Below are 57,671 nucleotides of genomic sequence, written 5' to 3'. Positions count from 1 at the left end.
GCCGATGGCGACGGCGGCCTTGGCGAACATGAAGGCGCTCATGAGCAGGTCGTCCCCCTGCAGCATCAGCGCCTCGTTGTAGACCGCCATGAAGGGGACCACGAAGCCGGCCAATGCAATGCGCACGGCCCAGAGGCTGATCTTCAGCCCGCGTTCCCCCGCGATAGGTGCGGCGGCAAAGCAGGCCAGGGCGACCGGCGGTGTCAAATCCGCCAGGATCCCGAAATAGAACACGAACATGTGCGACACGATCAGGGGCACGCCCAGATCCAGCAGAGCCGGCGCCGCGATCGAGCTGGTGATGATGTAGTTCGGAATGGTCGGGATGCCCATGCCGAGCACCAGACAGGTGAGCATGGTCAGCACCAGCGAGAGGAAGAGACTGTTCCGGCCGATCGCGAGGATGAAGCTCGCGAAGGTGGAGGCCACGCCGGTAAGCGACACCACGCCGATGATTACCCCGACGAGGGCGCAGGCGATGCCGACGGGCAACGCATGACGCGGTCCTTCGGCCAAGGCGTACAGACAGATGCGCAACGTCTCTCGCCCGCCCTTGACGAACCAGCAGGCCACCACGAGGACAGCGATGACGCCGAAGATCACCCCGATGCCGAGCTGAAAGAAGCCCGCGCAGAGCACCCCCAAGGCGATCCAGAAGGCCAACCTCAGGCGGAAGGAGGACACCCGCAGGATAATCGCCGAGCCCAGGATCACGATGGCCGTCAGTGCCAGACCCACGGTGCCCGCAAAGAGCGGCGTGCGCCCGGAGAAGAGCAGCCAGATCAGCACCGCCAGCGGGATCAACAGAAACCAGCGCGCCCGGACCGCCGCCCAGGGATCCGGACATTCGCTCTTGGGTAGGCCGCGCAGCCCTCCCCGCTTCGCCTCAAGATGAACCATCCAGAACACCGATCCGAAGTAGAGCAGCGCCGGCAACAAGGCCGCCTTGGCGATCTCGGCGAAAGGCACGTCGATGGTCTCGGCCATGATGAAGGCGACCGCACCCATCACCGGCGGCATCAGCTGGCTGCCCATGCTCGCGGTGGACTCCACGCCGCCCGCGAAGGCCGGCCGATAGCCGAACCGCTTCATCAACGGAATGGTGAACTGCCCGGTGGTGACGACGTTCGCCACCCCGGAGCCCGTGATGGTGCCCATAAGTGCCGAGGAGACGACCGAGACCTTTGCCGGCCCGCCGACCTTGTGGCCGAAATAGCCCATCGCGAAGTCGGTGAAGAGCCGGATCATCCCGGCCTGCTCGAGAAAGGCGCCGAAGAGGATGAACAGAAAGATGTAGGTGGCCGACACGTACGTGGGCGTGCCGTAGAGCCCCTCGGTACCGAAGGAGAGCTGGTTCACCAACTGGTCGACGCCGTAGCCTCGGTGGGCCAGGTCGCCGGGCAGATATTGGCCGAGCAGCGCATAGGCCAGAAAGAGCCCGCAGATGATCGGCAGGGCGATGCCCATCACCCGGCGCGCCGCCTCGAAGACCAGCAGGATCAGGAGCACACCCACGGCCATATCCCAACCGGTCAGCTCGCCGGAGCGTTGGATCAGGTCCGCCTCGAAGAACCACTGATAGGCGGCGGTGGCCATGCCGGCGAGTCCCAGCAGCCACGCCAGCGGCTGCCAAGGCCGACCGCGGCCCACCATCGGATAGGTCAGGAAGATCATCAGCAGCAGGAAGCCGACATGCACGGCCCGCAGCACCTGAGAGGAGACCGGATGGAAGGCGGCCGTAACGATCTGAAAGGTGGAGAAGGCGATCGCGATGGCGAACACCGCCCGCGGCCAGGCCGAGGGGTTAACGGCAAGGGCGGGTTGATGCTCGCTCATCGATCACAGCCCTTTACACCTTTGCCGTGTTTCCGCGTGAGATTCCGCGCGCCGCAACCAAGCCGGCAACGTGGATTGATCGGCGGCAATACGCCGGTGGTTCAATCGTCCTGTTGCACGACGCGGTCAACCGCCGGATCCGGGCTCAGCACCCCCGCCTCCCGATAGAAGCGCTCGGCCCCGGGGTGCAGGGGCAGCGGCAGATTCCTCGCGGCTTCATCGAGCTTGATTCCCTTGCCCGCAGAGTGGGCCGCACTCACGCGGTCCAGGTTATCGAACATCAGCTTGGTCATCTGGTAGGCCAACTCGTCCGACACGCCGCTATGGCTCACGAAGAGATTGGCGATCGCCGCCGTGGGCACATCCTCGGCTTGACCCTCGTAGGTGTTGGCGGGGATAACGCCGGGCCGATAGGCGGGGCTTCCGATCGCGGCGACCACGTCCGCGGGCACCGGGATGAAACGCACCGACATGGTGGAAGCCAAGTCCCGGAAGGCCGCCATGCCGAGACCGGAGGACTGAAGTGTCGCATCCAACTGGCGGTTCTTCATCAGCTCCACGGACTCCGCGTAGGGCAGATACTCCACCTTGCCCATGTCCTCGTACGTCAGTCCGGCGGCCTTGAAGATGGCGCGCGCGTTGAGCTCGGTGCCCGATTTGGGCGCCCCGACCGAGATGCGCTTGCCCTTAAGATCGTCCAAGGACCGGATACCCGAATCGGCGCCCGCGACGATCTGGATATAGTTTGAATGCGCCCCGCCGATGGCGCGCAGCTTGTCCAACGGCTTCTTGAATCCGGCATCCTCGACACCGTTCCAGGCATCCGAGACCGAATCCCCCAAGGCCAAGGCCAACTCGCCGCGCCCGGTCTGCAACAGGTTCAGGTTCTCCACCGACGCCTTGGTGGCTTGCACCGTGGCCTTGGATCCGTCGATCCCGTCGCCGTAGATCTGGGACAGGGCAACGCCGATCGGGTAATAGACCCCGCTGGTACCGCCCGTGAGTATGTTGATGAAGGTCGGGCCGCTCGAGACCGCGGCACTGAAGGACAGCGCCGCTGCCACGGCGAGTAGGGGCAACCTCCTGCGTAGCGTCATCGGGTGTCTCCGTTGGTGCGAGTGGTCGATCACGGTGCGCCGTCGGCTCCCGAAAGCAGCCGCTCGGCGGGCTCCCGCATGCGGTCCGAGCACGAAATCCGACCGTGCTTGTTGATCTTGATCGGAGCCTAGCCCGAGTCCGGACACAAAACAATACCAACTAAAGCGCTCGTACACGACCACGTTCGCGGCGACTCGCCTCGTTCAAATCCGAAGCGAAATCGGCCGAGGCGTCCCATTCCCGCCAGCCTTGCCCGTGTCTGGGTCCGGCTGGGCGTCGGAGGTATTCAGGCCAGTTGCACGATCTGGTTGAGAACTGCCAGCACTTCGGCAAAGCGGGCATCGGGGATGCGTTTCATCGGATGCGGTGCGCCGCTGCGCAGACGCCAGTCGAAGGATTTGGGCTGGTGGCAGAGAACGTAACTGGTTTGCCCGGCCTTGCGCCCCCCGGCTGCGCCGACCGCTACGGCAAAAGGGTTGTCGGCGTTATAGGCGGCTGTGGTCATGGGCAGGCCGATGACCAGCGAGGTCCGTTCGTTGAAGACCTTGGGCGAGAGCACCAGAAAGGGATGAACATCCCGCATTTCCTGCCCGCGTTGGGGATTGCAGTCGATCCAGATGACCTCCTGGCGGTTCGGCGCCCAGGCCTTGACGGTTTTCACCATTGTTCGGCACCGAGGGCCTTCTCGGCGGGCATCGCTTCGCCGCCGTGGCGTTCGGGATCGAAGAAGGCCAGGCGTTGTTCCAGAGTCAGTCGCTCGTCGCGGATCGGCGTGATGATGACCCGTTCGCCTTCCACGGTGATGTTGACACGCTGGTCGGCGTGCAGATGGGCAGCCCGGGCGATGGCGGCAGGCAAGCGCACACCGAGGTTGTTGCCCCAGTGTTTGATGTCGAGAACGATTGATGTGATGGCTCGGCTCCAGTCAATGTTTACACAAAGTCTAAACATGCTCTGCCTGACAAGCAAGGGATCGGGTTCCGTTTGACAAAGACCACGGCAGCGGCAACGGCCAGCGTGCTCGGCAGATGACGGGGTGCGCTCTATGCTCACACCAACCTGCGCGGGCTGCCCTTGTCGCCCTCCCGCCGACCGGCTAACCTCGAGCCGATCGCCGGTCAACGAGCCCAGACCGAACCGTCATGCACGCCAACGCCTTGCCACCCCCGCGTCCGCATCGCGTCACCACTCAGGAGTTCTTCCGCATGGGCGAGGCCGGCGCGCTGGACCCGGAGGCCAGGATCGCGCTGATCGAAGGAGAGATGATCGACATGCCGCCGATCACACCGCCTCACGCCGGTCGCACCAAGCGGCTCACGTTGCTCCTCATCGAGGCCATCGGCCGGCGGGCCGTCGTCTCCCCCCAAAACCCGATCCTCCTCGGTGATCTCAGCGCACCTCAGCCCGACATCGCGATCCTCAAGCCGCGAGACGACTTCTACAGCTCGGAACATCCGCAGGCCGAAGATGTGCTTCTGGTCATCGAGGTCGCCGACAGCAGCGTCCGCTACGACCGCACGCGAAAACTTCCGCTGTACGCCAGCTACGGCATTCCCGAGGTCTGGCTCATCGACATCCCGGCGCGCGCCATCTGGGTCCACCGTGCCCCCGAGAACGGCGCCTACCGAAGTTCCTACCAGCTCGGCCCGCCGTATCGGATCAGCCCATCGATGTTCGACGGCGTGGAACTGGAGCTAGGCGCACTGGTGAACGACGGTGGGGTGTGAAGATGAGGCGCGCGCGAGGTTGGCGAGTTGCGATGATGTCCGCCGCGCCCCATCCACCGGGTCGACTTGAGTCTTCCACCAAGGGGCGGATGACCCCGCGCTTGCCTATACTGGAGGGCAGGCCAATACCCTGGCGTGTAGATGCGGTGGCCCTGCCAACCCCGGAGCGATGCCGCACGCTGCAGCACAGCATCCCCCGGCCCGGCAGATCAATGCCCGTCCTGTGCATGTCACCGGTTGGGCCGCAGGCACCTGACCGGCAGTCAATCCACCCGGCTCAGACACACCTCGACCCTGATCCGCTCCTGGAGATCGCCCGTGTCCATCCTCTCTCTGCCCCCGCAGAAGCAACTGACCACCATGCTTGGCCATCCGGTCGCCGAGAACCCCATCGACCGCATGTTCGACGCCGTCTACGCCCACCACGGCCTTCATTGGCAATTCTGGAAATGCGACCTCCCCACGGAAGACCTGTTGCCGGCGGCCATTGCCGGGGTCCGTGCGCTGGGATTCGCCGGGGCGTGTATCACCGTGCCTTACAAGGTGGCGTCCATCCCCTTCCTCGACGAGGTCGATGCGGATGTGCAAGCGATCGGCGCCGCCAATTACATGACCATTGATGCGGGCCGGCTGATCGGCCACAACAACGACGGCAAGGGTGTCGTCAAGGCCATCGAAAAGGTCACGCCGATCGCGGGCAAGCGAGTGGCCATGCTCGGCGCCGGCGGTGCCGGGCGGGCCATGGCCGTCGAGCTGGCTTGGGCCGGAGCGTCCCACCTGACCCTCATTACCCGGCGCCAGGCACAAGGCGAGGAGGTCGCCGCAACCGTCACCCGGGCCTCGGGCGTGCCTGCCGTCTGGCAACCCTGGGTCGGCGAAGCGGAGATCCCTGCCGGCACCCAGATCCTCATGAACGCCACGCATCTGGGCTGTGCGCCCGAGCTGGAATCCATCCCGATCCATTGGGACCAGATCACCCCAGTCACCACCCTTGTCGATGTGATCACCAATCCGCGCATCACCCCCTTCCTGCAGACGGCTAAGGACAAGGGCTGCCCGATCGTCGATGGCGTCGACATGCTGGTTCAACTGGCAATGCAGATCTTTTCCGCCTGGACGGGCATCGCGGCCGATGAGGCGGTATTTCAACAGGCAGTCGCGCAGGCATTGGGCGAGATGTCCTGAGGCCGGAATCGCCGTGATGAAGCCCGTTGAGGCTGCACGTATGTAGCAGAAATTGAGCCCGGCCCCTTTTCGCGAAAAGTCGCAGAGCCGCCGTCGGAGACCTAGAAAGCCGAGATCCATGCCCAGTTTAACAGTGTCTTGACCATTGGTGTTCGCGTAAGCCTATGATATTGAAATACTCCCGCTTAACTGAGTGCCATTCGGCCCCTTTTGCTACTCCCGCCCCTTCTTGCAATTAAACGTGGTCCGTCCCTGCTTATTTCCTGTTTATTTCAAAAAACTCCCCAGAACCCGAACCCAAGACAGGGATATCGGAACTCGGCACACTTACTACGGAACACGGAGCTTGCTAAAATAACGTCTTTGTGAACTTTTCTACACCGCTTATTAGCTCTTCCGTTTCTTCCATTGTTGGTTCTCGCTCCTTGTTATGATCGCAAAGATTGCGAATGTCGCCAAGCCTTTGAATCTGCCTCCAAGATGGTGTATCGAGAACACCTGCGTTCTTTAGCAAATCGTTAAACTCACTAATCGAAGGATTCGTCTTACGTGTGGTTATACTGTGATTTTGCATTACTTGCGCTAAGTGTCTTTCCAAGACAACGCCAGCTATCGCTCCTGCGCCCCGAACAAATTTGTGCTTCAAGAGTTCCCTCGCGGCGCCCAACTCAGAATCAAAAAGATCAGCCTGAACGAGCTGCCTAATGTCAAATAACGTGCTTGTGAATCTTGATTGAATTGATTTAAGTATGCTTAGCTGAGTCTTAAACCTCATGGTAGCCCCAGCAAAATCATCAAACACTTTTTTTCCGTTAGCGGTTCTGCCTGAGCGGATTCCATTTTGCCAATCTTGGATCGTATAAGTATGACCGTTTATGTCTTTTCTTCTGCCTTCGCCCTTATAAAGATGCTCGAATTCATCATAACGAAATGGAATTAACTGTCTAATGACGGAGCATGATTCGGTGTACCATCGCTGATAACTTTTCTCAAATGATTCTCTTATCTTGTCTGCGTGCTTTCCATCTTCATCGGTGAGTTCGCCCTGCTCTTTTAGGTGGCGATACGTCAGGTCCAGCTCCATCTCATGGCCGAGCATAACCAATGCGTCCAAATCATCTTTGTATTTCTCGATGTTATTCATGTGCATTTCTTCCGTGGCTAACGAATAGGTTAAGCGACTCCGCCGGCACGGCGATTCAGCGAGTTTATCGGGGCAGAAACCGGTTTATCACGTCCATTCTTCCAATCAAATGTGGTCGGCCACAATTTATTTTGACCTATGAAACCTTGAGCATTGCCAATATTGACAATCGCTTAAGATACTCCTTCATATTTTGGTCGCCCCTATTTGGGGCAGTCCTGTCGTCATAAAGATATATACGATTCGGGTCGGAGCTTCCGTCATATGAAAGTTTTTCTACTGTTTTTGGCCCTAGGCCTTTTAAATCCACTAACACTGGATAGTCTGCGTACTTGATCCATTCTTTTGTAAAAAACCCAACTGGCTTATATTCCCTATTCAAGATCGCATACCGCCCATCTTGCTGCTTGTCTAAGCAATACGGCATAAATACAGCTCTAACATCATCGAGCATTGCAAACTCCTATGAAACCGGGGACGGACCCTGAGGTATCCCCAGAATAACGTAAATTTTTTCAGTGCGTTAAATAGCATTTTTGGTGCAGGATTGAACATGCACGAGAGGTCGTTGTCCCTGGTAAAGCGACGAAACCCGCCAGGAGACCCCCCGTGCATGCAGGAACCATCTTACACCGCTGCCTCGATCCGTTGCTGCAGTCGATTCACCGCACACGTCTCGCGACAGTGTTCGCCGCGGTGGCGGCCTGCGTGAGCGGGCCGGCGTTGTCGTTGACCGATGTGGGACGGCGCTTCTGCAATTACGGGGACAGTTTACCTGATTCCGTTCCAGCAGCTCAAAAGAGGTCCTGGGCGTGAGTCCTGTCGCAAGCGAAGCGTCAAATCCTGCAATCACGTAGCTCGTGAATGCTGGATTTGACGCTTCGCTGCAGGCTCTGGTCGCACGATCCAATCTGATTCATTAGGCTACGTTCTGCAGCAGATTCGCGAAATCCTTTCCAGACGTCGGCCGAGGAAGCGGCCTATTATCGCATCTGTAGAGTTCAATCATTTCTTCCACGATTTGGCAAAGCTCATCAAAGACAGCCTTCTCGTCGTCACCGCGGCAGCCCCCGAACATTAAACCGGGGCAGCTTCCCACATAACAGCCGTCTTCCTCGGACCATTCAACGATCTTTGCGTATCTGGCACTGTCTTTCATTTCACGAATTCTTGGAGGCACCGAAGTTCACTTTGGTTATTCCTTGCCGACGTGTTCCGAGTTTCATGCAACGCCAGTCAAGATTAGCCTAAGGATGCCTCAAGTCAAAATTGGAGGTAATGGCCTCGACCAGAGTCTCCGCTGAAGGGTGTTCCGCACGGTTCTCGGGAAGGTCGAGTTGGACTCGATGTTGTTGGCTGTCAGGGCGGTGGAAGAGGACGACTGCAAGTCGTCGATCCCAGGTGGGCTGCGCTCGATGGGGCTTGGCGGGGGATCGGAATGTCGCCGGTGCTGCATGGCCTGTCTCGCGATCCGGCCGCTGGCTGCCGAGCGACTCGGCGCCGATCGATCGTCGGGCGCGCATCGACGGGCGGGCCAAGGGTTAGAGTAGCGCGCGCAAGGCGCTCCGCAGCAGCGGCAGCAACGCCGCCTTGTCTAGATCGGGGTGGCTGATGGCGCGACCGGACAGCCCGTCGAAGAGGGCCATGATGACCTCGATCGCCGCGTCGGCATCCTCGACCTCCATCCCGCGGGCTTGTCGGGCGGCGCGATGCAGGGCGCAGAGTCGCTCGCGCTTGGCGGCATCGGCGGCGCGGACGATCTCCGCGACGGCCGGATTGCGGGCGGCCTCGGCGAGGATCTCAACCTCCAGCGCAGCCTTGTTCAGGTCGGTCTTCTCGTTCAGACCGACCTCGACGCGGTCGATCATGGCCTGAAAGAGGTCGTCCTCGCATTCGAACTGAAGGACCATCTCGAGCGAGCAGTCCAGCTTGCGCTCCACCAAGGCGCCGATGATCGACTCCTTGCTCTCGAAGAAGTGATAGATGTGGCCGGGACTCATCCCGGCAGCCTTCGAGATCTTCGCGATGCTGGTCCCGTGAAACCCCTCGCGGACGAAACAGGCGGCCGCCGCGTCGAGGATCTGTTGGCGCCTCGCCTGACCGCGGCTGGGTTCCTGCTCTTGATTCGGCCCCTGCATCTTCCTCCTCCGTTGCCTGTTCGCGCCGTTGCGCGGGCGCTCTTTGATGACGGCGCCGCGACGGGCTCGAACCGCGCACGACACCTTACACCTTGACCTCCTCGACTCGCGGGTCTAAAGTTCGGTCACGAACTAGAATGAACGTTCACTCTACAACAGTCAACGGTCGACACCTCAAACAGTCGACACTGGCATCGCACTTCGAGGTATCTCATGGGATCCGCCCCCCGTCACATCGGCATCGCTCGTGCCTGGCCGATCGGCCTCGTCTTGCTCCTCGCCGGCTGCAATCAGACCCCCGGCAGCGGTGCCGCGCCTGCGGCTCCTCCGCCACCCGAGGTCGGCACGATCACGATCGTCGCCCGCCCGACCACCCTGACGACCGAGCTGCCCGGCCGCACCGTGCCGTATCGGATTGCGGAGGTGCGCCCGCGCGTGAGCGGCCTTATCCAGGATCGGCTCTTTACCGAAGGCGGCGAGATCAGCGCCGGCCAAGTGCTCTATCAGATCGACCCGGCGGTCTACCAGGCGGCTTACGACAGCGCCGAGGCCGCACTGGCGCGCTCGCAGGCGACCTTGGATCGGGCGCGGCTGAAGGCCGATCGCTATGCGCTTCTCGCCAAGTCCAAGGCGGTGAGTCAGGAAGACAACGACGACACCCAGGCGGCGCTCAAGGAGGCCGTGGCCAGTGTCGCCGTCGATCAGGCCGCCTTGGAGCGCGCGCAGATCGATCTGGCCTACAGCCGGGTCGAGTCGCCGATCGCCGGGCGGATCGGACGCTCGACCGTCACCCAAGGTGCCTTGGTGACGGCCAACCAGGCCGAAGCGCTGGCGACCGTGCAGCAGATCGATCCGATTTACGTCGACCTCACCCAATCCAGCACCCAGCTGCTCAAGCTGCGCCGCGCCCTCGCCGACGGTCGCCTGGAGAAACCGGACGGCGAGCAGGCAAAGGTGACGCTCATCTTGGAGGACGGCAGGATCCATCCGCATGCGGGACGCCTGGAATCCTCCGAGGTCACGGTCGACCAGGGAACCGGCACGGTCACGTTGCGCGCCACCATCCCGAACCCCGAGCAAGAGCTTCTGCCGGGGATGTTCGTCCGCGCTCGGGTGGAGGAAGGCATCCGCTCGGACGCCATCCTGGTTCCGCAACAAGGTGTCCAGCACGATCGTCGCGGCAACCCGATCGCCTTGGTCGTAAACGACGAGGGCAAGGTGGAGGAGCGCAAGATCGAGACGACACGCACCATCGGCGATCAATGGCTGGTGGACGCCGGGCTCGAGCCGGGCGATCGCGTCATCGTCGAAGGCAGCCAAAAGGCCCGACCGGGAGCGCAGGTCCGGGTGATGGACCTCAGCGATCAACCGGGCTTTGCGGCGGTGAATTGAGCACTACACGCCGACGGCTGACCACCCCCGCGCCCCACACTCCCGAACCAAGGACCCCAACCCCATGGCCCGTTTCTTCATCGATCGACCCGTCTTCGCCTGGGTCATCGCGATCGTCATCATGCTCGCCGGGGTGCTGTCGATCCTGACCCTGCCGGTCGCCCAGTATCCGAGCATCGCGCCGCCGGCGATCTCCGTCACGGCCAACTATCCGGGTGCCTCGGCCCAAACGCTGCAGGACTCCGTGACTCAGGTCATCGAGCAGCAGATGAACGGGCTCGACGGGCTGCGCTACATGTCCTCGACCAGCGAGTCGACCGGGATCGCGACGGTCACCATGACCTTCGAGAACGGCACGAATCCGGACGTCGCCCAGATGCAGGTCCAGAACAAGCTGCAGACGGCCACGGCGCTCTTGCCCGCGCAGGTGACCCAGCAGGGGCTGCAGGTCGCCAAATCGGTGCGCAACTTCATGATGGTCGTCGCCTTCGTCTCGCGCGACGGGCGGCTCGAAAGCGCGGATATGAGCGACTACATGGCCAGCCTGGTCAAGGACCCGCTCAGCCGCGTGCCCGGTGTCGGCGAGATCACCCTTTTCGGTGCCCAGTATGCGATGCGCATCTGGCTCGACCCGAACCGGCTCAATCAGTTCGGTCTGACGCCGGCCGATGTCGCGAACGCCATCAAGGCCGAGAACGCCCAGATTTCGGCCGGTCAGCTCGGCGCCGTTCCGGCCGAGCCCGGCCAGCGCCTCAACGCGACCGTGAACGTACAGAGCCGGCTCAACACGCCCGAGGCATTCGGCGCGGTCCGGGTGCGCACCGCGGCGGACGGCTCCACGGTCTATCTGCGCGATGTGGCCCGCATCGAGCTGGGCAGCGAGAGCTACAACACCGCCGCCTTCCACAAGGGCAGCCCGGCCGCCGGCATGGCGATCCGTCTTGCGACCGGGGCCAATGCGCTCGAGACCGCGGCGGCCGTGCGTGCGCGACTCGACGAGCTTGCCCCCTTCTTCCCGGCCGGGGTCGAGGCGGTGTTTCCTTACGACACGACGCCCTTCGTGAGGATCTCCATCGGCGAGGTGATCAAGACCCTGATCGAGGCCGTGATCCTGGTCTTCCTGGTCATGTATCTGTTCCTGCAAAACTTCCGTGCGACCCTGATCCCGACGCTTGCCGTACCGGTCGTGCTGCTCGGCACCTTCGGCGTGCTGGCGGCCTTCGGCTATTCGATCAATACGCTCACGCTATTCGCGATGGTGCTGGCGATCGGGCTGCTGGTGGACGACGCCATCGTGGTGGTGGAGAACGTCGAGCGTGTGATGCACGAGGAGGGTCTGCCGCCCAAGGAGGCGACACGCCGTTCCATGGATCAGATCACCAGCGCGCTGATCGGCATCGCGCTGGTGCTCTCCGCCGTCTTCGTGCCCATGGCCTTCTTTGGCGGCTCGACCGGGGTCATCTACCGGCAGTTTTCCATCACCATCGTCTCGGCCATGCTGCTGTCCGTGGTGGTCGCCCTAACCCTGAGCCCCGCCCTGGCGGCGACCCTGCTCAAGCCCGGACATCAGGGCGAGCGACGCGGCTTCTTCGGCTGGTTCAACCGCAACTTCAACCGCGGCACCACGGGCTATGTGAAGGGTGTTAAGGGCATCCTGGGACGACGCAAGCTGTTCCTCGTGGTCTATCTCATGCTCGTCGTCGGCCTGGGCCTGTCCTATGCACGCCTGCCGACCGCCTTCCTGCCGGACGAGGATCAGGGCATCCTCATCACCCAGGTGATGCTGCCTGCCGGCGCGACACGCGAGCGCACGCTGGAGGTGCTGCGCGAGGTCGAGCGCCACTTCCTCGAAGACGAGTCCGAGGCGGTCCAGGAGCTCATCACCGTGGCCGGCTTCAGCTTCGCCGGACAGGGCCAGAACATGGCGTTCGGGTTCGTCCGTATGAAGGACTGGGACGAGCGCAAACGGCCGGACCTGAAGGTGAAAGCGGTCGCCGGACGGGCGATGAAAGCCTTCTCGCAGATCCGCGATGCGCAGGTCTTCGCCTTCGTGCCGCCGGCCGTCATCGAGCTCGGCACCGGAACGGGCTGGGACGCCCAGCTCCAGGACCGCGGCGGCGTGGGCCACGAGGCCCTGATGGCCGCGCGCGGCCAATTCCTCGGGATGGCGAACGCCGATCCCGCCCTCGCCGCGGTCCGACCCAACGGACGCGAGGACGAGGCGCAGTTCAAGGTCGAGATCGACCGCACCAAGGCCGGCGCGCTCGGACTCTCGCTCGCGGACATCAACACCGCGCTCTCCGCCGCTTGGGGCAGCTCCTATGTTGACGACTTCGTCCACGAGGGCCGTGTGAAGAAGGTCTATCTCCAGGCCGACGCACCCTATCGCATGTTGCCCGAGGACCTGGACGACTGGCATGCGCGCAACGCCGACGGCGAGATGGTGCCCTTCTCCGCCTTCGCCAGCGGCAGCTGGGTCTACGGCTCGCCCCGTCTGGAGCGCTACAACGGTCTGCCCTCCGCGCAGGTGATGGGTCAGGCCGCACCCGGTGTGAGCTCGGGCGAGGCGATGGCTGCGGTCGAGGCATTGGTCGCCAAGCTCCCGCCGGGGATCGGTCTGGAATGGACCGGGCTGTCGTTCGAGGAGCGCGCCGCGGGCGCCCAGGCCCCTCTGCTCTATGCACTCTCGGCACTGGTGGTCTTCCTGGCGCTCGCCGCACTCTACGAGAGCTGGTCGGTGCCCTTCGCGGTCATCCTGGCGGTGCCGCTCGGGGTGCTCGGTGCCGTGCTCGCCGCGACCGGACGCGGACTTCCGGCCGACATCTATTTCCAGGTCGGACTGCTTGCGACCATCGGACTCTCGGCAAAGAACGCCATCCTCATCGTGGAGTTCGCCAAGACGCTGCAGGAGCAAGGCAAGGACGCGGTCGCCGCGGCCTTGGAGGCGGCGCGGATGCGGTTGCGGCCGATCCTCATGACCTCGCTCGCCTTCGGCTTCGGCGTCGTGCCGCTCGCCATCAGCTCGGGGGCGGGCTCGGGGGCGCAGAACGCGATCGGCACGGGCGTGCTCGGCGGCGTCGTCGCCGGGACCTTGCTCAACATCTTGTTCGTGCCGCTTTTCTTCGTGGCGATCCGGTCGCGGCTGGATCGGCGGACGGCTCGGGAGGCATCGGGGCAGGCCGTCACATCAGCGCCGACACCGACGCCGGCAGAGACCTGAGCAGCGAGCGGCCCGGCGTCCACTTTGACCTAAATTCGGCAATTGGAACCGCAAAGGCGCAAAAGACGCGAAGGACTTCGATCTAGTGCCGGCAGAGCGAGGCTCACCCGACAGGCGAAGGTGAGCGACAAGACAAATCGTTGTTTTTCTTTGCGTCCTTTGCGCCTTTGCGGTTCAACTGCTCTTTCCAGGTTCAATGAAAATCCCGGCTGTAGGTCGCTTCGAGCCGGACCTGCAGCAGCGACTGCGGGTCCCAGAAGGCGTCCGCGATCAGGTGGGGCACGCTATCCTGCTGCTGGATCCGTCCGGTGACGCCGAGCAGGTTCGTGGTCTTGATCAGGCGGGCGTAGCGTTCGAGCACCTGACTCCAGACCACGAGGTTGACGAAGCCGGTCTCGTCTTCGAGGGTCATGAAGAGGACACCGGATGCGGTCGCGGGGCGCTGACGGCAGATCACCAGACCGGCGTAGCGCGTGCGTCGACCATGCGGCATCGCACGAACACCGGCGGCATCGGGCAGACGCTGCGCGCGAAACCGCTCGCGCAAGGGCGCCAAGGGATGCCCGAGCGTGCTGTGCAGGCTGGTGCGGTGATCCCAGGCAATGGCCTCGAAGGCATCGAGATCGGTGAAGACCGCGGCGCGCTCTCGGGGCCCCGGATCGAGTGGCGCATCCTCCTCGTGAACGGCCCCGGCGACCTGCCACAGGGCCGAGCGGCGCTGCGGCTCCAAGGCCCCGAGCGCCCCCGATTCGGCCAGGCGTGAGAGCACGCCGGCATTCAGCCCGGTACGCCGCACCAGATCCTCGACCGACGCGAAGGGGCGCTCCGCCCGCGCCGCCTTCAGCTGCTCCCATTGCGCCCGGGCAAGACCCTTCACATAACGCGCGCCCATGCGCACGGTGTAGCGCCGCGCATCCGACCCGGCCTCGCTCATCAACCCGGCCACGTCGCTGACCCGATCCGCCGGGTGGACCAGCCCCGCAGGTTGGACAAGCCCCGTAGGGTGGACAAGCGCAGCGCCGTCCACCAGCGCCGGCGCCGGACTCAGTGGACTTCGCTCTCGCTCGTCCACCCTACAGGCCTCCGCTACCGTCCCGACTTGACCCGGCTCCAGCGTGCAATCCCACTCGCTCCGGACCACATCGATCGGACGCACCTCGATGCCGTGGCGCTTGGCGTCCTCGATGATGGTCGCGGGCGAGTAGAAGCCCATCGGCTGGGCATTGAGTAAGGCGCAGACGAAGACGTCGGGGAATCGGCATTTCATCCAAGCGGTGGCGTAGGCGATCAGGGCGAAGCTGGCCGCATGGCTCTCGGGGAATCCGTACTCGCCGAAGCCGCGGATCTGCTCGAACACCTGCTCGGCAAAGGCGGCGTCGATGCCCTTGGCGATCATGCGCTGGACCAATCGCGCACGGTGACGCTCGATCCGACCGCTGCATCGCCAAGCGGCCATGTCGCGGCGCAGCTGATCGGCCTCGCCGGGGGTGTAGTCGGCAGCCACCATCGCCAAGCGGATCACCTGCTCCTGGAAGAGCGGCACGCCGAGTGTCTTCTCGAGCACGGGCGCCAGGCACGGATGAGGATAGATCACGGGCTCTTGGCCGGCGCGGCGACGCAGATAGGGATGCACCATGCCGCCCGTGATGGGACCGGGACGCACGAGGCTGATCTCGATCACCAGGTCGTAATAGGTGCGCGGCCGCAGACGCGGGAGCATCGCCATCTGGGCACGGCTCTCGATCTGGAAGACGCCGAGCGTGTCGGCCCGGCGGATCATCTCGAAGGTCGGCGCGTCGTCGGCGGGGATACTCGCCATGGTCTCGTCGCGACCGTAATGGCTGCGCATCAGATCGAAGCCGAGATGCAGCTGATGCAGCGCACCGAGCGCCAGGAGGTCGACCTTGAACAGCCCCAGGGCTTCGAGGCTGTCCTTGTCCCATTGGATCACCGTCCGGTCGGGCATGGCGGCGTTCTCGATCGGGACCAGGGTCGAGACCGGCTCGTGTCCGAGCAGGAAACCGCCGGGGTGGATCGAGAGATGACGGGGCACATCCAGGATCTCGGTCGTGAGCCGGATCAGGTGCCGATGCACCGGCTGGTCGGGATCCAGACCGGACTGGCGCAGCACCTCGCCCGACAGCGCGTCGCCCGCGTGCGCCAGCAGCTTCGAGAGACGATCGAGCGAGGTCTCGGAGAGACCCAGCACCTTGCCCACGTCGCGCACCGCTGAGCGCACCCGATACCGGATGATGTTGGCGACCATCGCCGCGTGATCCCGACCGTATTTGGCATAGACGTGCTGGATGACCTCTTCGCGGCGCGCGTGCTCGATATCCAGGTCGATGTCCGGCGGCTCGGCCCGCTCGCGCGAGAGGAAGCGCTCGAACAGCAGCCCCATGCGCACCGGATCCACGGCGGTGATCCCCAGGCAATAGCAGACGGCGGAGTTGGCCGCCGAGCCGCGGCCCTGGCAGAGGATCCGCTCGCGGCGGCAGAACCGGACGATCTCCCACATGGTCAGGAAATAGCCGCAGTAATCCAGCTCCTCGATCAGCGCCAGCTCCTTTGCCACCTGTGCCGAGACCGCCTCGGGCAAGGTCGCCCCGTAACGCTCATGCGCGCCCTCGAGCGTGAGCCGCCGCAGCCATTGCGAGGAGGTCGAGCCGTCCGGGAGATGCTCCGAGGGATAGCGATACCGCAGCGCGTCCAGATTGAAGCGGCAGCGTTCGGCGATCTCGAGGGTGCGGGCGACGGCGCCCGGGTCGTCCTCGAACAGCTTGGCGAAGGCATGAACGGACTTGAGCGCATGCTCGGCATTTGGCCTGATCCGGCGCCCGGCCTCGGCAAGCCGGATACCTTGGCGGATGCAGGCCAGCACGTCCTGCAGCTCGCGTCGGCTCGGGGCGTGATAGAGCACCTCGTAGCCTGCGACGATCGGCAGCCGATAACGCGCGGCCCGCTGTCGCAAACGCGCCTCGCGCCCCGGCTCGTCCGCGCGACGATGACGCGCCGCCAAGGCATAGAGCCGATCGTCGAATGCCTCGCGCAACTGATGTGCGATGAAGAAGGGATCGGCCTCCCCGCAGAGCAGGGCGGACTCCCCGCCCCAGAGCGCGATCAGGTCGCCGGCGTGGGCGTAGACCTCGCGCCAGCCGACCCGGCTCTCGCCCTTGGCGCAACGGCGCCGGCCCAGGGTCAGCAGCCGACAGAGATTGGCGTAGCCGTCGCGGCTCTGCGCCAGCAGGATCAGGGTCGAGTCGTCCTCGATCGAGACCTCGGCTCCGGCGATCAGCGGCACGCCGAGCTCGCGCGCCTTCACATGGGCCTCGACCAAGCCGTAAACCCCGTCGCGATCCGTCAAGGCCAGACCGGCAAGCCCGAGCGCGGCGCAGGTCTCCACCAGCTCCTCGGGGTGACTCGCCCCTTCGAGAAACGAAAAATGGCTCTTGCACCAGAGCGGGATCACTCCACCCGTCCATGCACGAACCAGCCGCGCCGCACTCGATCGTAGAAGACCCACAAGAGCTCGCCTTTACGGGTCTCCGCGAAGTGATACTCCCGGTGCAGTGCACGCACCCACCAGCCGCCGGCGACCACATAGGGGCCCCAGACCCGCACCACGGGTCCCTGCTCCAAGCCGTGCAGCATCCAGCCGTCCGGCTCATGACACGGGCGCGGCGGCAAGGGGATCGGGCGCCTGTAGAGACGGCGCACCAGACGCCGCTGCAGACGCGTGCGCGGACGCGCGGGCTCCAGTCGGGACAAGGGCTCCCACGCGAAGCTGTTCTCGGGCAGATGCCCCGAGCTGAGCCGCGCCTGCACCACCGACTGCTCGCCGAATGCGGCCCGCACGCGCGCCAGTGCACGATTGGCCGCCTCGAGGTCGCGGCGCGGCCGGGCGGCGAGCAGCTCGAGCTGGCGCTGCTCGGGGCTGACGGCACGGGTCAGCAGATGCAGCTCCTCGACACCGTCCGGCAGGCGTGCCGCCGACAGACGCAGCCGGATCAGCTCCAGGATCTGTCGGGCATCCAGGGTCGGTGCGGCCGGGCGGATGCGTTCCTTGTGCTCGCCCAGACGCTCGAAGCGGAACAGCAGCCGCAGCTCTTCGAGGACCTGACCGCGTCCGGCAAGCACATCCAGAAGCGGCGACAGCCGCGTCTCGATCAGAGCCATCAGGCGATCGACATCGGTCTCGGGCCGATCGAGGATCAGTCGAGCCGTCACCGGCTCGACCGGGTGCTCGGGCTGCAGCGGGAGATTCAGCTCGCCCGAGGCCATCCGGTGCAGATCGAAGGCGGCCTTCCCGTAGCGCCGACGGATGCCCTCGGACGGCAGCCGGAGAAATTCACCGAGGCTGTGCACGCCGAGCTTGGCAAGCGCGTCCCGCGTGCCGGGCGCGATCGCCAAGCGCTCCAAGGGCACATCCTGCAAAGCGCCCTGCTCCTGCGCCGTCTCACGCAGGATGCGCACGCCTTGACCAGACTTGGCGAGCGCATAGGTCGCGAAGCGGCGAAAGCCAACGACCACGACGGCGCTCAAACCCATCGCCGAGAGCCCCGTCTCGATCCCCGCGGCCCAGGCGTCGAGCGACCCGTAGAGCGGCTCGAGCCCGGACGCATCGAGCCAGAAGACACCGGGCTCGTCCGCGGACGGCTCGACATGCGGGCTGTGCTCGCGCAGCCGGCGGGAGACGGCAACGACGGCCCGATCGATCTGCGCCTTGGGGACCGGGGCGGCGCGCAGGTCTCCGCTCAGCGACAAGGCCGCAGCAAAGGACATGCCCGAGAGGATGCGTGCTGCACGCGCGGAGGCATTGACCCACAAGACGATGCCCCGCGGCTGATCTCTGTCGACGACGGCGACCGGATGCCCCCGCCACTCGGGATGCTGCCGCAGCAGGAGCTGAAGCGGGAAGGCCGGCAGATCAAGACAGGCCATCCGGTCCATGACAGAGCTCCGCGTAGGTCCGGCCCGGTCCCTGGCGCTTGTCCTTGAGGATGAGCGTCTCGCAGCGAAACAGCGGCGGCGCACGTCCGGTGCGTGTCGCATCGGCGCGCAACGAGATCAGCGACCCCAACGACGGACGCTCCCGCCCCTTGCGCGTCAGGCACAGGAGCGCCGTCTCGTGCTTCTTCGCAAGCGCGGCGAGGCGTGTCTGCGCGGCAAGTGGCAGGTCATCCTCACGACCCAGATCCAGCACGACGAGACCGAAGGCACCCGAGCGCAACAGCAGGTCGGCCGCCCGCGCGGCCTCGAGCGCACCCTGGGCCCACACGACCGCCAAGGCACTCAGATCGATCCCGACCGCCGCGACATCCGGCGGATAAAAGCCGCTGTCGCGCCCCGTCACCCAGACCGTCGGCTCGTCGCACTGCTGAGCCTCGGCCACCAGACCCATGGTCAGCGTCAGCGCCGCCGTCGCCTCCCCGCCCGAGACCTCGGCGAAGCGACCACGAAAGGCCGCCAGCCCCCAAGAGACAGGCGCCCGGCTCGGCTCGAGCCCTCGCTGAAAATCCGAAAAGGCCGCCTTCATGGGAATGCTCGGCTCGGGGAACATGGCTTTTTAAGGATGAAGGATGGATGGAAGCAGCCGGTGTTGTGCCGACGCAAGTGGAACGGTGCAGAGATTCCGAGGGTCCGAGATCATTTTTCGTTGTCGTGGTCGTGGTCGTGGTCGTGGTCGTAGTCCTATCGATAGTCGATTACGACCACGACCACGACAACGAACGGTCTCGACACATCTGTCGTGCTGCACTTAGGAAGCACAATCGACGGCCGGCTTCCCCTCAATCGAGATAACGACGCACCTCGATCACCCGCCCCAACACCTGAAGCGTATCCGGGTCCGGCGTCATCACCGCGTAATCTGGGTTTGCCGGATGCAGCTCGATCCGCTCGCCGCGCCGCCGCAGACGCTTGATCGTCGCCTCCTCGCCTACCAGGGCGACGACGATCGCGCCGTCCTCGACGCTAGGGAGACGCCACACGATGACGATGTCGCCGGGCAGGATGCCGGCGTCGCGCATGCTCTCGCCGCGCACACGCAGGCCGAACAGCTCCTCGTTCGCGCCGACGCGGTCCGACTGCACCGGGAGATAGCCTTCGAGGTCCTCGACCGCCAACCCGAAGGCGCCGGCCGCAACGCGGCCGAGCAAGGGGACCAACCGCGGCGGCGCGATCCGGTCTTCACCGGTCACAAGCACCGCCGAGTCGGCGAGCCGATAGCCCCGCGACCGACCCGACTGCTTGTCGAGGCGACCTTCGGACACCAGCGCCTCGAGATGCGCACGCGCGGTCTGCACGGAGCGAAAACCGAACGCCTCCTGGACCTCCCGCACGGTCGGCGGTTGGCCGGCCAGGAGCCGTTCGCGCATGAGCTGGAACACCTGCTCGCGCGTCTGTCCGGTCGGTGTTCGACCCATCACATCACCCTCGCTCGGTCGGGGAATCCCGTGAACGATTTATAGCATACATTTGTATGTTAAACCGCGCCTGGTGCGGTATGCTTCGTTTTTTGGATTGGCTTGGCCGCGCCAGCTCCGACAACTGTCGGAGCTGGCGCGGTTTAAGGTTTTAAAAAATATTAAATTTTAAACCGCGTCCCCAAAAAGGTCGGGGGAATCCTCAAGCCCGACACAACATGAGAATCACGCATGTCGCTCTGGACGCGGTTTATGCGGAGCGAATCGCCTGTCGGTGTCGGATGAGGAAGAGGGCCGGGATGACGAAGAGGCTCAGCAAGGGTGCCGTGATCATGCCGCCGACCATGGGTGCCGCGATGCGTCGCATCACCTCCGAGCCCACCCCGGCGCCCAGGATGATCGGCAGCAGACCGGCAAAGATGGTGGCGACGGTCATCGCCTTGGGCCGAATCCGCATGACCGCGCCTTCGATGATCGCGCCGAGCAGGTCGGCTTCGTCCCGGAGCCGGCCCTCTTCGCGCCGCTGCTTCACCGCATTGTCGAGATACACCAGCATGATGACGCCGAACTCGGCAGCGACCCCGGCCAGCGCGATAAACCCGACGGCAACCGCCACCGACAGGTTGTAGCCCAGCAGATAGATGAGCCAGAAGCCGCCGACCAACGCAAAGGGCAGCGAGAGCATCACCAGCAGGGCCTCGGCGGTCGAGCGGAAGGTGAGATACAGCAGTAGGAAGATGAGTGCCAAGGCGACCGGCACCACCTGCATGAGCTTGGCTTGGGCGCGCAGCATGTACTCGTACTGGCCGGACCAGGCGATCGAGTAGCCGGGCGGCAGCGCGACCCGATCGCGCACCACGGCTTGTGCATCGGCGATATAGCGCCCGAGATCGCGTCCGCGGATATCCACGAAGACCCAGCCGTTGAGACGCGCGTTCTCGCTGCGCAGCATGTCTGCCCCGTCCACGACCACCACCTCGGCGATCTGCCCGAGCGGGATCTGAGCACTGGTCGGGGTGACGATGGGCAGCTCGCGCAGCTTCTGCAGATCATCGCGCTGCTCGCGCGGGAACCGCACGCTCACCGGATAGCGCTCCAGCCCCTCCACCGTCCGGGTCACGGTGACGCCGCCCAAGCCGGCCGCGACGATCCGGTTGATGTCCCCGATGTTCAGACCGACGCGGGCGGCCGCCACCCGATCCGGTCGGATCTCGATGTAGCGACCCTGTGCGGCCCGCTCCGAATAGGCCGAGGCGGTCCCCTCGATCTGCATCAAGGCCTGCTCGACCTCGCCGCCGATGCGCTCGATCTCGGCCAGATCCGGACCCGAGATCTTCACCCCGAGCGGGGTCTTGATGCCGGTGGCCAACATGTCGATGCGCGTCTTGATGGGCATCACCCAGGCATTGGCGAGGCCGGGGATGTCGACCAGCGCATCCAGCTCGGCGATCAGTCCATCCAGGGTCATCCCCTCGCGCCACTCCTCGCGCGGCTTGAACTGGATCAGGGTCTCGATCATGGTCAGCGGGGCCGGATCGGTCGCGGTTTCCGCTCGGCCGACCTTCCCGAAGACCCGCTCGACCTCCGGAAGACTCGCGATCAGGCGATCGGTCTGGCGCAACAGCTCGCCCGCCTTGCCGATCGAGATCCCGGGCAGGGTCGTCGGCATGTACATCAGATCGCCCTCGTCGAGCTCGGGCATAAACTCCGATCCGAGCCCCAGATGCCACTCGCCCAGGACCGGCACCCCGCTGAAGGTTGCTTGCCAGACGCTCGCAAGGTCGGCTTGCCAGCCTTCGATCCGCGCCTCGGCGTCTCGGTGAGGTCCTTGCTCGACCACGAGACCGACCGCCTGGAACGGCCATTTCAAAGGCGCCAGCAGACCGCCCACGCCGGCCAGCGGGATCAGTGTGCTGAAAAGGATCAGGACAGACAGGCCGACGACGAGATAGGGACGGCGCAGCACGCCGTTCAACAACGGCCGGTAGGCCCGGATCAGAAACCGGTTCAGCGGATTGGCGTCCTCGCGCGGGATACGTCCGCGGATCAGATACCCCATGAGCACCGGGACCAAGGTCACGGCAAGCCCCGCGGCGGCCGCCATGGCATAGGTCTTGGTGAAGGCCAGCGGCGAGAACAGACGTCCCTCCTGAGACTCGAGCGCGAAGACCGGCAGGAAGCTCACGGTCACGATCAGGAGCGAGAAGAAGAGCGCCGGGCCCACCTCGGTCGCGGCCTCGCCGATGACCTGCCAATGCCGCTCGAGGCTCAGATTCGGCCCGGCACGCTCCAGGTGCTTGTGGGCGTTCTCGATCATGACGATGGCCGCATCCACCATGGTGCCGATCGCGATGGCGATACCGCCGAGCGACATGATGTTGGCGTTGATGCCTTGCGCATTCATGATGATGAAGGCGATGAGAATGCCCAAGGGCAGCGAGACGATCGCCACGAAGGCCGAGCGCAGGTGGAACAGAAAGATCAGACAGACCAGGGCTACGACGATGAGCTCCTCGATCAGTTTGCTCTTGAGGTTGTCCACCGCGGCGAGGATCAGCTCGGAACGATCGTAGGTCACGAGGATCTCCACGCCCTCGGGCAGCCCGGCCCGCAGGTCGTCGAGCTTCGACTTGACGGCGGCGATGGTGGCGAGCGCATTCTCGCCGTAACGCATCACGATGATGCCGCCGGTGATCTCGCCCTCGCCGTCCAGATCCGCGACCGCTCGGCGCATCTCGGGCCCGATCTGCACCCGCGCCAGGTCGCGCAGCAGCACCGGGGTTCCGGCCTCCGTCACATCCACCGGGATGGTCTCGATGTCCTCCACGCCGGTGAGATAGCCGCGGGTGCGGATCATGTACTCCGCCTCGCCGCGCTCGATCACCGAGCCGCCGGCCTCCTGATTGGCATCGCGCACGGCATCCGAGACACGCGAGAGCGGAATCCCGAAGGCGCGCAGCTTCTCCGGATCCACCACGATCTGATACTCGCGCACCATGCCGCCGACGGTCGCGACCTCGGCGACGCCGGGCACGCTCTGCAACTCGAACTTGAGGAACCAGTCCTGCAGGCTGCGCAGTTGCGAGAGGTCGTGCCGGCCGCTGCGATCCACCAGCGCGTAGCTGAAGACCCAGCCCACGCCGGTCGCGTCCGGCCCAAGCCTCGGCTGCACACCCTCAGGCAGCGAGGCCGCCGCCTGATTGAGATATTCCAGGACACGCGAGCGCGCCCAATAGAGATCCGTGCCGTCCTCGAAGAGGATATAGACGAAGCTGTCCCCGAAGAAGCTGTAACCACGCACGACCCGAGCCCCGGGCACGGCGAGCATGGTCGTCGTGATGGGATAGGTGACCTGCTCCTCGACCACCTGCGGCGATTGCCCCGGGAAGGTCGTGCGCACGATCACCTGCACGTCCGAGAGATCCGGGATGGCATCCAACGGGGTCTGTTTCAGTGCCGCGATGCCCCATGCCGTGAGGAGTATCGCCGAGAGCAGCACCAGGAGACGATTGCGCAGCGACCAGAGGATGACCTGTTTCATTGCGGCGTTCCGGGGGCGGCCATCTGACGGCGATCCGAACGCGGTCGCTGGCTAGTGGGTCGCATGTGCACCTCCGGGCGTCTCGGAGCTTTCCGTCCCCGCTGCGTCTCCGGCGGGGAAACGCATGAAGCTCGCCTGCAGGCTGGATTCGGAGTCGATGAGGAACTGCCCCGAGAGGACGATTCGATCGCCCTCCGCGAGCCCGGAAAGGATCTCGACCTCGCCCGCACGCTCCATTCCGGCGACGACGTCGACCGGCTGAAAGCGCCCCTCCTCGACGACCCTGACCACGGTCGCGCGCTCGCCGGTGACGATCATGGCCTCGGCCGGGATCTTGAGGACGTCGTGCTTGGGTCCGCCGTAGATGATGACGTCGGCGAACATATTCGGCTTGAGCGCCAGATCGGAATTGTCGAAGACCAACCGCACGCGCAACGTCCGGGTTTTCGGATCGAGCTCGGGGTAGAGATAGTCGACCCGCCCTTCCCAGACCTTTCCCGGACGTGCCGGAACCCGGATCTCCGCGGGCAAGCCGCGAGCCAGCCAGTCGATCTGGGCCTCGAAGACATCGACGATGACCCAGACCCGACTGAGATCGGCGATGGTGAACATCTCGGTCTCGGGTGTGACATACATCCCCTGGCGTGCCATCAATCCGGTGACGATGCCGTCGATCGGGGCACGGATCGGCAGCCTGTTGCGCGGTTCGCGTTCCTGCTGGATATCTCGGATCACATCCTCGGGGATGTCCAACACACGCAGCAGATTGCGGGCTTTGTCTGCTTTGACCTGAGACACGCCGCTCGGCTGCGGCTCCAGTGCCTGAAGGAAATCCACCTGAGCCGAGAGCATCGCCGGCGCATAGATCTCGGCGAGATCCTGACCCTTGGTGACCCGCTCACCCTCGGCGCGCAACTTCAGATCCTCGATCCAACCCTCGGCACGCGGATGGATGTGCGCAAGACGCGTCTCGTCGAACTCCACCCGCCCGACCGTGCGGATGTACTTCCAGAGTGTCCCGCGCTCCACCGTTCCGATGCGCACGCCCAGGTTCTGCATCACCGCGGGACGCAGCACGACCTCCGGGTACTTTCCGACCATGGGATCCATCGTCTTCTTCACCAGATCCATGCCGCAGATCGGACAGCTCCCCGGCTCATCCCGCACGATCTGGGGATGCATCGGGCACACGTACTTGGGGTCGAGATGCTTGAGCGCGTGCTCCATGGCCGACTCGCGGGGGACATCCGCCGAGTCCTCGGCCTCGACGGAGATCGAGGACGGGGGCTCGGCCGCGCCGCAGCCGGTCAAAAGACCAACCGCAAGCAGCAAGGCCGAGAATCGGATCCAACGCCGCCGCAAGCAGGCCAGCCCTTTTGTTCGATCGGAAATAAACATGCTCGTCGCCTCCGACGCGGATGACGGATGCCGCCCGGAACAGGTATCGAACCGAAGAAGGCCGCAACAGGGTGCGGTCGACGGAGGGCTCGAGGCCGAGTCGGCCGAAGTTTAGGCGAGGTGACGTCGGGGCGGACGGATGCGCCCCTCGGGGAAGAAACGGTAGAAATAAACGTCCGATCCGACTTCAGGAACGGAGACGGACAGGGCCGGACGTGTCGGATCCGAAGAGGGCGCGACCTGCAGGGCACCGAGGGCATAGGCCAAGGCGCACTTCGCGCAGTCGAAGGGGGAATCGTCTCCGTCTCCGGGCATGGCTTGCGGATCGCCTTGGGAGAGGGATGAGCCGTGCATGGGACAGCTATCGCCGAGCTCGGCCACATGCTCGCAGGGCAGCGCGACACGCGACCATGTCTGCGCTTGGAATGCCAAGAGACAGAAAAAGATCAGAAAGGCGGTGGCGGGATGAGCGCGACGCATTGAGTGAATATGGTCCCGGCACGACAATCGCGCAAGCGAGATTGCGATTGCCGCTCGAGTCGGTCGCCACGGAAGAACCTCGCCTCGGATGCGTCGGCGCATGCTGCAACGCACCATTTACGGTACAATAGTTGCTAATTCTCTAACGTTCTTTCACGCATCCATCGGCAGTAGCGAATATGAGCAGTCCCGACAACTTCAAACAGTCACTGACCCGCGCCCGCGAGTACGGTCTCGAAGAGTTTCTCGAGATCATCAGCGAGATGTCTCAGGTCAGTACCCGCAAGGGGATCATCGATCGGAAAAACAAAGAGCTGATCACTTTGGGTATGGCCCTGACGAAGCAGTGCAGACGCTGCATCGACATCCACACCAAGGAGGCCATCCGCCTGCACGTGATGCCCGGCGAGCTCACGCAGGTCCGCAAGATCGCACTCTTTCTCAAGGCGAGCCCGCGTGAAGGCGGCGAGATGTGGGACTCCTGGGAGGATTCCTGGCGCGAATACGTCCTCGGCCGCGGACCGATCCAGCATCATGTCCGCGAGCTGATCGCCCTGGGCATCGCATTGGTGGAGCAGCGTCGCGACCATATCCACCTACACGCCCGTGCCGCGCGCGATTTCGGTGCAGCGCCGGAGGAGATCTTCGAGGTCATGCCCATCGCCCTGCTGATGGACGGCGCCCCGGCCTTGTCGCAAATCCCCCATCTCGTCGACGCACTCGACGGCCCTCCCCTGGCGATGAGCGCCTAAGCAACGTCCCTGCACCGCTCGGCGAGCCCTCGCCGAGATGTGCAGCGGATGAGGCCGGACGCCGAGGCGGATTCAACTCCAGTGCTGACGCGTCCCCGGGATCGAGCCGATCTCACCCAGAGAAATCCTGCGCAGCTCGGATCCGAACGCCAGCATATGCTGCTGCTTGAGGCTGATCCGAGCCGCTTTCATCGCATCCCAGACGGCTTGCCAACCACCCAGATCGGCGTTGCCCAGATGACGGGCCTCACGGTGCTGCCTGGCGAAATGCTCCGGGCTGCCTTTGGCCACTAAGGCCTCGCTCAAAACGGGGACAAGCAGGGAATCGGCACGGGGCAAGCTAAGGGCGATGAGCAGACCGGACGGATCCCAATCGGGAAAAACCGTGACGGAGACGTGCTCCGGCAGAACGGAGAGCAGGTTGCGGGTACCTCGCGCCAATCCACCGTGGCCGCGATAGAGCACCAGCGCATCCGCCAGCTCGGCGGGCGAGCGGAAGGCGTGCCAATCGTCGAAGCTGTCGAGGTTTTCGATGACCACGACCTGACCGATGGCGTCCGGGTTCAGGCCGGAGACGGGCACGCGCACACTCAGGTCGGATGCGAGCTGCGGCAGGGGTTCGGGCAGGCGACCCTTGACCAGGACATAACGATCGTCGGGGCGCTCGCGGGCGATCTTCTCGTCGATCGCGTCGGACGCGACCTCGCGCCGATTGCCTTGCGGAACCCCCTCCAACGGATCGAAGCCCCACGCCGACCGACACTGCTCGCGCAGCAGTCGGCGTTGCTCGGCATCGAAAGAGAGGTGCCGGTCCCGCGGCTCTCCGATCTCGAAGCGCCGGTGGATCTGCTCCCAGACCGCCGATCGCGGCACCTTCTCAAGACGCTCTCGCAGCAATCGATGGACCGCCTGCATGTGGCGTCTGCTCAGGCCAGCCACAGACGCAGATCCCGAATGATGAAGTTGCCGCTGTAGAGCGGATGGACCTCGCCGATCGTCTCCAGCTCGAAGTACCGCTTCTGCTCCTCGGGCAGACCCTCGTAGCCGCCGAGCACCTGGTACAGCCAGCTCTCGGCGTCATTGGACAGGGACTGGCGGTCGCGATAGTCCAGGGCCGAGAGCGGCTCGCCGCTGTCGATGACCTCGCAGAAATAGGCATCCACGGCAGCTCGGATTGCGCTGCTGCGCACCTCGAAGTCATCCGGCACGGTCAACGTCAGGGCCGGTGCGTCGGCGAGGGCTTGAGCCCTCGATTCGCGCGGGTGCAGGGATCGGACCTTCGCCAGCAGGGCCAGCAGCTCGGCCTCCCGGGTCGGATCATGTAGACTCAGACTCGCCGGGGCCAACGCGGGTGCGGCGCGGTTGAACAGCGCCGGGATGGCGCTGCCGGCGGCGTGGGGACCCACCTGGTACTCCGGGTGCTGGTTCAGGTGCAGCAGCCAACCCTTGATCAGCCGGGTGCGCCCGCGGATCTCGCGGAAACGTCCCAGGAGCTCCAACAGCCGGCCCTGCACGATGCTCAGCTCTTGGGCACAGGAACCGATGGTGCGCTGCAGGTTGGTCACCAGCAGATGACGCAGCTCGCGTAGATCGCCGGCAGTCTCGGCGAGCACCTCGAAGTTGACCAGCTCCAGCCCGGCGAGCAGCGCGCTCACCTGGGACTGGGCCAACTCGTTCTCGCGAATCTTGGCATCGAGCGTTCCGACATACCCGAACTCGTTGTTGATGCGGCTCCAGAGCACCCGGATACCGTGGCTCAGGGTCTCGCCGAAGGCATAGACGTGCTCCTTCAGGTCGGCCAAATAGGCCTCGGCGGCGGCGTAGTCGCCTTGGTGATGGGCCTCCTTGTAATGCTCGGCGAGTGTCTTGAAGCTCGCCAGCGCCGAGCCGGTGTTGGCATCGATACGGCGGTTGCGGTCGTCGCGCAGGGCCTCCTCGAGCAGCGCCCGCACCGCGCGACGCAGGTGCAGATCGGCGCCGGGCTCTGGACGATAGAGGATACCGTCCTTGAGCAGGCGCTCGCGCACGCCGGGTTCGAGCGCCTGATCCGCGATCGATCCGGACAGATAGGCGTCCATGATGGGCTCGGCATGGCGGGCGAGCCCGCGCAGTAAGCGCAGCCCGGCCTCCTTGAGATGGTCGCTCACAGCAACTGCCCCTGAACGGCGGACTCGGCCTGGTCCTCCAGGTTCAGACCCTCGGCGTCGTCGATGAAGCGGATGACCTCGTAGAGATAATCCAGCTTGCCGGTGGCCAGATAGATCTGTTTCTCGGTATTTGGACGGATCAGGTAGCGCAGATCGCAAAGCCTACTGAAGACCTGCTTGATCTGGCGATCGACATCGACGCTTGTCGAGTAGAACAACCGATGACTGCAGAGGTGGCTCAACTGCTCGCGGAAGGCCGGCGTATCTTCGATAACGGTTTGCAGCTCGTTCAGTCGAATCGGCATGCCTTCGGTCAAGGGCGCGTCCTGTCCGGCCGCATCCTGCACCAGCACCAACCATTCGACCAGCGGCGTCAGGGCCTGGCAGATGTCGCGAAACTGCTCGCTGATCTTTTTGCGCTCGGCATCGCCCAGAGCGCGGTAGCCGCAGAAGAACACCTCGCTGTCCGGGCCGGTGCCGATCGTGGCCACCAACCGGTTGAGCTGCCCGAGATAGGCGTCCACCTGCTCGCGATTGGCCGGGATGCGCAAAAAGCGCCAGCCGTCCTCGTTGGTGGTGCGGCAGATGAAGTCGCCATCGAGCAATCGCTCGATAACCTGTCCCTTGGTCGACAACATCTAAACCACCTCCATTGTCCGGCGTTCACGCAGCTTGGCCTCAATGGGATCCGGGCGCGGTTTGACGATCTGGAGCTGGCGGGTCTGCTTGTCGACGATATAGCGGTTGGCGAAGAGTCCCAAGACCTCGGAGTCCGGGTTGGGAAAGGCGCCGAGCACACGGATGTTGTTGCTGGTGCAGGCGTCGAAGATCTTCTTCACGTTCTGGTGGTGCAGTGTCCCCAGCTCGTCGATCGGCCAATGGATGGTGACGGGCGCGCCGCCGCGCAGCAGCCGGGTGAAGGCAAGCAGGAACTTGCAGAGGATCAGATAGGCCATGCCGTGGCTGGAGGATTCGTTGAGCTGGCGGTCGGTGCGGATCACCAGATCGCTGTGGCCCTCGCGCAGGCGCAGCTCGATCTCCAGCAGCCCGGCCACACCCCCGCTCAGGGCCGAGCGGCCGATGATGTCCAGTGCCCGGCGCAGGCTGCCGATGTAGTCCTCGCCGGGCAGGCCGTTGAAGTCGTCCGCGCGCCAGGCCTGGAAGGCGGCGATGAAGGCGCCCAGATCCGGCCAGAACTCCAGCTCCCCGATGCGCGAGCGGATCCGCACCGCGGAGTCCGAAACGCCGTCGAGACACAGATCCTCGCTGACCTCGCGGGTGATGCGCGCGCTCTGCGCGGCGATACGTCGATCGATATCGGCCAGGACGTCGTAGTAGTTGTTGAGGTCCAGACCGAACAACCGGCCCTGCTCGCGCAGGGCCGTCAGGCTCTGAGGCACCATCAGGGTGAGCAGCTGCTCCAGGTGCGGCACCAGCTTGCGGTGATCCAGGCGGCGGATCCCCTGCTCGCCGACCAGCAGGCTCTCCTCGCGGCCGCGCTCCCAGAATTCGGCCAGGCTGGAGCCGGACTGACCGGCGATCAGCGCGTCGAAACGCTCCACATGCGCCTTGACCGCACCCAGGGTCTGCTCGCGACGGCACAGCAGCTCGTCGCCGAGACGCAGACGCTCGTCGATCTCGCCCTCCGGCGGCGCGTCGTCGCGGGGCAGCTTCAGAGCGCCGAGTCGACCGAGCAGGCCCTTGAGCCGACCCAGCTGCGCCTCTGCCTCGTCCTTGCGACGCCGGGCATGCTCCCGGCCCTCCGTCAGTCGGTCGCGTTCGCGTTTGAAGTCGCCGGTGACGGACTTGAGCTCTTGATCGCGTGTCGCGAAGCGGCGGCGGCTGTCGTCCAGCTCGGCTTGGAGTTTCGGTTTGCGTGTCATCCAGCTGAGCCGGAACCAGTCGTCGTACTCCCGCACCTCCGCGCGACGCCGCTCCGCGCTTTGGATCTGCGCGTCCAAGGCGTCGATCTGTTTTCTTAGTCCTCTGATGCCCTGCTCATCCACGCCACGTAACTTGAGCTCGCCGTTGAACCAGGCGGTACAGGCATCCAGCTCGGTCTTGGCCGTGCGCTTGCTCTCGTCCATGGATTCCTGCAACTGCGCAAGCTCGAGGTCCAGCCGCGCGATGACCTCCTGCCAGTGTGCCTTGAGCTCCAAGTCTGCGACGCCGTGTCTGGCCTGGAGGTCGTCCAGCCACTGTCGGTGCTCGCCGGCGAGCTGCCGCGTCCGTGCCTCCAACTCGGTCAGTTGCTTGCGCGCAGCGCTCTTGCGTTCGCGTAGCGCCGCGTCGAGCTGTTCCTGCCGGGCACGCCGCTCGTCCTTAAGGCGGTGTCGATCGTCACGCGCGCTTCGCTGTTTGGTGCAGGCCGGGGTCATTGCACGATGCTGCTCCTCGAAGGTGGCGGTGAGCTCGCTCAGGGCCTTTTCGGCGGCCTGCTTTCGATTCTCCGCGTCCGTCAGCGCATCCTCGGCGAGTTCCAGGCGCCGACGCAGATCCGTCTCGGACGCGGCATGCTCGGGCGGATCGATGACCGAGAGATCCAGGCGCACGCCGAAGAGCGCTTCCTGCGTCGGCTCGATCAACGCCGGCTTCAAATCGGCGCGCTGCAGGAGGGTCGGCTCGATCACCCGGCCGAGTTGCTCCTCCCAGCCCGGCTGCTCGCTGCGCAGAAACTCCAGCAGACTGTGCCGGCCGGGATAGAGCAGGCGCTGAACATCCTCGCGCTGCGCCTGACGTTGGCCGACCCGCCGACCGGCCTCGCGCAAGGCGGCATCCGCGTCATCGCGTCGTCGGCGCAGCGTCTGCGCGCGGCCTTCCAGCTCACGCACCCGGACATCGGTGGCCTCGACCTCGGCCTCGGCATCCTCCAAACGCTGATCGAGGATCGCCAGTGAACGGTTCTCCTCCTCGGTGAAGCCGGCGCTCCGGATCCAGACGTCCAGACGCTCGCGTTCGAGCGCGTACTGACCCTCTTGCTTTCGAAAGGTCTCGATGCCGCTCTCGCGCTCCTGGTGCCGGCGCTGCGTCAGGGCTTCGAGCTCGCTGTTGCGCTGTTCGACCCGGGCGGTGCGCTGCTCGCCAAGAGCGGTCTGCTGATGACGCAACTGGTCCAGCCGATGCTCGCGCTGCTCCTTGATCGCGTCGCAGCGTTCCAGGTAGGCCTGCTTGACATCCTGATGCTGCTCGGTAAGCAGACGATAGCGCGCGCGAAGGTTGTCCAGCTCGTCGCTCCAGACCGGGATCTTGTCCAGATCGGCACGCGCCTGCTCGATATCGGCGGCCAGAAAGACCTGGTACTGCTGCTCGATCTGCTTGAGTTCGTCGTCGGCACGGCTGATCTCGGCGCGCGCGGCGGAGAGATCCAGGTTGAGCCCGTCGCAGCGTTGCCTCCAGACCTCTTCCTGCTTTTTGAGGGCGAAACCGGCCTGCTCGATGGCCGCGCCGCTCTCGCCCCGGATCTGCTGCAGCCGGGGCTCGTCGATCCGGTAGCCCCGCAGCAGACCGCCGAGGCGCCGCTCGCAGTCCAGCAGATCCTGGTAATCGCGCTCCAGCTTCTCGAAATCGGGACGCAGCGCATCGAACCCCTGCACGAGCTGGCTCTCGCGAATCCAGGTCTCCACCTGCTGGGACTTGAGCTGCGAGGTCGGCGGATTGACGCCGTCTTCTTCGAGAATGGCGGCAATCATGGAACGCACGGTCTCCATCTTGCCCTCCCGCGAATGTACGGCCTGGGCGAGCTTCTCGATATGACGCAGCGAATGCCCCGTCTCGCAAAGCGAGAACTGCCGGGCCAGCGCGCGCAGCTCGCCGCTGTTGCCGCGCGCGGCAAGCTGGCCGCGATCGTTCTGCAGGATGGCGCGGTACTCGCGGGTATTGAGCAACCCGCTGACGGTCACGCCGGTCTGCTTGAGCTGCCGGCCCACCTCGGCCATGCCGAGACAGATCAAGGTGTCGCCGGGGCGGGCGCGGGTGTAGTCGCCCAGATCGAACACCTTGCGGATCAGACGATAGGCGACACCCTTGCCGTCCGCCGCTGCAGCCAGCACAGCCTGACAGGGCTCGCCGTCCAGGCTCAGGTATTCATAGACGATAAAACTCTGCTCGGTAGGCAGGTACCAACGCTGGAAGCTGTCGCGGGTAGCGGGCACGACACGGCTTGGATACTCGCCGTAGAACACCGGCACCAGCCGCTGCAGGGTCGTCTTGCCGGAGGCATTGGTGCCGCAGATATTGGTGTGGTCGTCGACGCGAAGCTCGACGACACCCTGCAGATGCGTGTTGATGAGAATGATGCGATTCAGGCTAGGCATGCGGATCTTTCCGTGAAACGGCGAGTTGTGCCGAACGGCAGCGACGATCACTCGGCATGCTACACGGTCGTCGTTCCTTTCCCGGAATCGCTTAAACGACCGACGACCGCATCCGGCACCGCGACATCCGATCGATCGGCACGCACTTGGGCACCAGCCGACCGCTTTTCCCCGGCAGCATGAACACCACCTGACGGCTGTGCTCGGGTCCATAGCTCACATGGATCGGTTTGTCGTCGCCGTAGAAGTACAGCCGATCGAAGGGCGTCTCGGCGACGACCCAGCGCGCCACCTCGAGCATGTTCTCGTCCTCGACCAGAAAATCCGCCGCGGCGCCTAGACGCGGGCAGATCGGGCGCCCCAGACGATTGACCTCATGGGCGGCATGCTGATCGCGCTTAGGATCGATGCGACCTGCAATCGCCTTGGCCAGGGGCGCCGAGCAAAATCCGTAAGTCAGCCGGATCATGCCGAAATACTCGATCACGGGATCCAGGATTTGCGTGGCCAGATCGCACAACGCCGTGTAGCTCTCGGGCTGCTCCGGACGGTTGGCGAGACCGGTTGCGGCCTGCGTCTCGCCGCACTCGATCAATTGACGGTAGGTGAGAAAACGCCCGCAGGGCGCGTCCGGGTCCGGAAGGGTCCGAGACCGCACCAGGGCATTGTCTTCGATCGCCCAGCGCTGGCTCTCCAGCAGCGCATCGAATACCGCCGGCGCCGGGCCGTATCCCGACGCGGGCAGCAACCCCAGCGCATCGAGCGACTCGTCGAAGGCGAGCTGCTCCGGATACCCCTCGTACTCCTCGTTCAGATAACGCGCCTTGCGATACAGATACGGCGGCTCAAAGTCCTCGCCATAGGCAAAGTAATCGATATCCTGCTCGCGCAGCTTGATTTTGACCCGCTCGACCATCCGCGGCAGCGCCCTGCCGTCGAAATCGTCATACCGCATCAGGCTCACCTTGCCCGAGCCGATGTGGATCTTCACCAGATCCGCCTCCCGGATATCGCCGTAGAGCATCGACGCGGCGCCGACATACACCCGCAAAAGCGCCGGGAGCTGCTCGACCAATCGACTGTGCAGTTGCAGCGAGGCGCCCGGCTCCAGCCACCCCAGACCATGCTCGGCGGCCGATCGGCAGGCGGCGGCGATCGCTTCGGTGTCGGCGATCCGGAAGAGCTGCACGCGACCGGCCTCAAACGCCGCCGGGTAGTCGCCGAAGAACGCTTTGATGTCGCGCTGCAATCCCGCGTCCAGATGCTTGTAGGCGCGACGTCGACTGAACTGCTGAAGCGCGAGATAGACCTCCAGGTCGGCAATGCGCGCATGCTCGGCCTCGGCCAGGGCAGCGTCCACGACGTCCTGTCCCTTCTGCTCAGCGAGGAAACGCATGGCCTTGCCGAGACTGCCGAAGCCCTCGATCAAGGGCAACAGGTCATCCACCTCGCTCTTGTCCGGCGCTCGACCCAGACGCAGCCAGGTCTCCCAAAGGCGCTCCAACGGCTCGCGATAGACGTCATAGCGCTCCGCCGCGCGATCGCGCCGAGCCGGCCGCTCGCGAGGGATCGGCGCAGGGCGCGTGCTCGGCACCCTGAGCCGGTTGCGCCGACGGCTGTAACGCTCGACCAGAAACCGCTGCTCCGCCTCCTTGTCGCGAAACACATAGAGCACGCCCGGCGCGACCGGGATCGGCTCCTCGTCCAGCACCTGCTCCAGATACGCCTTGATCTCGGACTGGGTGTAATAGCGCTGGAAGGTGCCGCGTTGGGTCATGACGCCGTCTCGGAAACGCTCCCCGCGCGGATCGTTCTGATTGGCGAGCATGACCGACACAACCAACAGCCGCTCGGCCAGCGACCAGGCCCGCGTCAAAGCCACAAGCCGCTCGTCGAAGTCCTCGATGACGTTGATCACGAAACCGAGGTTGACGATATCGGCCGATGCGATCGGCTCCTCCGACGCGAAATAGGGATCCCATCCGGATGCGGTCAGTCCGTTCTCGCGCAAGCCGCGCACGTCGTCGCCGCGCCCACAGCCGTAGTCGAAGAGACGATAGCGGCCATCCAGGAATCCATGCCGGGCCAGCGTCTGCACCGGTGCCGAGAAGCCGTAACGGACCATCGCGGTGCGATGTCGAGCCGCCTCCCAATCGAGCGCGCCGCCGAGTCCGACGACGTCGCGAAGCAAGACGCCGCCCTCCCCCGCTTCGGGCGAGGCGAAGTCCCCGTCGGCAGCCTCGCCCGCGAGACCGTCGAGATTGCCGATCGGGACCAGCGTGTGACCGTCGATCCGGTAACCGGCATCCGCGACCAGCGCCTCCCACTGACGCCGATAGCCAATACGCTTGGGGTCGTCGAACAGACCGATCGACTCGGCCTGCTCGGTCAAGGCGACATATTCGGTTCGGCCCGGATAATCGCCCGGCAGCAAGAGCTCCTTGCGATGCAGGATGGGTGGATTGAGCGAGTCGGCATAGGTGCGATAGCCCGTCTCGCCGGTTGTGCGATCCACACGCCAGCTCTCCTTCAGGGCCGGGAAGGGGTTCTCGAAAAAGTCCGGATAGCTGAGGAAGGCCACCTCGGAGCCGTCAGCGGCAACGCGCACGACATTGAAATCGGGCTCGATCGACACCCGAAGCATCTCCAAAGCCGTCGCCACCGCCTCGATCAGCTCGGCCTCGGACTGCTCGAGCAGGGTGCGATGCAGATAACGGCGCCCCGCGATTGTCTTGCCTGCGCTCATCGGGTTCTCAAGGCGCACCGGCCGTGTCGACCTGATCATCGGTTCGATCCATCTGTTTGGAATCCTCGCCGCACATGAAGTCGAGCGCTGTTGGACGCAGTTCCCCTTCGGGCGTTAGCATGCCGTCACGATCAGATTCGGAGTTGTTCACCGCACCAGCCATGAGCGCTTCCCGCCAACAGCCAGTGACCAGCAAAGGCGACCTGATTCACCGTCTGAGCATCAACGAGCCGTCATTACGCCGTTTCGGGGTGCAGCGCTTGGGCCTGTTTGGATCCTTTCGACACAATCGGCCGACCCCCTCGAGCGACGTGGACCTCTACGTCGAGTTCATACCGGGTCAGGCCACTTTCGATCATTTCATGGACCTGAGCTTTTATTGCGAATCCATGCTCGGGCGCCGTGTGGAAATCATCACACCGCACAGTCTGAGCCCACATCTAGGGCCTCATATTCTGAGGGACATCGAATATGTCCTTGGATGAACTGGCTTACCTCAAGCATATGCTCGACGAGGCCCGCTACCTCCAAGATAAGACGGCGGGCCTCGACCGCGGGTCCTTTTTCACCGATCCCACACTGCAACGGGCCTTTGTACGTAGCCTGGAAATTATCGGCGAGGCGGCCAAACACGTCCCGGAATCATTACGCACCCGCCACCCGACTGTTCCCTGGCGCGCGATGGCCGGGATGCGCGACCGGGTCATCCACGACTACTTGGGAGTGGACTATGGAATCGTCTGGGATGTTGTGGAGAACAAGATCCCGGAATTGCAGCAGAACCTCGAACACATACTTACGTTGGAATCACGAGATCCAGATCCGGCGTCTTGAGCATATCATCCCGAATCGCCATCGTCCCCGACCATGGCGACGATCCGCAGGCGCTGCTCATCCGGGCCGGTCTCGCCATGTACCGAGCCAAAGCCGCCCAAACGTGCGCCAGGATCCCGTGCTCACGTTCTGATCCGTCTCGAGGTGTCCGGCCAGCAGATTTCGAGTCCATCGATCACGCCGACCGGGGTCTGTCCTTCCAAACCCTGAACGTCCGGCTTCCCGTAGGCGCCGTCCGCACCGAGCCGATAGATGGTCAGCACGCGATCGATCGGGTGCAGCAACCAGTATTCGCGCACACCATGACGCTCGTAGAGTGCCCGCTTACGGACTTGGTCATGGACTGCACTCGACGACGAGAGGATTTCGACGATCCAATCCGGCGCTCCGCGGCAACCCTTGGCGTCGAGTTTGTGCGAATCGCAGATCACGGCGACATCGGGTTGCACGACCGTCTCGACCCGAGCGTCGGCCTCGTCGTTCTTCGGCAGACGGACGTCGAATGGAGCGACATAAACCCGACAGCCGCTGCCCGCCAGCTTGGGGTGGATCTGCGCGACCAACTCGACGACAAACTCCTGATGCAGTCGCGTCGGCGCGGGCGCCATGGCGAAGGCCTCGCCGTCGATGAGCTCCCAACGTTCATCCTCGGGCCAAAGACAATAGTCTCCGTAGTTGAAAGAACCGGTTTTGGGTACGGCTCGAGGCATGAGAGTCTCTCGGTTGCAACCTCATCAACGCAGGATAACCTTGATCATAACGCCGGCCAGCAGCGATCTGTAGACATCAGCACGCCACCAATTGCCGAGCAAGCCACGCGAGCAGTTCCTGCCGGCGCTTCATCCCCAATCGCTCGATCCGCGCCATAATCTCGTCCATGCTCATCTGATCGTAATGCGCGTCCAGCGCCTCCAAGAGCGGTGTGAGCACGGCATGCTCTTCCGGCGAGAGCGTCTTGGGCGGGTTTTGCAGGTCCTTTAAAATGGCTTCTGTCCGATGCTTGTCGAGTGCCCCGATCTCCTCGATCTCGGGAAGACCTCGGCGCCAGACCTCGATGCGCGTCTGCCGAGCCTGCCCGTCAAGGGTCGCGATTCGCAGCCTCAGCATCTCAAGGAGTTGCTCGATCACTTCACGGGCTTCGGTCGACAGATAGCCGGGGGCTGCGTTGAGCTCCGACTCGACCCGAGCACAGCCATCGCGGGCGAGTGTCGGGATCTTGTCCGTGAGCGCACGACGGGGGCTCATCCATTCGGCGGAGCGCCGACGCGCGGCGTCGATGCGTTCAGCGCCGAGCCCCTGATACACCGAGGCCAGACCCCAGGCGGGATCGATCTCGGGGCACTGCGGTGGGCCAAGGTGACGACGTCAAAGGGATTGGCCGAGGACTTGAGTTCCGTGCGGCGTGTCAGTGGACTGGTATTAGTGATGAGGCTGTGCATGCAATTGCTCCAACTCATCAAGCTCAGCGGATAATGGAAAAACGTGATACCGGTCCAGAGACATTAGGAACTGAACACGCGACAGGCCCGCAAGCTCGGCAGCGCGACCGGATGTCAGCCGTCCGAGCTCGTAGAGCTTGATTGAGGTGAGTAGGAGTAGCTCGCGCGAAAAGCTCGCTGCGTCCGTCTTCTCGGCAACAAGGATGTCTTCAGGAACTTCAATGATTAGCTCTGTCATCGGACTTTGCTCTGGTGTCAGCTTTTCGGAATAGGGTGCAGGATCGCAGACGGCATTGCTCGTGACTCCGGCCATCGTGGCAAGTAGCGCTGAGCGCCGCGGGCATGCGTGACATCGCAGAGCGGGTGTCGCGAGCTACTGAAACTTCGGGTGGCAGGTCTTAATGAGCGATGCCTCGCAGGCATCCGAACGCTCGTCCGAGGTTGTAAAAGCGTCGCGCCGCGGCGACGCCGCTGGAGGTCAGGACAAAGAAGCGAGATCAAGGATATCCACCGGGTCAACGACCGCCCTCAATCTCGCCAATGGCCGCATCTCCTCGTCCGCCTCGATTTCCGGATAGTCCGGGTGATTGGCCTTGAGTCGATAGCGGCCGTCCGCCGTCTTGATGATACGACGCAATAGATACTGATCCTCGCCGGCGTCGTGACGCTCGACGGCAACCACTTGTCCGTCGAGGGTACCGGCGTGAGTCGGTGCAATCCGCTCCAACAGAAGGTAGTCGCCATCGTGGATCGGTCGCGATCCGCCGTCCATGGAGTGACCGACGGCGCGCGCGACGAAATCGCGTGCGGGATCGAGGCGGCCGTAACCCTGATCGGCAAAGGCGCAACGTTGCTCGGAATCGCCGCGACCTCGCCGAAAATGGCCGCAGGCGATGCGAAGGTCCGGATAGTACGGGAGCTCGACGCGTGCCGGAGTCGCCGTGGTCGGCCGCGAGAAGGGCAGCACGCGCGCCGATTCGGTCGATTGCACCTCAGTCCGCTCCGAAGCCTCTTCGCCGGTCGAAGCCTTGGTTAGACGCGGCTCGTAGGCCGCAAATCGGTAGTCGACCAGCTCTCGAACCATGGATTGGAATGAATCGAGATCCTCGCCGGCCACATAGAATGTCGGAAGGAAGCGACCTTCGCGGATCTCGAACCAGGCCCGGCTCTGTCCCGAACGGTTGCCCCCGGTCCATGCGTTGATGGGGTTGGCTCGCCAGTAACGCAGCCATTGGCCGGCCTTGGCGTCGTCCAGATCCTGCAAATCCGTTCGGAGATCCGGGATGAAGCGACGTCTCCGCTGGAAGACAGTACGGGCGTGCTCGGCCAGTTCTTCGACCGACAAGGGCTGACGAAAGCCGTCGTGGTCCAGGAGTGATTCCAGCAGCACGGCTTTGAAGCTGCGGGTCATGGCCGTGGTCTCGACCTCGCGGAGGAAATCAGCTTGCCGTTCGAGGCAGCGTGTCTCCTGCGTGTCGAGATCGTCCTGATCCAGCAACAACGCGAACCATTGACCGTGGAGCCGTCGCAGTTCCAGCATGCTCGATCCGCTGCGGTAAAACTCAGCGACGGTCGGACGGCGGCCGAGAGATTCTCGCAGAGCCTGATAGTCGGATGTCGGTCCTCGTCCTTGAAGGCGCGCGAGGAAATCGATGATGGCAAGATCGTAGGTCGCAAAGCAGCCAGGCGGCAGAGGAAGATCGCCGTTACGCGCCTTGCGCGCGAAGTCCGCCAGCGCGGCGTAACCCGACCCCACGTCGAAGAGCGCCTGTGGTTTGTTGAGAAAGCCTTTGTGATTGCCGATGAAGTCCAGCACGACCAAGTGATCCTTGTCCGGTGCTCGCCGCAGTCCGCGGCCCAACTGCTGGAGGAACAGGACCTTCGATTCCGTCGGGCGCAGCATCATGACCGTATCGATGGCCGGTAAGTCCACGCCCTCGTTGAAGAGATCCACCGAAAAAATCACTTGGAGGTCGCCCCGTTCGAGCTGCTCCAAGGCGGCGCTGCGATCGAGCGAGGAACCCTGATAGACCGCAGAGGCGCGGATGCCCTCTTTGCGGAAGCGCTCTGCCATGAAATCCGCATGACGTCGCGAGACGCAGAACGCCAGGGTCCGGCTTTGGCCCTTCTCCTGCCAATGTGCCAAGGCATGGCGGGCTCGCCCGAGGGTCGCGAGCTTGCTCGAGAGCGCCTCGGGATCGAAGCGACCGTTGCGCCAGGGAATCTCCTGATAGTCGACAGTCTCGTCGTAGATGCCGTAATAGCGGAACCGGCACAAAAGCCCCAACGTGACCCCGTCGAACAGGTTGCGGCCGTAGACCAGGTTGTCGTCGCACAGACTCAGGATGTCCGACTGATCCGTTCGCTCGGGGGTTGCGGTCAGGCCAAGCAGGAAACGCGGCCGGAAATGACCGAGCAGCCGCCGATAGGTCGGCGCCGCGGCGTGATGGAATTCATCGACGACGACATACTCGAAGTGATCCGGTGCGAACCGCTCCAGATGACGCGACTGCCCGAGCGTCTGAACCGAGGCGAACAAGAGGTCCACATCGGCATCCTTGCGCTCGCCGGTATAGCGCCCGACACGGCGACCAGGTTGAACCAGCTGAAAGCTCGACTCGGCTTGGAGCAGGATCTCCTCGCGATGGGCTACGAAAAGAAGTCGCGCAGGGGACATGCGTTCGCTGTCGAAGGCGGCCAAGAAGGTCTTGCCGAGACCGGTCGCCATGACCACCAAGCCGCGCCGATAGCCGGCGGCGCGGGTCGCATCGAGTGCCGCTAGCGCTTCGAGCTGGACCTCGTTCGGCATAGGTCGCGGCGCCTCCGGCTCGTCCCAATCCGGGAAAACCGGCAGGTGACGAAGCTTCGAGCGACGCTCGTCATAGCCATCGATCCAGGCATCATCGAGCCGACAAACCCGAGGATGGACGATCAGCGACTCGAACTCGGCGCAGATCTGGTTGAGCGGTCCACCACCCGTCGATTCGGAATCCCCGACGCGATCGACCCGATAGTTCCACTCGAGTCCGTCGGTAAGCGCCGTGCGGCTGATGTTGCTGGAGCCGACGAAGGCGCAGCCCCAGACCTCGCGTCCGTCCTGCGTTTGGATGGTGATGTAGGCTTTGAGATGGAAGCTCTGGTCGCCGGATTCGAAAACGCGGATATCGGCACCGCGCTCGCCGAGCAGCATCAACCGACGCAGGGCTTGCGGCTCGGTGACGTCGAGGTAGTCACTGGTCAGGATGCGCAAACGTGCGGTGCGGAATTGAAGGGCGTCGGCAAGCGCGTCGAAGATGAGTGCCAGTCCGCTCGACTTGATGAAGGCGACCGCGAGATCGATCCGATCGGCGCGCCGGATCGCTTCCAGCAGGTGAGGGAGGAAAGGGTCGCGCCGACCGCCGGTCGCGAGATACCCGCTCATGCGTCGTCTTCGAGCCGGAGCACGCTATTGAGCCAACGCTCGGATTCGCGGCCGGGGCGTCGGTCGGATGTCACCCAGGATTCGACCTCGACGAACAGGCCGACTTGATCAAGCAGATCGGCCAAACCGGCTTCGTCGAGATCGGTGAAATGACGCCCGTTGCGCACCTGCTCGCCACGCCCGTATTTGAACGAGGCATAGAGGATTCCGCCCGGCTTCAGGGCACGGCCAAGTCGGCGCATGACATCGGGCAGCTCGGCGGTCGGCACATGCAGGAGGCTTGCACAGGCCCAAATCCCGTCGAAGGCTTCCCGCCATGCGATCTCCTGGAAACGCAGCACAGCGACTGGTGCGCCCGAATGCGCCTCGGCGACGGCCGCCATGGCGGGAGAGGCATCGAAGGCCGTGACCTGAAAGCCGCTCTCGGCAAAGGCGCGCGCGTCCCGGCCCGAGCCACAACCTGCGTCGAGAATCCGGGCGTTGGCGTGCAGACGCGGAAGGAAGTGCGCATAGAGCGGCGCCATGTCGACCGCTTGGGTGTCGAGCACGAAGGTTTCGGCTTGATCCCTGTAGTAGCTCAGGGTTTCGTCGTTCATGGTGTTGTCGCACGTCTTCGTAGCGGATAAGGACGCGTTTTCGAGCCCGTATGAGATCGGGCGCGTCGGCATCGCGGGTCAGGTTGATCGAGCGCGTATAGGCGGTGCCGATGTGGACGGCACGATCCAATGTGGTCACGTCGAGGTCCTTCCGTCCTCGTTGTCTGGATGATTTGGTGAGGGTGTCTGGTTCCATGGTCTCGGATGGCGTCACTGGCGACCTCGATCACCTTCAAAGCGTGTCGGGCGCCCTCCGTTCCTCAATGTGCGCTCGGCAGATTGCGTAGCGCCTGGATCTCTTCCAATGGCAGCTTGCTGATGGCGGCGATGGCGGCGTCGTCGAAGTCGGTTTGCCGGATAAGCTCCAGGGCGGTTTCTCGGCGGCCTTCGTGACGGCCTTCGTGACGCCCTTCTTGACGTCCTTCTTGACGTCCTTCTTGACGCCCTTCTTGACGCCCACGTTCGAGAATCTCCGCGTTCCATTGCTCGACGCGTTGCTGCAACATGACATGCACCTCGTTAAAGTCATCAATGCTTGGAAGTTGGATGCCGGGGCGCTTCTTGCGGATGAAGCTTCGGTAGATCCAGCGCCCGAAGGCGCGCTTCAGGCTGTCCAGCGCGGAGCTGTCCAACAGCTCGACGAGGCGCGCGTAGACGGCGAGCCAAGTTGCCTCGTCGCGTGCCTTCTCCAGGCGGAACAAGGCCGCTACCAAATTGCGTACCTCCGGCGGATAGGGATCGTCGCGCGCGATCGCCCCTTCGTCCAACAACAGGTAGGACCATTGTGCGCTCGATCGGCGACTTCTCCGAGCAGGAGCTGAAGGCACCGCGATCCGGCGAGCACACTGAAATCCGATATCTCCACACTGCTGCGCATGTACGCCGCCGAGGCGGGGCGCACCGACGAGCCTCTCGACTCGCCCTTCGCGCAACTCGGGCTTGTCGAGAGCGATCCGGACGCCGGTTATCGCAGCCTGCGCGGCACGCGCCCGGCGCTGCCGCCGATTGCCTGCATTTGCGCTCGCCCAACGCTTCGCTGCAGAGCCTCAGCAGCCGGCCTTGCCGATACGCGTCGTCCTCTACAGCGACGAACGCTATCGTCGCAGGCTTCCGATCTGCTCCTCGAGCTGCTTCAGGGTCGGGTCGTCCGGGGCTTGGACGCGGAGCATCTCAAGCCAGCGCTCGGCGGCATCGGCTCGGTCGAGCCGGGCGTTGTATTGGATCAGGGCGATCAGGATATCGCGATCGGTCGGGGCTTTCTCTTGGGCAGCTTCCAGGACGGAGATGGCCTCCGGGGTGCGACCGGCACCGTCGAGTGCGACCGCGTAGACATAGGCATAGCGACTGTTCTGCGGCGACAGCTCGGCCGCATGCGCCAGGTCTTCGACGGCCGCGTCAAGCCGCTGCGATCGGACTTGCGCGAGACCCAGGGCGTGGTGCAGGTCGGCGCGCTCGGACGCGGTGACTGGCTCGGCAGCAAGCCCGGCCGTCAGCTCGGCCACGGCCTCGGACTCGCGGCCCAGCGCACGATAGAGGTCGGCCAGATTCACCCGCGCCGGGGTGAACCGTCGATCGAGGCTCAAGGCGGTGCGATACGCCTGCTCGGCCACACGCGACTCGCCGGCCTCGAACGCCAACAAGCCGAGATTCAGATGTGCCTCGGGTCGGTCGGCATTCACCATCTCCGCGATCGCGTACTCCTCCAAGGCGGCACTCAAGCGGTCGGCCAGCTCGCCGTCGATCCCTTGCGTCATGACCGGCGCCAGCACGCGGGCGGCCTCCAGTCTCACCGTGAGCGCCGGATCGGACAGCAGCGGCCAGGCCAGCTCGACCCGGGTTTGCAGGTCCGCGAGGTCCAGGAAGCGCACCGCTTGAGCGCGCACCTGCGCCTGCGGGTCGTTGAGCAGGCGCTGCACCGTCATAAGTGCGGTCGGATCCGCGTGGTCGCGGAGCCGGTCCAGTGCACTGGCACGGGCGATGGCGGGTTGTACCGGGTCGGCCGCGAGTGCGAGCAGCCGCTCGGTCGCATCAGGGGCATTGGTATCGGCGGCGTGCAGCGCCTCGCCGAAATGGGGCCCTCGATGCGCCGGGTTCGGATACCAGGTCTCCACCGCGGTCGCGGCCCAAGCGGCATCCTTGTCCTGATGACAGGCGTTGCAGGCGTTCGGGGTGCCGAGCTTCAGGGACAGATCAGGCCGAGGCACGCGCAGACTGTGATCGGCGCGCTCGTCCACGACCATGTAAAAGCGCTGGGGCATGTGACAGGCAACGCACGCGGCACCGGTCGAGCCGGCCGGGTGGTGATGGTGCTCGGATGAATCGTAACGGGTGGCTGTATGGCAGCGGGCGCAGACGGCGTTGCCCTCGGCATGCAGCTCTAGGCTATGGGGCTCGTGGCAGTCGCTGCACACGACCCCTTGATGGTACATCCGGCTCTGGATGAAGGAGCCATGGACGAAGACCTCGTCCTTGATCTGGCCGTCCGGGAAGTAGAGGGCGGGATCCAGCAGGGCGAGGCGGAAACCCTGATGTAGCGGCTCGCCGGGGATCGGCGCATCCTGGATACGGCCGCGTCTGGAATGACAACGGGCGCAGGTCTCGATCTCGACGTGAGGACCGCCTTGTGGCGAGCGGGTCACGGATCGCGCCGGTTTACCCGTCTCGGGATTGGTCTGCCAGAGGCCGCCGTCGCGATCTTTGAGGTCGACAAGCAGACCGCGGCCGGCGGCATCGGTCGCCGCGGCCGACTCGGTGTTCTCACCGGCGGGCTGCGCCTTGGCCCACGCGACATGGCGAGCGCCTGGTCCGTGGCAAGCTTCGCAGGCGACGTTGATCTCTGCATAGCGGGTGTCGTAGACCTGCTGCTCGGCGTCGTAGCGCTTTTGCAGATCGGTGGAGTGGCAGTCCGCGCATTGATGGTTCCAGGTCTGGTCCGCGGCGGTCCAATGCAGCGGGTTGCTGTGGTCCATCGGCGAGTCTGGATCGGCATCAGGATAGAGATGAAACCACCGCTGCCCGCCCTGCTCCGGCGAGCGCGTATCCCAGGCCAGCCCGAGCGCCTGGAGCCGGCCGCCCGGAAACTCGATCAAATATTGCTGCAGCGGAGACCAGCCGAAGGTGTAGCGGATCGGATAGTCCCGCAGCTCCCCGTCGGGTCCGTCGGTTTGCACGAAGTAGCCGCCGTCTCGACGGAAGAACCGGGATGTGACGCCGTGGGCCTCGATCTCGGCGTCGTCGAAGTTGCCCAGCACGGTGTCCGGCGTTACCTGCGTCATCGCAAGGTCGTGGTCGGACCCCGTCCAAAGGTCTAACTCCGCCTTGTGGCACTCTGCGCAGAGTGCAGCACCGACAAAGCCCCGTTGCGCACGCTCCGGGTCCAGATGCGGGTCCGAACCCGTCGGCCGGGGCGCAGCCGTCTCCGCGGGCACATCGGCGGCCTGAGCCAAGGGGATCAGCAAAAGTGCAAGGCAGAGGGCGCGCAAGTCCATGAGGGGCAGCTTCTCGGAAGGAGACAAGGATTGCCGATGGTATACCGACTGCGCCCGGATTATCGTCGGCCGACGCGCCGATCCCGGCGAAAACCTTCGCCACCGATTGGGAAGAGTCCGCAGGCGGCTCCTCAATCCCCCGTGGCACGAGCGGACGCCTGTGAGAATGTGCCCAACAGCGTGCCGCCGGCGGTTTCACCGAGCGACGGCGGTCCCTGCCTCAAAGACCGGCATGGCAGCCTGCCTTGTGCCGAGGACGCACCAACAATGGGCGCGCGGACCGGCCAACTCGGAGCGCGCCGCTCGCTAAGCGCAGTGCCCCGTCCCTGCCTCCGTCACAAAGACTTAGGCCGCACGCACCCCGACTCCCCGCCCCCGTTGACCTCGACGCGCCTCGGCGGCCGACGAAGAAGCCGTTTCGCAAGACAGCGCCGGTCTTTTGTGGGATCGTTGACACCTGAACCGAATCCCTCGGCCATGCCTCGGAACGATTGTTGCTGGATAATCACCGCGGATCGCCACATCACGGCAAGACAGCAACACATCGACCCGTCCTTCTTCGTCTGAGCGAGCCGCACCGGCGCCATCGCCCCCTGCGACAGCCAGACTCGATACCCGACACTTCAGCCAGGAACCCATCCCCGATGTCGATCCTCGTCGCCATTAATCATAAGACCGAATACCGCTTCGACCGCCCGGTGAACCTTGCGCCGCATGTCGTGCGCCTGCGCCCGGCCCCGCACTGCCGCACGCCGATCCGTTCCTATTCGCTGAAGGTCGAACCCGCCGAGCATTTCATCAACTGGCAGCAGGACGCCTTCGGCAACTATTTGGCGCGGCTGGTCTTTCCCGAAAAGGCCAAGACGCTGACGGTCGAGGTCGACGTGATCGCCGAGATGATCACGATCAACCCGTTCGACTTCTTTCTTGAAGACTACGCCTTCTATTATCCCTTCGAGTACGAGCCCGACCTACGCAAGGAGCTGGCGCCCTACCTTGAAGTGACGGAGAGCGGACCGCTGCTGACCGAATGGCTCGCGGCCGTGGACCGGACCAAGCGCGAGACGGTTTACTTCCTTGTCGACCTGAACCAGCGTCTCCAGCAGGACATCAACTATGTGATCCGCATGGAGGTCGGGGTCCAGACGTGCGAGGAGACCCTGACTCGGCGTCTGGGCTCCTGCCGCGATACCGCCTGGCTTCTGGTGCAGATCCTGCGCCACCTGGGCCTGGCCGCGCGCTTCGTCTCCGGTTATCTGGTGCAGTTGACGGCGGACGTGAAATCGCTCGACGGCCCGTCCGGTCCGGAGGCCGACTTCACCGACCTGCACGCCTGGGCCGAGGTCTATGTGCCCGGCGCCGGCTGGATCGGGCTCGATCCCACCTCGGGGCTCTTCGCCGGCGAGGGTCACATCCCGCTCGCCTGCTCCCCGGCACCGCGCAGCGCGGCACCCATCACAGGCGCGACGGACAAGTGCGAGGTCGAGCTCTACTTCCACAACGAGATCACCCGCATCCACGAGGATCCGCGCGTCACCAAGCCCTACACCGACGAGCAGTGGGCGGCGATCGAGTCGCTCGGCCATCAGGTCGATGCCGAGCTCAAGGCCAACGACGTGCGTCTGACCATGGGGGGCGAGCCGACCTTCGTCTCGATCGACGACATGGACGGCGCGGAGTGGAACATCGCAGCCCTCGGCCCGACCAAAAAGATCCTGGCCGAGGACCTGATGCTGCGCCTCAAGCGCCACTTCGCACCCGGCGGTCTGCTGCACATCGGACAGGGCAAGTGGTATCCAGGCGAGCAGCTGCCGCGCTGGGCACTCTCCTGTTTTTGGCGCAAGGACGGACAACCGGTCTGGCGCAACCCCGAGCTGTTCGGCCTGGAGAATACCCAGTACGGCCATGGACCCGCGGAGGCCGAGACCTTCGTGCGCACGCTGGCCCGTCACCTGGGCGTGGATCCGACCTTCGCGTCGGAGGCTCATGAAGACGTCTTCTACTACCTCTGGAAAGAGGCACGCCTGCCGGCGAACGTCGACCCGCTCGACAACAAGCTCAAGGACCCCAACGAACGCAAGCGTCTGACCCGACTCTTCCAACAGGGTCTGAACCGTGTCGCGGGCTATGTGCTGCCGCTGCGCTGGTGGGGATTCGGTGCCGAGGGCCGCTGGAAGAGCGGGCGCTGGACCTTCCGCGACGGCAACCTCTTCCTGATCCCGGGCGACTCGCCGATGGGCTTCCGCCTGCCCCTGGATGCCCTTCCCTACATCCCCGAGGGCGAGCTGGACACGGTTCCCGAGCGCAACCCCTTCGAGACGGTCACCGCGCTGCGCTCGCCCTTCGACGAGGTGGCGCGTCGTTATACGCGTGTCGTCGAGCCGGCCCAAGCGCCGCAGACCATCCGCGAACAGGGCCACCGGCCGCAGGACCTCGCCGCCCGCTATGGACGTGTGACACCGCTGGACGAGTCGCACCAGTCGCTGCACCCGCAGGTTGCGTTGCCGGATGACCTGCATCCGGACCTGATCCGTACCGCGCTCTGCATCGAGCCGCGCGAAGGCCGACTCTACTGCTTCATGCCACCGCTGACGCATCTAGAGCATTGGCTGGATCTGGTGCTCTGCCTGGAGGACACGGCCGCCGAGCTCAAGATGCCCATCATCATCGAGGGCTACGAGCCGCCGCGCGACCATCGGCTCCAGAAGCTCGCGGTCACGCCCGACCCCGGCGTCATCGAGGTCAACATCCACCCGTCCGAGAACTGGGACGACATGGTGCGCGACACCCAGATCCTTTACGAAGAGGCACGCCAAGCCCGGCTCGGCACCGAGAAGTTCATGCTCGACGGACGCCACACCGGCACCGGCGGCGGCAACCACGTCACACTCGGCGGCCCGACCCCGGCAGACAGCCCGCTCCTGCGCAAACCCGATCTGGTGCAGAGCCTGATCGGCTACTGGCAGCATCACCCGAGCCTGTCCTATCTCTTCTCGGGGATGTTCATCGGCCCAACCAGCCAGGCCCCAAGGGTCGACGAGGCACGCGACGATCGTCTCTACGAGCTCGACATCGCCTTCCAGCAGATGCCGCCCGGCGAGGTGCCGCAACCTTGGGTGGTCGATCGAGTGCTGCGCAACCTGCTGACCGACGTCACGGGCAACACACACCGCACCGAGTTCTGTATCGACAAGCTCTACTCGCCGGACAGCGCCTCCGGGCGCCAGGGCCTGGTCGAGTTCCGCGCCTTCGAGATGCCGCCGCACGCGCGCATGAGCCTCGCCCAGATGCTCCTACTACGGACCCTGGTCGCGCGCTTCTGGAAGGAGCCCTACCGTCGCAAGCCCGTGCGCTGGGGCACCGAGCTGCATGATCGTTTCCTGCTGCCCCATTTCGTGCGGCAGGACTTCAACGACGTCATCTGCGATCTGCAACGCGCCGGCTATCCCTTCGATCCGGCCTGGTTCGATCCCTTCTTCGAGTTCCGTTTCCCGCACTACGGGGATCTGGTCACCGAGAACGGGATCGACATGGAGCTGCGCGCGGCCATCGAGCCTTGGCATGTCCTGGGCGAAGAGGTCACGGCGCAGGGCACCGCCCGCTTCGTCGACAGCTCGGTGGAGCGGATGCAGGTGAAGGTCAACGGCATGGTCGGCGACCGGCATGTGCTCGTGTGCAACGGCCGGCGTGTCCCGCTGCGCCCGACCGGTCGCAAGGCCGAATTCGTCGCCGGGATCCGCTTCAAGGCGTGGAGCCCGCCGTCCGGTCTACACCCGACGATCCCCTCGCACAGCCCGCTCCTCTTCGAGATCGTCGATCTGTGGAACCGCGCGAGCCTGGGCGGCTGCACCTACTATGTCGCCCACCCCGGCGGTCGCAGCGAGAGCAATTTCCCGGTCAACAGCTACGAGGCGGAGAGTCGGCGCATCGCGCGCTTCCGGCTGATGGGACACACGCCGGGGCCGATCGACCCGCCACCGCACGAGCCGGCGGGGGAGCATCCCTACACGCTGGATCTGCGTTACAAGCCGGGGTGCTGAGCTAAACCGCGTCCCGAACGGACAACCGAGTTGCGTTGAAAGACGCAGCCCGGTGCATGACGAGGGATCCGCGTTGGATGCGGTTTAAACCGCGCCCAGAGCGAGATGCTCGCTTTCGAGTGGGCCCGATGTTTGGTGCATCCACGGCCCTTAGCGGGGGCGCGGTTTAAAATAATATATTTTTTAATGTCTTAAACCGCGCCGACTCCAGCGGTCGTCAAAACTGCCGGGGCCGATCCCATCCAAAAACATCGCATACCGCACCGGGCGCGGCTTAGATATCGTAAAGATCACCAAGTCGTAAAGTCATCGGCGTTGCCGTTCCGGCACACGGCGGGCACAAAGGGACGCCGCGCGACTTGATCGTTGACGATACAGCGAAAACGCACGCCGCCATCGGTACCCTTTGCCTGAAGGCAAAGACCGATGTCGACATTTCCGGTGACCTTTGACCCGATCGTCCGCAATACCAGGAGGCCGCAATTACCGGCTGTAGGGCAGTTCGACTTGACCTGCCACTCGAGATGACTCCAGAGATCGCTCTCAAATCCGAAGACATCCTCGAATAATGCTCGCTCTGTTTTCGTCTTGCCGAATCCCGGATCCGAGGAGTTGATCCCACCCCAGCCCAAATCCTCTAAAGAGGCGGGCATCGAGCCTGTCGACGCATAGTGCGCCGCAATCGCGGGCTTGGCGCCCGACATCAGCCCCAGACCCTCGCTGACCCGCGCTCGGACCACATAGTTCTGATACGCCGGCACGGCAAGTGACGCCAAGATCCCGATGATCGCCACGACGATCATCAGCTCCACGAGAGAGAATCCGCGCGCTCGATCATATTCGAGGCGACGCAAATACCGCCGCTCAAGCCGATGGGAGCGGGTCGGAATATCCTTGCTCCACGGAATGTTGCACTGGTGCAAACCGAGGGATACGAGGGTGTCTACCCGACATCGTGAAGCCATCTTGAATCTCCCTAATCCCGACGGACTCGGACACATTTTTCGATTCTCGGACATCGAGAGGCAACTCCGGGGCCACGAGCTTAAACCTGCGGTTCACGCGGATGGCGACCCGTCGGCACCGAACGCAGAGCGCCTCTAAATAACCCTTTCGGGCGCTCTATCACAGTTTGGATCGGGGACATGGTCTCTCCACCCGCCCCGGAAGCAGCCAAGGCGGCACATTCGGTATGACCCGCAGCGCGCCGCACCGGCGTGGCATGGTAACCTTTCCCCCTCTCTTTCACCCCCGATCGATCGCCCATAGCGACAGGCATCGGGTTCCCTGTTTCCCGGAGACCAATCACCATGTCGACCGCCCCGAGCCGTGCGCTCGAGACCTTTCCCAACCCGCAACCCGAGCGTGACTACAGCATCCGGATCCAGATCCCGGAGTTCACCTGTCTGTGCCCCAAGACCGGCCAGCCGGACTTTGCGGAGCTGACGCTGGAGTATGTCCCGGAGGCGCGTTGCGTGGAGCTCAAGGCGCTGAAGCTCTATGTCTGGACCTATCGTGACCAAGGCGCCTTTCACGAGGCGGTCACGAACCAGATCCTCGGCGACCTGGTCGCGGCGACCGAGCCGCGTTTCATGCGTCTGACCGCCGCCTTCAATGTCCGCGGCGGCATCTATACGACGGTGGTCGCCGAGCATCGTGCAGCCGGTTGGCGTCCGGCGGATCCCGTTCAGCTCCCCTGATCGCGACTGATCTCCGGCCGGGATTGCGAAACGCGATGGCCCCGGACGCAAGGGCGATATCCGCTCAGGTCTGGATCGGCATCGATCTCGGCACGTCCGGGTGTCGCTCCGTGGCGATCGACGAAGGCGGCCGCGAGCTGGCTTCGGCACGCACCCCTCTTCCGGAGCCGCTGAGCCCGGCTCCCGGCCAGTACGAGCAGGATCCCGAGCTATGGTGGCAGGCCGTGCTCGACACCCTGACGCAGCTCGGCTCCGCGCTGCCCGACCGGGAGCTGGTTGCCATCTGTCTCGATGCGACCTCCGCGACCCTTCTGCTCGCGACGCCGAACGGCAAGCTCCGCGGACCCGCGCTCATGTACAACGACCGGCGCGCGGTTGCGGAAGCGGCCCTGATCGACCGGGTGGCGCCAGTCGACAGCCCGGCTCGCGGCCCGAGCGCGAGCCTCGCCAAGCTCATGTATCTGAGCAAACAAACCCCGCGTACCACCACCTCGTTGGCACTGCACCAAGCGGACTGGATCATCGGGCGCCTCACCGGGCACTATCGCGTCAGCGACTGGAACAATGCCTTGAAGCTGGGGTACGACGCCGAGCGTCTGTGCTGGCCGGATTGGGTGTCGGCGTTGATCCCCGACGGGATCCGACTGCCGCAGGTCGTCGCCCCGGGTGATCCTATCGGACCCCTCGACGCAACACTCGCGAACCGGCTCGGCTGGCCGTCGAGCGTTCGGGTTCTTGCCGGGACAACGGACAGCACGGCCGCGGTGATCGCCGCCGGGGCGAAAGAGCCGGGCGATGCGGTGACCTGTCTGGGAAGCACGCTGGTCCTGAAGATCCTATCGGAGCGTCCTGTGACGGCATCGGCCTACGGGATCTACAGCCATCGCTTCGGCGACGCCTGGCTGGTCGGAGGCGCCTCCAACAGCGGCGGCGCGGTCTTGCGCAGGTCCTTCAGCAACGCCGAGATCGTCTCGCTCAGCCTCGGCATCGATCCCGAGCGCCCATCCGGCTTGGACTATTACCCGCTCATCGGACCCGGCGAGCGCTTCCCGAAGAACGATCCCGACCTGGCGCCCCGCCTTTCGCCGCGCCCGAGCGACCCGCGGGCCTTCCTGCACGGTCTTCTGGAAGGCATCGCCCGCATCGAAGCGGAAGGCTACGCACGGTTGGCCGAGCTTGGCGCACCGCCACCTCGGCGGATCGCAAGCATCGGAGGCGGCGCGGCGAATCCGACGTGGACGGCGATGCGCACCCGTATCCTCGGGATCCCGGTGACGAGTGCCGAGCATCAGGATGCCGCTTACGGTGCTGCCTTGCTGGCCCTACACCGCAGCCAACAGTAAGCGGACCGGATCCCTCAACTCGGCTCGGATGGCCGTCCGAAGAGATACCCCGAGCCCCAATCGATACCGAGCTCGCTGAGTCGCTGCAAGGTGGCCTCGTCCTCGATTTGCTTGGCGATGGTCGTGATGCCGAGATCCTTCGCGGAGTGCTGAATCGTGGCCAAGATGGACTGCGCACGCGCGGACTCGCGGGCCAACCGAACGAGGTTCGCATCGAGCTGGATAAAGCTGACCGGTAGATGGATCAAAAAGCGAAACGACGAGGCATCTCCCCCGTAGTCGCTCACCGCGATCTTGCATCCCAGTTCCAGCAGGGGCGCCAGCGCGCGTGCGACCTGTTCCGTCTCCGCCGTAATCTGCCGCTCGCTGAGTGTCAGCACCACGGACGGCCCACCGTTTGCCGCGTAGCACAAGCCGTCGAGCTCACGCGCCAAGGTCTTCAGGATTTCCGGATGACGGACCAGGTCTCCCGACAGGTGCACGAAGTCGAACAGCGGGGTTGCACCGGATGCTTTGGAGGATCGCAATCGATCCGCGGTTGCGCTCAGGAGCATGCTGTCGATGCGATGCAGCAGTCCGAGCTGCTCGGCGATGTCGATGAAGGAGGCCGCGGCCAGGACACGACCGTCCGCGGCGACGATGCGGGCCAGCGACTCTTCCGCGACGACCCGGCGATCACGAAGGTCCACGATGGGCTGAAACGCCGGGAGGATGCGCGCGGTCTGCAGCGCGGACTGCACCAAAACGGCCATCGAGACGGCGTAGACCCCGCTGTCGTTACCGTCGTAGCAGACCCGGTTCCGTCCTGAGTTCTTGGCATGGTACAGAGCCATATCCGCTCGGGCCAAAACGTCCCTCGGGTCACCCTCGTCGGAATTGCAGGTCGCAAAACCGATGCTCAGGGTCACGCGAATCTGCTGGCCTGCGACCTCGACCGGCTGTGCGGAGACGCTCTCGCGGATGCGCTCGAGACCGGTGCGCGCTTGGACCTCGCTGGTCTCGGGCAGCGCAATGACGAACTCTTCCCCGCCCCAGCGACCAAGCCAGTCGGCTTGACGCACCTCTTGGCGAAGTCTCGCCGAAACCCATTTCAACACCTCGTCGCCCACGGCGTGGCCGTAGGCGTCGTTGACCAGCTTGAAGTGATCGAGATCCAGGATTGCAAGACAGCAGGACCTGCCCGAGCGCTGACCCTGGGCATGGATCCGCTGTACTGATTGCCAGACGCCGCGACGATTCAACAACCCGGTCAATTCGTCGTGATCGACGAGATACTCGAGCTTTAGCTCGGCAACCTTGCGCCGGCTAATGTCCATGTGGGTGCCGGCCACTCGTATCGCCTTGCCGTCCGCGTCCCGCTCGTAGATCCGCGCACGGTCCTGGATCCACACCCAGTGGCCGTCACGATGGCGCATTCGGTATTCAGCCTCGAACCGATCGAGATCGCCGTTCGTCACCTGCTCGGCGAGGGTCTGGACGCGGTCGCGATCGTCCGGGTGCAGCATCTGCCGCCAGCTGTACAGATCGATCTGAATCTCGCCGACGTCATAGCCGAGCATGGCCAGATAGCGGGCATCGACCGTCACGTCCAGGGGCAATACGGAACCGTCGTAAAGACCGATATCGCCACCCTCCACGGCAAGCTCGAGCCGTCTGGTCGCCTCCGCCAACGCCGTCTCGGCCGCTTTGCGCTCCGTCACGTCGCGCCCGACGCCGATGATGGCCGTGACCCGACCCTCGTCGTCCAGCACCGCCGTGTCGGACCAACCAAACCAGCGCCAACCCCGCACGGTCAGTGCGCGCTGCTCGACGTAGCTGTGATGCGGGGGTCGGTATAGCTTCGCGACCGCCGCTGCGGTCTCCGCGCGGTCGTCCTCGTGGACGAGCGGCATGAATGGCCGACCGAGCAGCTCGTCCTTGGTCCGACCGAAGGCTCGACAGTAGCTCGGGCTCACGAACAAGAAGCGACCATCGGGGTCGACCTTCACCACCAGATCCGTCTGATTCTCGATGAGCAGGCGATAGTCTTCGTCGGGTGCCTCGACGGCACCCCGAGTCAAACTTGGATCGGTCTCTTCTGGGGGCATGAATCGGATCGCGACGTTATGGCCTTCGGAATCGGCCCCGCGTCCGAAGCATCAGAGCGAACGGAGACGTCTCGTGCGGGATTGGGATCGCCCGTGCGATCGACCGAAAAGGATCGCCTCAGGCATCCAGGGCTAAGGTGCGGATCTTGGAAGGATCGCACCGGCCGACAACGCCGAGAAGGATAGCGCGCCATCGTGACAAGGTCGAGATCCAGCGGCCGACGGACGTCGTTGAATCCAGTGTGAATATGCACGATCTTCAGAGTGGAAATTCACGCGCGCGCCCCCTTCCAACCGTCGGCTGTCGCACACATGCCGGGTCTCGGGTCGCTGCCTCCCGGCAGACACTCGACGGAACGCGGACGTGCGATCAGTCGATCCGAGAGGCGTCCACGTACCGATCGCGCGCCGCCTTGGCCCGTTCGAAGATGGCCAGCAGCCGCTCCCCGTCTGCGCGGCGGATGCTCTCGGCGAGATCGGTCATCTCGATGCCGAAGCGCGCCAGCATGGCGCTCAGTGCCTCGCGATTGGCAAGACAGATGTCGCGCCACATGACCGGATTGCTCGAAGCGATGCGGGTGAAGTCCCGGAAGCCGCCGGCGGCATAGCGGAAGATCTCGTCGTTCTCGCGCATGCGTGCCAGCGCATCGACCAGCCCGAAAGCGAGCATGTGAGGCAGATGGCTGGTGGCGGCGAGCACCTCGTCATGATGGGCGACCGACATGCAGGTGACCTCTGCCCCGCAGGTCTCCCACATCGCGGTGACGCGGGCGAGTGCATCGGCGTCGGTCTCGGGCAACGGGGTCAGGATGACGCGACGTCCACGGTACAGATCGGCAAGGGATGCCTCGACCCCGCTGTGCTCCGTGCCCGCGATCGGGTGGCCCGGGACCAAGCACGGCGGCACGCCGCCGAAGACGCCGAGCGCGTCCGCCACCACACTGCCTTTCACACTGCCCCCGTCGGTCACCACCGCCGCGGGTTCGAGGCGGTCCCGAATCGCCTCGAAGACCCCGCGCATGGCGCCGAGCGGTACGGAGACGAACACCATGTCCGCGCCCGTAACCGACTCGGCGGGATCCTGCGTGATCAGATCCACGACACCTAGCTCGCGCGCCCGCTGCAGGTTGGCAAGCCCGCGTCCGCAGCCGACGACCTGTCCCACGGCGCCCGCCTCGCGCAGGGCCCGGGCGAGGGATCCCCCGATCAGTCCAACCCCGATGATCGCCAGGCGCTCGATCATGACGCGAGGATATCCTCGAGCGCGGCGATGCAGCGGGCGTTCTCGGCCTCGAGCCCGATGCTGATTCGCAGGTGGTTGGGCAAACCGTAGTTACCGACCGGTCGCACGATGACGCCGCGCTTCAAAAGGTCCTGATTCACCGGGCCGGCCGGGCGACCGACATCGACCGTGATGAAGTTGCCGACCGACGGGATGTACGCGAGCCCCATCCGCTGGAAGGCCCCGAGGTACTGCCGCATCCCCGCACGGTTGAGCTCCACCGACGCGCGCACGTGCTCGCGATCGCCGATTGCAGCAGCCGCGGCGGCCTGAGCGAAGGCGTTGACGTTGAAGGGCTGACGCACCCGATTGAGCAAGTCCGCAACCTGCGGATCGCTGAGTCCGTAACCGACACGCAACGCGGCCAACCCATGGGCCTTGGCGAAGGTCCGGGTCACGATGAGATTCGGAAAATGATCGAGCCAGTGCGTCGCATCCGGGAAGTCCGGCTCGCCGACATACTCCGTATAAGCCTCGTCGATCACGACGATGCAGGTCCGCGGCATGGCCTCGATGAATGACTTCAGAGGTGCGGCGGCCAGCCAGGTTCCCGTCGGATTGTTCGGGTTGGCGATCCAGACGACGCGGGTCTTGTCCGTCACAAGACTCGCCAGCGCGTCGAGATCGTTGCCGTAGTTGCATGCCTTGGCGACACGCGCGGTCGCACCCACCGCCTGGGTGGCGATGGGGTAGACCGCAAAGGCATGCTCGGAGAAAACCGATTCCACACCCGGATACAGGAAGGTCCGTGCGATCAGGTCGAGCACGTCGTTCGATCCGTTCCCGATGGTGACAGCACTCTGCGGGACACCATGGAACTCGGCGAGCACGCGTCGCAGCTCGAAGCCGCCGCCATCGGGATAACGACCGATCTCGCCCATCAGGCCGGCGATCGCCTCGCGCGCCCGGGGCCCGGGGCCCAGGGGATTCTCGTTCGAAGCCAACTTCACCGAGTCGCGAATACCGAGCTCGCGCTCCAGCTCCGAGACCGGCTTGCCGGGGACGTAGGGGGTGAGTCCGGCGATTCCGGGGGCGGTGATGGGGAGGAAGGGATTGTCGTGGACAGTCATTGAGTGGGTTCAGGTTTAGGGGTTGGTGTTTGGATGTCCTCGGCCGACAGGCCAACCGACGTCTCGGCATGGGACGGGTATCAATCGACTCCCGGATCGCGAAGCCTGTCATTCCGAACGCGGCCCGAAGGCTCAAAGCACCGCCAGCGGATAAGACCCGAGCACCTTGAACAGCAGAGACGACTGCCTGAGATTCTCCAACGCCAGCGCGACCTTCGGATCGTCCCTGTGGCCCATGATGTCGATGAAGAAGACATAATCCCAGATGCCGCGGCGCGAAGGGCGCGACTCGATGCGGGTCATGCTGATGCCGTGAGCGGCCAGGGGTGTCAACAGGTTGTGGAGCCCGCCGGCCTGGTTGCGGCAGGACAGCAGCAGGCTGGTCTTGTCCTGGCTCTGGCCGCTGGGTCGGGCGTCCTGCTGGCCGATGACGAGGAAGCGGGTGGTGTTGCCGGGCTCGTCCTCGATGCGCTCGGCGAGCACCTTGAGTCCGTAGATCTCGGCGGCTTGCAGACCCGCGACGGCCGCGGCATCTTCTTCGGTCGCCGCGGTGCGTGCAGCCTCGGCGTTACTGCCGACGGCGACGCGCTCCGCGTTCGGAAGATGGCGGTCGAGCCAGCCGCGGCACTGCGCCAGGGATTGCTGATGCGAATAGACCGTGCGGATGGCGCAAAGATCATCCGTCACGCTCATGAGGTGGTGGTGGATCCGCAGGCTCACCTCGCCCGTGATCATGAGCGGCGAGGTCATGAACATGTCCAGGGTATGGCTCACCACACCCTCGGTCGAGTTCTCGACCGGTACCACACCGAAATCGCACGACCCCGCC

Annotated in this window: 41 protein-coding genes and 1 pseudogene (2 of these 42 running past the window's edge); 11 read left to right on the top strand and 31 right to left on the bottom strand. The window is 64.5% G+C overall.

Features of this window, described 5'->3' with window-relative positions:
* The 4 genes from BLV04_RS02110 to BLV04_RS02095 form a co-directional block, all read right to left on the bottom strand.
* Window positions 1-1,836 carry the 5' portion of a TRAP transporter permease gene (locus BLV04_RS02110; protein WP_093027602.1) on the bottom strand. 186 nt of this gene lie to the left of the window's left edge, so 1,836 of the gene's 2,022 nt are visible here — the first part of the coding sequence; it begins with the start codon at window positions 1,834-1,836; its stop codon lies beyond the left edge, outside the window.
* 101 nt (window positions 1,837-1,937) lie between these two features.
* Entirely contained in the window at window positions 1,938-2,933 is a 996-nt protein-coding gene (locus BLV04_RS02105; RefSeq protein ID WP_093027600.1) for a TAXI family TRAP transporter solute-binding subunit, read from the bottom strand.
* Between the two features lie 287 nt (window positions 2,934-3,220).
* Window positions 3,221-3,598 carry a type II toxin-antitoxin system PemK/MazF family toxin gene (locus tag BLV04_RS02100; RefSeq protein ID WP_093027598.1) on the bottom strand — a complete coding sequence of 126 codons (378 nt, stop codon included), beginning with the start codon at window positions 3,596-3,598 and terminating at the stop codon, window positions 3,221-3,223.
* Entirely contained in the window at window positions 3,592-3,846 is a 255-nt protein-coding gene (locus BLV04_RS02095) for an AbrB/MazE/SpoVT family DNA-binding domain-containing protein (protein WP_093027871.1), read from the bottom strand. Before BLV04_RS02095 ends, BLV04_RS02100 begins: the two co-directional genes overlap by 7 nt.
* Before the next feature lie 230 nt (window positions 3,847-4,076).
* Here BLV04_RS02095 and BLV04_RS02090 point away from each other — a divergent pair, with 230 nt between their 5' ends.
* Window positions 4,077-4,661: a Uma2 family endonuclease gene (locus BLV04_RS02090; RefSeq protein WP_093027596.1), complete on the top strand. Its 585-nt coding sequence runs from the start codon at window positions 4,077-4,079 to the stop codon at window positions 4,659-4,661.
* A gap of 318 nt (window positions 4,662-4,979) precedes the next feature.
* The gene (locus BLV04_RS02085) at window positions 4,980-5,846 is read left to right on the top strand and encodes a shikimate dehydrogenase family protein (RefSeq protein ID WP_245731666.1); all 867 of its coding nucleotides are present in this window, start codon (window positions 4,980-4,982) and stop codon (window positions 5,844-5,846) included.
* A gap of 349 nt (window positions 5,847-6,195) precedes the next feature.
* On the opposite strand, the gene BLV04_RS02080 is transcribed toward BLV04_RS02085, so the two are convergent.
* The 3 genes from BLV04_RS02080 to BLV04_RS02070 form a co-directional block, all read right to left on the bottom strand.
* Entirely contained in the window at window positions 6,196-6,990 is a 795-nt protein-coding gene (locus BLV04_RS02080) for a hypothetical protein (protein WP_093027594.1), read from the bottom strand.
* A gap of 136 nt (window positions 6,991-7,126) precedes the next feature.
* Complete coding sequence (locus BLV04_RS24755; RefSeq protein WP_175534449.1) at window positions 7,127-7,444, bottom strand: hypothetical protein; 318 nt, start codon at window positions 7,442-7,444, stop codon at window positions 7,127-7,129.
* Between the two features lie 1,087 nt (window positions 7,445-8,531).
* A complete protein-coding gene (locus BLV04_RS02070; RefSeq protein ID WP_093027590.1) occupies window positions 8,532-9,128 on the bottom strand; it encodes a TetR/AcrR family transcriptional regulator in 597 nt (198 codons plus the stop codon).
* A gap of 213 nt (window positions 9,129-9,341) precedes the next feature.
* Here BLV04_RS02070 and BLV04_RS02065 point away from each other — a divergent pair, with 213 nt between their 5' ends.
* Window positions 9,342-10,520: an efflux RND transporter periplasmic adaptor subunit gene (locus BLV04_RS02065; RefSeq protein WP_093027589.1), complete on the top strand. Its 1,179-nt coding sequence runs from the start codon at window positions 9,342-9,344 to the stop codon at window positions 10,518-10,520.
* A gap of 64 nt (window positions 10,521-10,584) precedes the next feature.
* The gene (locus BLV04_RS02060; RefSeq protein ID WP_093027587.1) at window positions 10,585-13,740 is read left to right on the top strand and encodes an efflux RND transporter permease subunit; all 3,156 of its coding nucleotides are present in this window, start codon (window positions 10,585-10,587) and stop codon (window positions 13,738-13,740) included.
* A 193-nt stretch (window positions 13,741-13,933) separates the two neighbouring features.
* Here the strand turns inward: BLV04_RS02060 and BLV04_RS02055 are convergent, their stop codons facing one another.
* The 7 genes from BLV04_RS02055 to BLV04_RS02025 all read right to left on the bottom strand — a co-directional run bounded on the left by BLV04_RS02055 (window position 13,934) and on the right by BLV04_RS02025 (window position 25,584).
* Complete coding sequence (locus BLV04_RS02055) at window positions 13,934-17,209, bottom strand: error-prone DNA polymerase (protein ID WP_093027585.1); 3,276 nt, start codon at window positions 17,207-17,209, stop codon at window positions 13,934-13,936.
* Window positions 17,206-18,690 (bottom strand): DNA polymerase Y family protein, encoded by a 1,485-nt coding sequence (locus BLV04_RS02050; RefSeq protein ID WP_093027583.1) that lies wholly within the window; start codon window positions 18,688-18,690, stop codon window positions 17,206-17,208. The genes BLV04_RS02055 and BLV04_RS02050 overlap by 4 nt, the downstream gene beginning before the upstream one ends.
* Window positions 18,668-19,276: a recombinase A gene (locus BLV04_RS02045; RefSeq protein WP_093027581.1), complete on the bottom strand. Its 609-nt coding sequence runs from the start codon at window positions 19,274-19,276 to the stop codon at window positions 18,668-18,670. Before BLV04_RS02045 ends, BLV04_RS02050 begins: the two co-directional genes overlap by 23 nt.
* A 253-nt stretch (window positions 19,277-19,529) precedes the next feature.
* A complete protein-coding gene (lexA, locus tag BLV04_RS02040) occupies window positions 19,530-20,165 on the bottom strand; it encodes a transcriptional repressor LexA (protein ID WP_093027579.1) in 636 nt (211 codons plus the stop codon).
* A gap of 250 nt (window positions 20,166-20,415) precedes the next feature.
* The gene (locus tag BLV04_RS02035) at window positions 20,416-23,706 is read right to left on the bottom strand and encodes an efflux RND transporter permease subunit (protein ID WP_093027577.1); all 3,291 of its coding nucleotides are present in this window, start codon (window positions 23,704-23,706) and stop codon (window positions 20,416-20,418) included.
* A 51-nt stretch (window positions 23,707-23,757) separates the two neighbouring features.
* Complete coding sequence (locus BLV04_RS02030; RefSeq protein ID WP_093027575.1) at window positions 23,758-25,104, bottom strand: efflux RND transporter periplasmic adaptor subunit; 1,347 nt, start codon at window positions 25,102-25,104, stop codon at window positions 23,758-23,760.
* A gap of 111 nt (window positions 25,105-25,215) precedes the next feature.
* Complete coding sequence (locus tag BLV04_RS02025) at window positions 25,216-25,584, bottom strand: hypothetical protein (protein WP_093027573.1); 369 nt, start codon at window positions 25,582-25,584, stop codon at window positions 25,216-25,218.
* Between the two features lie 179 nt (window positions 25,585-25,763).
* Between BLV04_RS02025 and BLV04_RS02020 the strand changes: the two genes are divergently transcribed.
* Window positions 25,764-26,336 (top strand): carboxymuconolactone decarboxylase family protein, encoded by a 573-nt coding sequence (locus tag BLV04_RS02020; protein WP_093027571.1) that lies wholly within the window; start codon window positions 25,764-25,766, stop codon window positions 26,334-26,336.
* Window positions 26,337-26,408: 72 nt separating this feature from the next.
* Here the strand turns inward: BLV04_RS02020 and BLV04_RS02015 are convergent, their stop codons facing one another.
* The 5 genes from BLV04_RS02015 to BLV04_RS01995 form a co-directional block, all read right to left on the bottom strand.
* On the bottom strand, window positions 26,409-27,275 hold the full coding sequence (locus BLV04_RS02015) for a DUF7281 domain-containing protein (protein WP_217633635.1): 867 nt from the start codon (window positions 27,273-27,275) through the stop codon (window positions 26,409-26,411).
* Window positions 27,263-28,483: a phosphoenolpyruvate carboxylase gene (locus BLV04_RS02010; RefSeq protein ID WP_093027567.1), complete on the bottom strand. Its 1,221-nt coding sequence runs from the start codon at window positions 28,481-28,483 to the stop codon at window positions 27,263-27,265. Before BLV04_RS02010 ends, BLV04_RS02015 begins: the two co-directional genes overlap by 13 nt.
* Window positions 28,480-29,121, bottom strand: coding sequence for a hypothetical protein (locus BLV04_RS02005; RefSeq protein WP_093027565.1), 642 nt, complete (start codon window positions 29,119-29,121; stop codon window positions 28,480-28,482). The genes BLV04_RS02010 and BLV04_RS02005 overlap by 4 nt, the downstream gene beginning before the upstream one ends.
* Window positions 29,122-32,796 carry an ATP-binding protein gene (locus BLV04_RS02000; RefSeq protein WP_093027867.1) on the bottom strand — a complete coding sequence of 1,225 codons (3,675 nt, stop codon included), beginning with the start codon at window positions 32,794-32,796 and terminating at the stop codon, window positions 29,122-29,124. It abuts the gene before it with no gap.
* A gap of 91 nt (window positions 32,797-32,887) precedes the next feature.
* The gene (locus tag BLV04_RS01995; RefSeq protein WP_342721883.1) at window positions 32,888-35,581 is read right to left on the bottom strand and encodes a DNA phosphorothioation-associated putative methyltransferase; all 2,694 of its coding nucleotides are present in this window, start codon (window positions 35,579-35,581) and stop codon (window positions 32,888-32,890) included.
* A 122-nt stretch (window positions 35,582-35,703) separates the two neighbouring features.
* On the opposite strand from BLV04_RS01995, the gene BLV04_RS01990 reads away from it, so the two are divergent.
* Together BLV04_RS01990 and BLV04_RS01985 are read left to right on the top strand one after the other, a co-directional pair.
* The gene (locus BLV04_RS01990; protein ID WP_093027563.1) at window positions 35,704-36,027 is read left to right on the top strand and encodes a nucleotidyltransferase family protein; all 324 of its coding nucleotides are present in this window, start codon (window positions 35,704-35,706) and stop codon (window positions 36,025-36,027) included.
* Window positions 36,014-36,376: a HepT-like ribonuclease domain-containing protein gene (locus tag BLV04_RS01985; RefSeq protein ID WP_093027561.1), complete on the top strand. Its 363-nt coding sequence runs from the start codon at window positions 36,014-36,016 to the stop codon at window positions 36,374-36,376. Before BLV04_RS01990 ends, BLV04_RS01985 begins: the two co-directional genes overlap by 14 nt.
* 122 nt (window positions 36,377-36,498) lie before the next feature.
* Here the strand turns inward: BLV04_RS01985 and BLV04_RS01980 are convergent, their stop codons facing one another.
* From BLV04_RS01980 to BLV04_RS25450, 6 genes are all read right to left on the bottom strand, one after another.
* Complete coding sequence (locus tag BLV04_RS01980; RefSeq protein WP_093027559.1) at window positions 36,499-37,086, bottom strand: Uma2 family endonuclease; 588 nt, start codon at window positions 37,084-37,086, stop codon at window positions 36,499-36,501.
* A gap of 76 nt (window positions 37,087-37,162) precedes the next feature.
* Entirely contained in the window at window positions 37,163-37,621 is a 459-nt protein-coding gene (locus tag BLV04_RS01975; protein WP_175534447.1) for a hypothetical protein, read from the bottom strand.
* A 174-nt stretch (window positions 37,622-37,795) separates the two neighbouring features.
* Window positions 37,796-38,053 carry a UPF0175 family protein gene (locus BLV04_RS01970; protein WP_093027557.1) on the bottom strand — a complete coding sequence of 86 codons (258 nt, stop codon included), beginning with the start codon at window positions 38,051-38,053 and terminating at the stop codon, window positions 37,796-37,798.
* A gap of 240 nt (window positions 38,054-38,293) precedes the next feature.
* Window positions 38,294-41,236 carry a DEAD/DEAH box helicase family protein gene (locus tag BLV04_RS01965; protein ID WP_093027555.1) on the bottom strand — a complete coding sequence of 981 codons (2,943 nt, stop codon included), beginning with the start codon at window positions 41,234-41,236 and terminating at the stop codon, window positions 38,294-38,296.
* Window positions 41,233-41,832: a class I SAM-dependent methyltransferase gene (locus BLV04_RS01960; protein WP_093027553.1), complete on the bottom strand. Its 600-nt coding sequence runs from the start codon at window positions 41,830-41,832 to the stop codon at window positions 41,233-41,235. Before BLV04_RS01960 ends, BLV04_RS01965 begins: the two co-directional genes overlap by 4 nt.
* A gap of 260 nt (window positions 41,833-42,092) precedes the next feature.
* Window positions 42,093-42,599, bottom strand: coding sequence for an RpnC/YadD family protein (locus tag BLV04_RS25450; protein WP_245731662.1), 507 nt, complete (start codon window positions 42,597-42,599; stop codon window positions 42,093-42,095).
* 108 nt (window positions 42,600-42,707) lie between these two features.
* On the opposite strand from BLV04_RS25450, the pseudogene BLV04_RS26030 reads away from it, so the two are divergent.
* A pseudogene (locus BLV04_RS26030) lies at window positions 42,708-42,785 on the top strand (hypothetical protein); the annotation flags it as partial.
* Window positions 42,786-42,926: 141 nt separating this feature from the next.
* Here the strand turns inward: BLV04_RS26030 and BLV04_RS01950 are convergent.
* Entirely contained in the window at window positions 42,927-45,320 is a 2,394-nt protein-coding gene (locus BLV04_RS01950; protein WP_093027551.1) for a tetratricopeptide repeat protein, read from the bottom strand.
* 644 nt (window positions 45,321-45,964) lie between these two features.
* On the opposite strand from BLV04_RS01950, the gene BLV04_RS01945 reads away from it, so the two are divergent.
* Window positions 45,965-49,360, top strand: a complete 3,396-nt coding sequence (locus BLV04_RS01945; RefSeq protein WP_093027549.1) for a transglutaminase family protein — start codon at window positions 45,965-45,967, stop codon at window positions 49,358-49,360.
* Between the two features lie 290 nt (window positions 49,361-49,650).
* On the opposite strand, the gene BLV04_RS25845 is transcribed toward BLV04_RS01945, so the two are convergent.
* Complete coding sequence (locus BLV04_RS25845) at window positions 49,651-50,163, bottom strand: pilin (protein WP_371828625.1); 513 nt, start codon at window positions 50,161-50,163, stop codon at window positions 49,651-49,653.
* Between the two features lie 507 nt (window positions 50,164-50,670).
* Here BLV04_RS25845 and queF point away from each other — a divergent pair.
* Entirely contained in the window at window positions 50,671-51,060 is a 390-nt protein-coding gene (gene queF / locus BLV04_RS01935) for a preQ(1) synthase (protein WP_093027545.1), read from the top strand.
* A 35-nt stretch (window positions 51,061-51,095) separates the two neighbouring features.
* Window positions 51,096-52,403, top strand: coding sequence for an FGGY-family carbohydrate kinase (locus BLV04_RS01930; protein WP_093027543.1), 1,308 nt, complete (start codon window positions 51,096-51,098; stop codon window positions 52,401-52,403).
* Between the two features lie 14 nt (window positions 52,404-52,417).
* On the opposite strand, the gene BLV04_RS01925 is transcribed toward BLV04_RS01930, so the two are convergent.
* The 4 genes from BLV04_RS01925 to pheA form a co-directional block, all read right to left on the bottom strand.
* Window positions 52,418-54,490 (bottom strand): sensor domain-containing protein, encoded by a 2,073-nt coding sequence (locus tag BLV04_RS01925; protein WP_093027541.1) that lies wholly within the window; start codon window positions 54,488-54,490, stop codon window positions 52,418-52,420.
* A gap of 370 nt (window positions 54,491-54,860) precedes the next feature.
* Window positions 54,861-55,733, bottom strand: coding sequence for a prephenate dehydrogenase (locus BLV04_RS01920; protein ID WP_093027539.1), 873 nt, complete (start codon window positions 55,731-55,733; stop codon window positions 54,861-54,863).
* The gene (gene hisC, locus BLV04_RS01915) at window positions 55,730-56,842 is read right to left on the bottom strand and encodes a histidinol-phosphate transaminase (RefSeq protein WP_093027537.1); all 1,113 of its coding nucleotides are present in this window, start codon (window positions 56,840-56,842) and stop codon (window positions 55,730-55,732) included. The genes BLV04_RS01920 and hisC overlap by 4 nt, the downstream gene beginning before the upstream one ends.
* Window positions 56,843-56,974: 132 nt before the next feature.
* Window positions 56,975-57,671 carry the 3' portion of a prephenate dehydratase gene (gene pheA / locus BLV04_RS01910; RefSeq protein WP_093027535.1) on the bottom strand. 410 nt of this gene lie beyond the right edge of the window, so only the last 697 of its 1,107 coding nucleotides appear in the window; its start codon lies beyond the right edge, outside the window; its stop codon occupies window positions 56,975-56,977.

Source organism: Thiocapsa roseopersicina, assembly GCF_900106925.1.
GTDB lineage: Bacteria > Pseudomonadota > Gammaproteobacteria > Chromatiales > Chromatiaceae > Thiocapsa > Thiocapsa roseopersicina.
This window is presented reverse-complemented; position numbering and strand designations above follow the sequence as displayed.

What these genes read in the sequence shown, in the direction of transcription:
- BLV04_RS02105 (WP_093027600.1), bottom strand. Translation starts at nt 2,933, where the DNA reads ATGACGCTACGCAGGAGGTTGCCCCTACTCGCCGTGGCAGCGGCGCTG.
- BLV04_RS02100 (WP_093027598.1), bottom strand. Translation starts at nt 3,598, where the DNA reads ATGGTGAAAACCGTCAAGGCCTGGGCGCCGAACCGCCAGGAGGTCATC.
- BLV04_RS02090 (WP_093027596.1), top strand. Translation starts at nt 4,077, where the DNA reads ATGCACGCCAACGCCTTGCCACCCCCGCGTCCGCATCGCGTCACCACT.
- BLV04_RS02080 (WP_093027594.1), bottom strand. Translation starts at nt 6,990, where the DNA reads ATGAATAACATCGAGAAATACAAAGATGATTTGGACGCATTGGTTATG.
- BLV04_RS24755 (WP_175534449.1), bottom strand. Translation starts at nt 7,444, where the DNA reads ATGCTCGATGATGTTAGAGCTGTATTTATGCCGTATTGCTTAGACAAG.
- BLV04_RS02070 (WP_093027590.1), bottom strand. Translation starts at nt 9,128, where the DNA reads ATGCAGGGGCCGAATCAAGAGCAGGAACCCAGCCGCGGTCAGGCGAGG.
- BLV04_RS02065 (WP_093027589.1), top strand. Translation starts at nt 9,342, where the DNA reads ATGGGATCCGCCCCCCGTCACATCGGCATCGCTCGTGCCTGGCCGATC.
- BLV04_RS02060 (WP_093027587.1), top strand. Translation starts at nt 10,585, where the DNA reads ATGGCCCGTTTCTTCATCGATCGACCCGTCTTCGCCTGGGTCATCGCG.
- BLV04_RS02050 (WP_093027583.1), bottom strand. Translation starts at nt 18,690, where the DNA reads ATGGACCGGATGGCCTGTCTTGATCTGCCGGCCTTCCCGCTTCAGCTC.
- BLV04_RS02045 (WP_093027581.1), bottom strand. Translation starts at nt 19,276, where the DNA reads ATGAAGGCGGCCTTTTCGGATTTTCAGCGAGGGCTCGAGCCGAGCCGG.
- lexA (WP_093027579.1), bottom strand. Translation starts at nt 20,165, where the DNA reads ATGGGTCGAACACCGACCGGACAGACGCGCGAGCAGGTGTTCCAGCTC.
- BLV04_RS02035 (WP_093027577.1), bottom strand. Translation starts at nt 23,706, where the DNA reads ATGAAACAGGTCATCCTCTGGTCGCTGCGCAATCGTCTCCTGGTGCTG.
- BLV04_RS02030 (WP_093027575.1), bottom strand. Translation starts at nt 25,104, where the DNA reads ATGTTTATTTCCGATCGAACAAAAGGGCTGGCCTGCTTGCGGCGGCGT.
- BLV04_RS02025 (WP_093027573.1), bottom strand. Translation starts at nt 25,584, where the DNA reads ATGCGTCGCGCTCATCCCGCCACCGCCTTTCTGATCTTTTTCTGTCTC.
- BLV04_RS02020 (WP_093027571.1), top strand. Translation starts at nt 25,764, where the DNA reads ATGAGCAGTCCCGACAACTTCAAACAGTCACTGACCCGCGCCCGCGAG.
- BLV04_RS02005 (WP_093027565.1), bottom strand. Translation starts at nt 29,121, where the DNA reads ATGTTGTCGACCAAGGGACAGGTTATCGAGCGATTGCTCGATGGCGAC.
- BLV04_RS02000 (WP_093027867.1), bottom strand. Translation starts at nt 32,796, where the DNA reads ATGCCTAGCCTGAATCGCATCATTCTCATCAACACGCATCTGCAGGGT.
- BLV04_RS01995 (WP_342721883.1), bottom strand. Translation starts at nt 35,581, where the DNA reads ATGATCAGGTCGACACGGCCGGTGCGCCTTGAGAACCCGATGAGCGCA.
- BLV04_RS01990 (WP_093027563.1), top strand. Translation starts at nt 35,704, where the DNA reads ATGAGCGCTTCCCGCCAACAGCCAGTGACCAGCAAAGGCGACCTGATT.
- BLV04_RS01985 (WP_093027561.1), top strand. Translation starts at nt 36,014, where the DNA reads ATGTCCTTGGATGAACTGGCTTACCTCAAGCATATGCTCGACGAGGCC.
- BLV04_RS01980 (WP_093027559.1), bottom strand. Translation starts at nt 37,086, where the DNA reads ATGCCTCGAGCCGTACCCAAAACCGGTTCTTTCAACTACGGAGACTAT.
- BLV04_RS01975 (WP_175534447.1), bottom strand. Translation starts at nt 37,621, where the DNA reads ATGAGCCCCCGTCGTGCGCTCACGGACAAGATCCCGACACTCGCCCGC.
- BLV04_RS01970 (WP_093027557.1), bottom strand. Translation starts at nt 38,053, where the DNA reads ATGACAGAGCTAATCATTGAAGTTCCTGAAGACATCCTTGTTGCCGAG.
- BLV04_RS01965 (WP_093027555.1), bottom strand. Translation starts at nt 41,236, where the DNA reads ATGAGCGGGTATCTCGCGACCGGCGGTCGGCGCGACCCTTTCCTCCCT.
- BLV04_RS01960 (WP_093027553.1), bottom strand. Translation starts at nt 41,832, where the DNA reads ATGAACGACGAAACCCTGAGCTACTACAGGGATCAAGCCGAAACCTTC.
- BLV04_RS01950 (WP_093027551.1), bottom strand. Translation starts at nt 45,320, where the DNA reads ATGGACTTGCGCGCCCTCTGCCTTGCACTTTTGCTGATCCCCTTGGCT.
- BLV04_RS01945 (WP_093027549.1), top strand. Translation starts at nt 45,965, where the DNA reads ATGTCGATCCTCGTCGCCATTAATCATAAGACCGAATACCGCTTCGAC.
- BLV04_RS25845 (WP_371828625.1), bottom strand. Translation starts at nt 50,163, where the DNA reads ATGATCGTCGTGGCGATCATCGGGATCTTGGCGTCACTTGCCGTGCCG.
- queF (WP_093027545.1), top strand. Translation starts at nt 50,671, where the DNA reads ATGTCGACCGCCCCGAGCCGTGCGCTCGAGACCTTTCCCAACCCGCAA.
- BLV04_RS01930 (WP_093027543.1), top strand. Translation starts at nt 51,096, where the DNA reads ATGGCCCCGGACGCAAGGGCGATATCCGCTCAGGTCTGGATCGGCATC.
- BLV04_RS01925 (WP_093027541.1), bottom strand. Translation starts at nt 54,490, where the DNA reads ATGCCCCCAGAAGAGACCGATCCAAGTTTGACTCGGGGTGCCGTCGAG.
- BLV04_RS01920 (WP_093027539.1), bottom strand. Translation starts at nt 55,733, where the DNA reads ATGATCGAGCGCCTGGCGATCATCGGGGTTGGACTGATCGGGGGATCC.
- hisC (WP_093027537.1), bottom strand. Translation starts at nt 56,842, where the DNA reads ATGACTGTCCACGACAATCCCTTCCTCCCCATCACCGCCCCCGGAATC.